We start from the raw sequence: 57671 nt of genomic DNA on the forward strand, positions 1-57671 counted from the left end.
CCCTCTCCATGCCTCCAGAAGCGTTTGTTTTTCTGTTTCGTTGACGAGTGACAGGCTGGAAAGCGGCTGGTTTGGATTTTCTGTTACTGCTCCTAAAAGCTGCACCCAGTATTGCTTCCATCGTTCAATCGTTTCCGGTGTAAACAGCGCCGTATTGTATTCAAGAACAAATGTGAGCCCTTCGCCGGTTTCGTCAGCTGTCAGCGTGATATCAAACTTGGCCGTTTTCCGCTCAAACGGATGCGGTTCAAGCTCGACCCCTTTCATCGTTAAATCTTTAATGTTCGCATTTTGCATAGAAAATACTGCGTCAAATAAAGGGTTTCTGCTTGTGTCACGGTGAACCTGAACTTTTCCGATCAGTTCCTCAAGCGGGTAATCCTGCGCTTCAAATGCGCTAAGTGCTGTTTCTTTCACTTCACCAAGATAATCCGCAAACGTCTTATCGCCCTTCGGATACGTGCGCAGCGCCAGCGTATTGACAAACATGCCGATGACGCGGCTGATGTCTGCTTGAGAGCGTCCGGCTACCGGCGAGCCAACAATGATATCGTTTTGCCCGCTCAATTTTGATAAAAACGCACTGTAAGATGCCAGAAGAACCATATACAATGTGGAATCCGTTTCCTTCGCAAGCTTGCGAAGAGCATCTGCTTTTCTTGCATCTAATGAAAATGCAATCCGGTCTCCCTCAAACGTTTGAACCGCAGGACGGCTGTAATCAGTTGGAAGAGTCAGCACCGGCAGCTCTCCTTCAAGCTCCTTCAGCCAATGCTCCTCTTGCTTCCGGTAAAGCTCGGACTGAATAAACTGCTGCTGCCACACGGCATAATCCTTATATTGAATATGAAGCGGCTCAAGGCTTTCTCCGTCGTACAGCTTCGAGAGTTCATCAATCAGCACGCCGACAGACGCTCCGTCAGAAATAATATGGTGCATATCAAACAGCAGCAGATGCTCAGTTTCTGAAAGCTTGATCAGCCCCATTCTGAACAGCGGCAGCCGGTCGAGTGTGAACGGACGGATAAATTCAGAAACGAGCCGCTCGGTCTCTTCTTCTGGAGCCTCGAAATATGCCATATCAAACGCTGCTTCATCCCAGATTCGCTGCACCGTTTCTCCGTCTTTTATTTCAAAGGTTGTTCTGAAGGCTTCATGGCGCTCCATTAACTGATTCATTACGCATTTGAGCCTTTCAGCATCCAAATGACCCTTCAGACGCAGAACCGATGGCATGTTGTAGCTTGTGTCCGCTCCTTCAAGCTGCTGAAGCACGTACATCCGTTTTTGCGGAGAAGAAACAGGATAAGTCTCTTGTTTCTTTGCCGGTCTGATACTGATCGCTGTTCCTTTTTCAGCGGCGGCAATAGCCTGCGCTAAGCTTTCAACGGTCGGTGATTGGAAAAGATCCTTCAGAGAAAGCTCGGCGCCCAGTTCCTGATGAATCAAGGCAAGCATCTTCATGCCCGCTAACGAGTGTCCGCCGATATCAAAGAATTGGTCATAGATGCCGATCTGTTCAACCTGAAGCACCTGTGCCCAAATGTCTGCCACTTTTTGTTCTATTTCATTGCGCGGCGCAACATATGAAACACCATTTGAGATGTTGGCGTCAGGAAGCGGAAGCGCCCGACGGTCGATTTTTCCGTTTCCGGTCAGAGGCAGCTCGTCCATTTGGATAAATACCGCAGGAATCATGTAAGCCGGCAGATCCTTTGCCGTATGCTCTCTCAGCTCTTGCGCTGTAATTTCACCCTGTCCGACAAAGTAAGCACAAAGCAGTTTGTCTCCCGCACCTTGATCGACGGCAAGCACAACGCTCTCCTGCACACGATCGTGGCTTTGCAGCTGGTGCTCAATTTCTCCGAGCTCAATGCGCTGTCCTCGGATTTTCACCTGGTGGTCGATCCTTCCGATAAATTCGATATCGCCATTCGGCAGCCATCTTGCCAAGTCACCTGTTTTATACATGCGTTCGCCTTTTTTAAACGGATGCGGCACAAATTTCTCCTCAGTCAGTTCAGGTCGGTTGTAATAGCCTTTCACGAGGCCCTCCCCGCTGACACACAGTTCTCCGGCGATGCCGGCAGGCTGAACATGTCCCGCGCGGTCAAGAATGTATACTTCCGTATTGCTGACCGGTTTTCCAATCGGAACGGACATCGTGTGCTCATCCAATTCATCAACCGGATGATACGTCGCGAAAACCGTGCTTTCAGATGGGCCGTACATGTGCAGCAGCTTGCCTTTTCCAACGGTCTGCAGCGCTTTTTTCACATGATCTACAGAAGCCCGTTCTCCTCCGAACATAACCTTGCGCAAAGTCGACAAGCATGTCGGATTCAAGTCCACAAGAAGGTGGAACAGAGCTGTCGTGATCATGAGAATGCTGATGTTCTCCCGCTCAATGACACGAGAAAGACGAGCCATGTCCAGAACTGTTTCTTTCGGAACGAGGACAAGCTTCGCGCCGTTTAAAAGAGAACCGAACACATCAAACATAAATGCGTCAAATACATAGTTTGAGAGTCCGAGTATCGTATCCTGTTCCGTAATGCTGAGATAATTCGTCTGCTTAACCGTGCGCATAATATTGGCATGTGTCACGATATTCCCCTTTGGCGTTCCTGTAGTTCCGGATGTATACGTCAGGTTGGCCATAGCCGCCGAATCAAACGGCAGAGCGAGGTTTTGCGCATCGTCGTGATAGCTATCATCCTCATCAGCGAGCGCGATGACGCCTTCGAATTCCGCTTTTTCCGCTAACGCCTTTAATTTCTTCTGGGTGAGAAGCACTTTCGCTCCGCTGTCTTGGAAGAAATGCTGCATCCGCTGAATCGGGTGTTCCGGATCAATCGGTACATAAGCCGAACCGGATTTTAATACCGCCAGGATTGACACAATCATGTCCATTGACCGTTCACATAGGACGGCCGCTGTCCTGCTTTCGCCTGCTCCCATTGAAAGAATGCCGCGCGCTAAACGGTTGGCCCGTTCATTCAGCTCACGATATGTGAGCGATTGCCCTTCATATTGAAGTGCCGGACGATCCGGCGTTTTGGCAGCCTGCTCCTCAAACAGCTGAACAATCGTTTTGTCTTTCGGATAAGGCGTTCTTTCCGGGTTAAACTGCTGAACTTGTGAAGCGGCTTCCTGTTCAGAAAGAAGATTGTATTCAGAAATTGGTTTCTCAGGCTCAGCCGCTACATCATCAAGCAACCGCGCAAAATGCGTGAGCAGCCTGTCTGCCGTGCTTCGTTTAAACAGTTTGGTGCTGTAGTCTAAATCAAGATCAATGCCTTGGTCCGTTTCTCTTGCCTGAACCGTTACATCAAATTTGGCAATGTTGAAATTGGTCTCATGAATCGACAATGTCAAATCACCGACAGCCGGAATGCCCGCCGTTGCGTTTTGGAGACTGAACATCGTGTCAAACAATGGATGCCTGCTGATATCACGCGGTATATTCAGGTCTTCAACAAGCCATTCAAATGGATAATCCTGATGAGAAAAAGCATCCAGAACCTGCTGACGCACACGTGTGAGCAGGCTGTTAAAGGTCTCATCCTGCTTCACCTCGCTGCGAATCGCGAGCGTATTGACGAACATGCCGACAATGCCCTCTGTATCAGAATGATGTCTGCCCGCTGACGGGGTGCCGACAATGATGTCATCCTGCCCCGTATATTTAGACAGGAGCGTATAGTAGGCTGACAGCATGACCATATAAAGTGTGGCTCCATTTTTTTCAGCTAAACGATACAGGCGATTCTTTAACTCCGCATCCAGCTTGATGGAAACCCGGTCTCCTTCAAAGCTTTGGACAGGCGGTCTCGGATAATCGGATAGAAGCTGAAGCACTGGAAGCTCACCCGCAAAGGCTTCCTTCCAATACGCCTGATCCTCCTGGTATCCCTCAGCAGCCCGCGCGCTTTGCCAGACGGCGTAATCTTTATACTGAAGACGGAGCTCAGGAAGCTGTTCACCGCGGTAAATCTGTGCCAGTTCCTCCAAAATAATGCCGATGGAAACACCGTCAGAAATCAAATGGTGCATATCAAACAGAAGCATATGACGGTTTTCTTCAAGCTCCATCAATCCGATTCTCAACAGCGGCGCTTTCGATAAGTCAAACCGGCGGACAAAAGAAGTCATAACCTCCTCATTTGAGCGGCCGCTTCTTTCAATCATCTCGATGTTGAACTGAACACTGTCATGAATTTGCTGTCTCGGCGTACTGCCTTCAAGCATAAATGACGTCCTCAGCGACTCGTGGCGGCTGATTAACCCGTCAAATGCGCGTTCCAGGTTTTGAATGTCTAAAGGCCCCTCTAAAATAGCTGCCGCCGGCATGTTATATCCGACTCCCGCATCTTCGAATTGGCTGACAATATACGTCCGCTGCTGCGCCAAAGAAAGCGGGTAATGTTCCTGTTTTTCAGCTGGCTCAATTGCCGCAAACGTTTGGCCTTCTTCACGCTCGGCCGCCTCAGCAAGAGCGGCGATGGTCGGATGCTCAAACACATATTGCAGCGGGATGTCAGCGCCCGTCTCCTTATGAATCTTTGTTAAAAGCGTCATGGCCTTCAATGAATGACCGCCCGTTTCAAAGAAATTGTCAAAGACCCCGGCTTTCTCAACGTTCAGCACATCCTGCCAAATCTCAGCGATTGCTTTTTCCATTTCGTTTCGAGGTGCGGTATAAGCTGTTCCGCTGACCGCTTTCACCTCAAGCTCAAACAGCTTGCGGCGGTCAACTTTACCGCTTGGTGTAAGCGGGATTTCTTTGATTTCTGTGATGTAAGCCGGCACCATGTAGTCAGGAAGCTGTTTTGCCGCGTGTTCCCGCAAACGCGCTGGAGCAAATTCGCTTCCCGCTTTTTGCACAACATACGCACAAACCTCAAGATTCCCTTGGTCGTCAGGCCTCGCCAAGACGACAGCTTTGGCAACATCAGGCGCCTGCTGAAGCACGGCTTCAATTTCTCCAAGCTCAATGCGGTATCCGCGAACTTTGACCTGATCATCTTCTCTTCCTAAATATTCGATCGTTCCATCTGGAAGCCAGCGCACCACATCTCCGGTACGATACATGCTGTCACCGGGCACAAACGGGTCTTGTAAAAATTTCTCAGCTGTCAATTCCGGAAGGTTTAAGTAGCCTCGTCCTACACCGTCACCCGCGATATAAAGCTCGCCCGCCACGCCTTCCGGCTGCAGACGGCCTTTTTGATCCAAAATATACAAGCGGTTATTCCCAAGTGCTTTACCGATTGGCACATACGCTGATTGAACTGAACTGTCCGGGTGGACCGGATGAACGGAAGCATCCACACACGTTTCAGTCGGCCCGTACACATTGGTCAAACGAGGAACGGCACCCGCTTCTTTGAACAATGTCAGAAGCTTGTCCGCCACAACAGAAGAAAGACCTTCCCCGCCAATCAGTAAGTGTTTGAGCTTAAGACCAGTCAAATCTCCCGCAGCAATCAGCATTTGCAGATGGGCCGGTGTTCCGTCCGTCGCCTCAATCCCGTATCTGCGGTAATACTCAGCAAGAGCAGCGCCATTCGTCACCGTGTTCTTCGGTACAATATAAAGGGTCTGTCCCAAAAGGAGCGACGCGAAAATCTGTTTCACTGACGCATCAAAGTGGAACGGCGCAAGCAATGCCATCCGCAGGGTCTGGCTCTCACTCTGATAAATGGTCTGCTGCAGAGATTCAACCAAATGATGAACCTGGCGATGCTCGATCATCACTCCTTTTGGACGTCCGGTTGTTCCCGACGTATAAATAATGTAGGCAAGATCACCAGCGTTCAGATTGACATCCGAAATAGCATCTGTACCGCCTGCAATCGCCTGATCAAAGTCAATAAGCTCAGCAGATGCACTTGGAGACGCAACCTTCGATTCAGTCAAGACGAAATCCGCACCGCAGTCCTCCAAAATAAATTGGATGCGCTCTACCGGAAACTCGGGGTCAATCGGCACATAGGCTCCGCCGGCTTTTAAAATCCCCATAATGGCCGTGATCATTCGTTCAGAGCGTTCGAGCAAAACGGCAACCGGGCTGTCTGCACGGACACCCTTCTCTTTCAGCACACTGGCAATGCGTGATGATTGTTCATGTAACGTTCGATAGGACAATGCTCGATTTTCAAACACAACCGCAGGCTGATCAGCAAGCGATTCAGCCTTTTCTTGAAACAGCGCCGGAATCGTCATCTTCTTGCGGTAATTGACCGGTTCACCGCCAGCCCGCAATAGCAGCCGCTCTTTCTCCGTCTCAGAAATCAGCGTCAATTCATCAATCGTATGATTCGGGTGCGTAAGTGCGTTTTCAAGCAATGTCATCATGCGTTCACAAACAATTTTGATTTCTTCGCGCGTCATTAAATCAGTACGGTAGTCAAAGTCAATTGTAAGTTTCCCAGTATCCCATCGATCCTTCACATGAATCGAAACATCATTTAATCCGCTTCCGCTGAAAATGGGCTCAGTTAAAAAGGCAAGATTTTCTTCTTTCTGCCACTGCATCACCTGATACTCAAGAGAAACGGTAAACAGCTTTGTCACAGAGCTTTTTGTTTCACGAAGATCATTGATGAGAAGATTATACGGGTACTTTTGATGGCGAAGAGTTTTCATTAAATCCTTCATCCGGTCTTTAACAAAATCAAAAAACGCCTGTCCGCCGTCAATGTTTGCCCGAAGCGGAACCGTAGAAACAAACATGCCGAGCATCTGCTTCTCTTTCGCATTTGTCCGGTTGCCCATAAATGTTCCTGTAACCACATCATTCTGGCCGCTGACTCTGTACAAATAGGCTGCAAGCACCGATTGAAATACCGATAAAACGCTGACCTTGTGCTCCTCACAAAAGGATAAAATTTGCTGATGCAGCGCCTCAGGCACATCTTGAGAGAATCTCTCAGCATCTAAACTTCCGCCTGCAGGAGCATTCCGTTTCAGGGAAACGAGTTCAGGCACCTTTTCGAATTGCTTGTTCCAGAACGCTTTATCTTTTTCAAACCGCTTCGATTGAGCATAGTCCTGTTCAGACAAAACATGATCGATAAATGAATGCGAGATTCCTTTTTTTGTTTCTGATCCGCCTGCTAATTCCAAGTAAATGTGCATAATGGCGTTTCCGAGGATGTTCATGGAGATCCCGTCAGAAATCACATGATGAACATTTGCATAAAACCATACTTCATTTTCTTTGATGGTAAACAGGGAAAAACGGAATAAATCACAATCGTACAGAGGCAGAGGTTTTTTCGTTTCCTCCCGGCCCCATTGTGAAATAGATTCTATCGCATTCGGATCTCCGGTGGTGTCAGTATGTTTTATATCAACAGGCCGATACTCGCTTATATATTGAACGGGCTCTCCATTTTCATCGAGACGCAAACGAAGGCGCATTGCGTCATTTCTGCGGACAAACTCTTGAATCGCTTGCTCCACAAGCTTCCAGTCAATTTTTTCAGTTGAAACCAGCTTACCAATCCCCGCAAGATTTGAAATACTCGTATGAGGATAAAATTTTTCTGTATACCAAATTCGTTTTTGAGCATCCGTTAAAGGATAAAAAGTTATTTCCATATTATCTTACCTCCCCTAATCTTCAATAATCTGTAACATGTGCAGGATTATTTCTATTTCGTATCCTTTGACAGCTTTTGAATCTAATGAACTAACTGCTCAAAAAGCCAAAAGTACTACTTCTCAAAAGCGTTGCATCTAAACAAAAAACACAAAGCGACCTAAAAATAGCCAGCCGTAAGCATTGATTGCGGTGTCAGGCACAGGCAGATAAAGACCGCAAGCCCTCTTGCCCTAAAGTGAAACATTTTTGCCTATTTCTTCATTGTTTTCAATATTTTTAACCTTTCTAACGTTCACTTTAAATGAAAAAAATGTTTTTATCACCGAAAAATGGGTGAAAAGTTTCATGCGGGATACCGAAAAGATTCCAGTTTATTCACTGGGATATTTTTGCGGGATACCGCAATAATTTCCACTAAACATTATTTACAGAAAAATAAAAATTTTTAAAATGCACTCTCACGCTATTTCCCATTTATTGTTGAAAGCCATTTACAATCTTTACATCCCATATGTTTACCGCGCAAAAACCGAAAAACAGGCAAAAAAAAAGACACCCTTAGCCAAGAGCGCCTTACAACGATTCCTTAATGACATTTTTGTCGATATCAATCAATTCCATATAGCCTTTCCCCCACTCATACATGGCATCAAGAATAGGCATCAGGCTTTCTCCTTGCGGGGTCAAGGAATATTCAACCTTCGGCGGGACAACCGGATACACTTCCCTGTGAACAATCATATCCTGCTCAAGCTCTCTCAGCTGATTCACGAGGATCTTCTGCGTAATATCAGGAATCAAAGCTTTCAATTCATTAAAACGTTTTGTGCCTTCTTTTCCTAAATGCCACAAAATGAGCATTTTCCATTTGCCGCCGATCACCGCAAGCGTTAATTCCTTCTCACAATTAAACCTTTTGTCGTCCATCCGGCTCAAAAGAAATCCCCCCTTAGTATCCTTTTTGTATGTTAGATACGTATCATCACTTACTTACTTTTTGGCAGACTCTTTTTCATTATACTCACTCATAAAACCAAGCGAAAGAAATCTGATTGCCTCTTCTCACAGTATCCTCCAAGTAACTAGTTGACTTCAAAGTGCCTACTTCTCAGCTAAAGAGGGAACCTATAGAATGAAAAATAATTCGAATAAGGGAGTGGATCAACAATGGAATTACAGCTGGCATTAGACCTAGTAAATATCCCGGAAGCCATCGAGCTTGTCAAAGAAGTGGAACAATATATCGACGTGGTTGAGATCGGAACACCGGTTGTCATTAATGAAGGCCTTAGAGCCGTTAAAGAAATAAAAGAAACATTTCCGCAATTGAAGGTCCTGGCAGACCTGAAAATCATGGATGCCGGCGGATACGAAATTATGAAAGCGTCGGAAGCTGGGGCTGACATCATCACCGTTTTAGGAGCTACAGACGATGCAACAATTAAAGGCGCAGTAGAAGAAGCCAAAAAACAGAAGAAGAAAATCTTAGTAGACATGATTAACGTGAAAGATATTGAATCCCGTGCGAAAGAAATTGACGCACTCGGTGTTGACTACATCTGCGTCCACACTGGTTATGATCTTCAAGCAGAGGGCAAAAACTCTTTCGAAGAATTAACGACCATCAAAAATACCGTAAAAAACGCAAAAACCGCAATTGCGGGCGGCATCAAACTTGATACACTGCCAGAAGTGATCAAACAAAACCCTGACCTTGTCATTGTTGGGGGCGGAATTACAAGCGCAGCCGATAAAGCAGAAACAGCTTCAAAAATGAAACAGCTTATTGCCCAAGGATAAATAAAATGAAAACGACTGAATACGTAACGGAAATTCTCAATGAATTACACCGTTCAGCGGCTTATATTTCTAATGAAGAAGCTGATCAGCTTGCCGATCACATTCTTTCGTCCAATCAAATTTTCACTGCGGGCGCGGGGCGGTCTGGCCTGATGGCAAAATCCTTCGCGATGAGATTGATGCACATGGGCTTTAACGCTCATATTGCCGGTGAGGTTCTCACTCCGCCGCTCCGCAAAGGAAACCTCGTCATTATCGGCTCAGGATCAGGCGAGACAAAGAGCCTGATCAATACAGCAGCCAAAGCAAAAAGCTTGCACGGAATTGTTGCCGCTTTAACCATCAATCCGGATTCGAGCATTGGAAAACAATCGGATCTCATCGTCAAAATGCCTGGCTCTCCTAAAGACCAGTCAAACGGAAGCTATAAAACGATGCAACCAATGGGTTCATTATTTGAGCAAACATTGCTGCTGTTCTATGATGCAATAATTTTAAAACTCATGGAGAAAAAAGGACTCAATTCTGAAACCATGTTCACTTACCACGCAAACCTTGAATAGCGTCACACAGCCGGCCTGGAGATCAGGCCGGTTTTAATATCCCCTAAAATAAAACTTTACACCCAAAAACCCGATAAGTAATATGACCTACAAACAAACAGAGGGAGGAATTATGTTGAAAAAACAAATAAAGCTGAAGCTTGGAACTAAAATTCTCAGCTTGGTCTTCGCAGTTATTCTATTGTTTTCTCTATCAGTCGGCGCCGTAATGCTAAAAGACATTACAAGCAGCATGAAAAAAATGGCCACTGAAAAAGCCAAAGGCGATCTTGCTTTAAGCAGCACGTATATTGATGACGTGATTTTAGGGAACTGGGAGGTAAAAAACGATAAGCTGTATAAAGGCGAGACACAAATAAACGGAAATGAAGAAATTGTTGATCTGCTTGGCAAAAAAACAGGTGATACCGTAACGATTTTCCAAGGAGATACTCGGGTCGCAACCAACGTAATGAAAGACGGCGAAAGAGCTGTCGGCACTCAAGCTTCTGCTGAGGTCACTGACGCTGTTTTAAAAAACGGGAAGCAATTCTACGGACAAGCAGATGTGGCAGGCTCCTCTTATCAAACAGCATATATGCCCTTAAAAGATAAGGAAGGCAACATTATCGGTATGCTGTATACAGGTGCCAATCAAAGCATTTTAGCATCGCTTACCCAATCGCTGTTCACTCAATTCGCTATCGTTCTTGCTGTAGTTATTATTATATCTGTCATCCTTGTTTTGCTTTTCACCAGAAGAATCAACCGGCGGCTGAACGTATTAAAATACGCCTTTGAAAGCGCCGGAAACGGAGATATGACAATAGAAGTTTCAGACAAGTCCGCTGATGAGTTAGCAGAACTGAGTGTCTACTATAATAAGATGAGAATGAAGCTGAATCAGACAATCCAAACGGTACAGCAATCCGCCCTTCAGCTTGCATCAGCCTCTCAGCAGCTTTCAGCCGGAGCAGAAGAAACCAATCAAGCCTCCGAAAAGATCACAGAAGCTGTTCAGCAAATTGCAAACGGTGCCAAACATCAAATCACACGAATCGAAAACAGTGAAAAATCACTGGAGCAAACAACAGCTGACATACGGCATATTTCTTCAAATACTGCTGCCATTGCTGAGAAAGGACAGCTTGCGCAATCAAAAGCAGACATTGGCCAAAATGAAATTTCAAATGTTCAGGCACAAATGGATACCATTCACCATTCGATTGAAAAAAGCGGAGAGATCATTCAGCAGCTGGACGGCCGTTCTAAACAAATTGAACAAATTTTATCCGTTATCACCCAAATTGCCGATCAGACAAACCTGCTTGCTCTTAATGCAGCAATTGAAGCTGCCCGAGCCGGAGAACACGGTAAAGGCTTTGCAGTAGTTGCTGATGAAGTTCGCAAATTAGCAGAGGAATCTCAACGGTCTGTCGGACAGATTTCCAAATTAATCGCTGAGATAAAAAATGATATGACTGAATCTGCGCAGTCTGTTGAACATGTGAAAACAGAAGCTGCTGAAGGTGTAAACATGATTCACCGCACCAGAGACGCATTTAAAGAAATTGCAGCCGCAACAGATGAAATCACTGCGGAAATCAGCGATTTATCAGCATCTGTTACCAACATTTCAGCAAGTACGCAAAAAATAAATGAATCCTTTGCCGCCAATACAACAGACATTAAAGAATCAACAGAGAGTACCCGGCAGGCGGCAGCTTTAACAGAAGAGCAATTTGCCGCTATGGAAGAGATTACTGCAGCCTCAGAAACGTTATCTCAATTGGCTGAAGAGCTTACCGGTATCATAAGCCAATTTAAAATGATTGATCAACCTTAAAACAGCCTATAATCTAGTATCAATATTTCAATTTGATAACGTTATTTTTTTTAAAATGAATATTTCAATCTGCTAAAATTACGATTTCTGCAATAAACCTAAGGCAAAACAAAAAATTTTAATCTTTACACCCAGCCCTTTCTGCATTACTCTTGGAGCAGTTTTAAAGTTGCTGACGCGGGAGGTGATCATCACGAATGGACATTATAAAAACTTTACTTCTCGTAATAGTCGTCATAGCAGCTGCAGCTGTTGGCCTGATTAAGGGAGACTTTTTCTCAGACGATCAAAAAACGTCTCAAACAGAAGAATATGACGAAACACTGGCCTTCCCTTCTGAGCGTTACCCTGAGACAGCAAATCATATCAAGGACGCAATAAGTGAGGGGCATTCAGATGTGTGCACCATAGACAGAGACGGAGCTGAGGAACGCCGCGAACAATCATTAAAAGACGTACCTTCCAAAACAGGGTATGACCGAGATGAATGGCCAATGGCCATGTGCAAAGAAGGCGGTGAAGGGGCTTCTGTAGAATATATTTCTCCCGCTGACAATCGCGGCGCAGGCTCCTGGGTCGGGCATCAGCTGACCGATTACCCTGACGGCACAAAGGTTTTATTTACGATTCAGTAAACAGTTAAAAGAGGAGGAACAGCACATTGATCAAATCATGGAAGCCGCAAGAACTGACGATTTCATATCATCAATTTACTGTATTTCAAAAGGGTTCCGCACCGCCAGTCATCGATTGGACAGATGAAGCAATTGAAAAAGGATATGCGGAAACGGACGAAGCCATTTCGTTTGAGGCACAGCGGAATTCAAAGGTATATATTCTTTTGCGCCTTAACAGTTCAGAAACAGTTGCATCCTATGAAAAAAAAGTGACTGTTCCTTTTCACGTCACAACAGACGGAATTGAAATTGAAAGCATCATGTCCAAGAGGCTGTCCTTTGACCTTCCTAAAGGAGACTATCAATTCACATGCTACACTGTGCCGGCTGAGCTGTCAGATCTGCACGCTGACACTTATATCATTGATGCTGTTTCCGTCTAATGAAAAGCCCTGAGAGGAATACTCTCAGGGACTCTTTATACATTTTCTCCATTTGTCTTAATGACATCCTGATACCAATAAAAGCTTTTTTTCTTCAATCGTTTTAAGTCATGTTCATTCTCTTCGTCACGATTCACATAAACAAAGCCGTATCTTTTTTGATAACCGTTCAGCCAGCTTAACAGATCAGTAAATGACCAGCTGCAATATCCAATCAAATCGACTCCATCACTAATGGCCTGTCTGCATTGCTCAAGATGCGATTGCAAATAATCAATTCTATAATCATCATGTATAGTGCCTTCTTCAACTTTATCGAATTCTCCTAAACCGTTTTCTGTAATAAACACAGGAAGCTGATAACGTGTCGTAATACGGCGAAGCCCGATACGCAATCCTACCGGATCAATCGTCCAATCCCAGTTGCTCGTTGTGAGGTTAGGATTTTTCTTAGTTTTAAATAGTCCCGGCATCCCTGTTTCCTGATTGGTCCCTTTTTGTCCCGTCGTATTCATTTTCCCTTCTGAGACACCGTCGAGCGGATTTCGTTCGTAAGTAATCGTTTGATAATAGTTGACACCTACAAAATCCGGCTTCCCTTTGGCAAGCAGCTCCATATCACCCGGTTCGACTGTCGGCGCCCATCCCTGTTTTTCTAAATAGCGGAAAGGAATTTGCGGGTAGGTTCCCCAGCAGTACATATCCAGCCACCAATTATTCATAAATTCTTCAGCATTTTCAAATGCCGTAATGTCCTCTGGATGACTGGTTAAAGGGTATGCGGGAGAATAAGCAAAGCTTGGTCCTATTTTGCCTTCGGGCACATATTTTCTGAAGGACTCAATGGCTTTCGCATTTGCCAGAAACGCAATATGATTTGCTTCGTAAAATCGTTTTCTGTCCTTCACGCCAGGCGGATGCATAGCTGTTAGAAAGCCGTGATTAAAATTGTAGTTTTGTTCATTTAACGTTACCCAATATTTCACTTTCTGCCCAAAGCGTTTATAAAGAGTAATGCAGTAATGATTAAAATCCTCTATGATGTTTCTCGACTCAAATCCGCCATATTCGTCCATAAGCGCCTGAGGCAAATCCCAGTGATATAAAGTCAAAACCGGTTCTATGTTATGAGAAAGCAATTCATCAATCAGGTTATCGTAAAATGCCAGACCGGCTTCATTGATTTCTCCTTTTCCTTTTGGAAAAATACGCGGCCAGCTGACAGAGAATCGATATGCCTTCAGCCCCATCTCAGCCATCAGAGCGACATCTTCCTTATAACGGTGATAATGGTCAACTGCAACATCACCATTGGTGCCCTTAAACGTTTTGCCGGGGATTTTCGTAAACACGTCCCATACAGAAGGGCCTTTGCCATCTTCGTTCCAAGCTCCTTCAACCTGGTAAGCTGCTGAAGCCGAGCCCCATAAAAAATGTTTCGGAAAAGATTCTGGATGTTGATGGATCATTGTGTTAATCACTCCTGAAATATTTGATAAGCCTATCATAGGCTATGAAACGCGTTTCATAGCAACACGATGTTAATCCCGGAACAGCTCAGCTAATATTTTCTCTCTTTGTTCAAGAAAATATCTTGTTAACTGGACGTGTTCAGTGCTTTCGTATTCTGTATGATGAATACTGCCCCCGTCAAAGCTGAAAATGTCAGCATTCGGATAACCCAGCAAAATTGGGGAGTGAGTGGCAATGATGAACTGTACATTTCCGCCCTTCACTAAATCGTGTATGACTCTCAAAAAAGCTAACTGACGCGCGGGAGAAAGAGCAGCTTCAGGCTCATCTAAAAGATAAATAGCTTTTCCTTTAAAACGATGTTGGAACAGCGACATAAAAGACTCACCATGCGATTGCTTGTGCAGCGGCCTTCCACCATAGGAGAGATATGGCTGCGGAGCATCCCGTTCCACTTCATCAAGATGAAGAGAAAGCTGATAAAACGATTCTGCTCTTAAGAAAAAACCATTTGTGATCTTAGGAAGCCATGATAAACGTATGTAATCTCCCAAATGAGAGTCTGACTCCTGCAATTCATAGATATTATTACGGCTGCCGCCCGCTGTATTAAATTCACACTTATCAGCAATTGCTTCAAGCAACGTTGATTTCCCCGAGCCATTTTCCCCGACAAAAAAAGTCACTTCTCTGGTAAATGAAATGTCGTGTAATTGACTTACAGCAGGGATAGTGAATGGGTATCTGTTAAAGGACGGGATCTTATCTCTAAGGAGTGTTACTCTTTTTAAAAACATAGCTTCTCCTCTCGCGTTAAATGAATATATTAAAAAAAATCTTTTGCAGTAGCAAAAAAGCCATCCATCCTAGGATTCCAAAGCATAGCGCTAACCAGAAAGGTACATTAGCTTTCAATAAAATCACCATTATCGCGAGCAAACAAACCGTAGCAGGTAGTCCCTTGAGCACACCAGACGCAAATTGACTCAATTGTACTGTATTTTCGCCCTGCATTTTCATCCAGAAAAGGCTTAACAAGCTGACCAAGGGCAAAGCTGCAATAATCCCTCCATAGGTTGGATGTCTTTTTGATATTTCAGTAACGAATCCAATAATCAGTGCTGAGATGATTACTTTACTGATTACCGCCATTGTTTAGCTTCCTTGCTTAAAATTTCAAATGCTTGTTGAATCAATTCCTTTTCCGATGAGCTTATTCGTTCAATTATTTCTTTTAATTTCTCTTTGTCCAGCTGTGTATGCTGTTCAAGAACAGAGCGCCCTTCCTTTGTTAAAACTACCAATACCTTTCTTTCATCTTGCTGACTTCGACGTTTAGCTGCCAATCCCTTTTGAATCAACCGTTTTGTATGTTCAGATGCTGTATTATGAGAGACAGACAAATACTCTGCTAAAGCTCCTATTGTTGCCTCACCTTGCTTTTCAATATGCTGCATGAGTCGTATCGCCTGATGAGAAATGTTATCTTTTTGCTTGTAGTGTAATGAATAGTAGATATCGGTCCACTGCTGATTTAGTTTATTTATGAAATCCAGTTCCATTTTTTCACACCTCTCTTTAAATCTTATAATACGATATATTCTTTTTTAACGATACAACTTTATAAAAAACTTCAATTAATATCATATTGGATAATAACTTTAATCAAAAAAGCACCCAACCTTAATTGGATGCTTACAGCCTAATGTCTCTTTTCAAATTTATGCGGATGAGGATGAGGCTTCGGAACAAAGCCGTTTTGTTTCATCATTTCAAAGTGTTTGACCATGTGATTTTTGATGTGATCTCCTCTTTCTTTAGGCAGAACTCCGTATTCTACATACTTTGAGATGACATCCTTGCGTTTTTTTAATATGTCTGCTTCCAGCTGTTCAATTTCTTTCTTTTGCTGTTCAGTCAGTGTAACGTTTGCAGGCGGCTGCTGATTCTGTTTTTCCGCTGCTTCCGCTGTGCCAGTTAAAGAAATAACAGCCGCGGCAATGAGCATTCCGATGATATTAACTTTCACTTTTTTCATCCAGTTTATTCCTCCTAACTTTTTTCATATATTTTGCTTCATTCTGTTTTTTATGCATACAAAATAGAAAGAGCGAACCATTATTCGCTCTTTCTGATCTGTTCCTCCGTATAAAGTTCTTCTTCTCCCGGTGGTGCGTAAGTCACGTATGTTCCTGCGATAAAATCATGCAGCGTCCGTTTGTCTTCTCTCAGCCCGATCATAAACAGGCTGACAATTAAGCCAAGCCCGAAGGTTATGCCGTAAACCAGTCCGGCAATGATGACTCGCATAATCATGGTAACCAGGCCGACCTGTGACCCGTCTTTTTTTACGATTCTGATTCCGCAAATCCTTTTTCCGATGAGATAGCCTTGCCAAAATACCGGCAGCAAAATAGAGTACAGCAAAACGACCAGGCTGATGATCATGCTGTCGTTCGGGTCTTTTCCTGTGATCAGCCAATAGATCAGCAAAAGGGGCACCGAGACAATAATGTAATCCAGTAATGAAGCTCCTAGTCTGATCCAAAATCCGGCTGGTTTGTAGATGTTCATGTAACTCCCCCATTATGGTTTCAATATGACTTTGATGTTGCCGTCTTCTTTCTTATCGAATATATCATATGCTCTAGGGGCATCAGCAAGACTTAATTTGTGCGTAATGATATCAGTAGGATCAATTTCTTGCTGATCAACTATTTGATACAGCATCGGCATCAGATGAATGACGGGTGCCTGTCCCATTTTGACAGAGACATTGCGGGTGAAGAAATCGCCGAGCGAAAAACCGTCCGCTTGAGAAATATATGCCCCTGTCAGCTGAACTGTGCCGAACTTTCTGACTGCTTCAGACGCGGTGAGAATCGGGCTGATGGTTCCGAATTGGTTCGGCTTTTCAGATGTTTTTTCTTTCGACAGCGGGGTCCCGTCCATTCCGACACAATCAATAACGACATCCGCTCCGCCGTCCGTTTCATTATAAAGAAGCTTCCCGATCTCATCATGTTCTGTAAAGTTGAACGTTTCCACGCTGTTTGTGCGTTTTGCATGCTCCAGGCGATGAGGAACTTGATCAACGGAGAGACGCGTTTCGCTCCCTTCATCCAAGCGAATTTTTGCGCCATTAATCCAATCGGCCCCGCTCCCAGAATCAAGACGGTATCGCCTTTTTTCACTCCGCTGTGCTCCACGCTCCAATATGCTGTCGGCATCACGTCGGATAGAAACAAGACCTGTTCATCCTTAAGCTCACTGTCGGCAGGAACTTTGAAGGATGAAAAATCAGCAAACGGCACCCGCAAGTATTCAGCCTGCCCTCCGGGAAAATTGCCGTTATCTTCAGAGAAACCAAATAAACCGCCGGCATCGGTATGCGGGTTTGGATTTGATTCGTCGCACTGGCTCTCCATTTGATGCTTGCAATAAAAGCATTCGCCGCACCCAATGTTAAACGGAATCACGACACGATCGCCTTTTTTTAGTGATTGAACCTCGCTTCCGGTCTCTTCAACTACTCCCATCGGTTCATGTCCGATAATATAATCCGGCGCAGCCTGAATCCCGTTTTTATACAAATGTAGATCAGAGCCGCAAATACCTGTTGCCGTAATGCGGATAATAGCATCTCTTGCATCCTGAATCCGGGGAGCTTCAACCTCTTTCACTACCACATGCTCTTTCCCTTGGTATGTCAGTGCTTTCATCCTTGGCCAACTCCTTTTTTATGACTCCTTCCCTTCCCGGCTGGTTTTAAACTCGCAGCTTCATTTGTATACACAATTCGAACTTTTTGAAAACGCCATCAACATATTGCAACCCCTTATGTTCAATGCTATCTTTTTAGTTGATTAACAGATTGGGGGAAACATAGGTGAAATCATGTAAGCAATCAAAAGCCTTTATCTTTAGCTTTACAATGGCTTTCTTTCTTATATTGGCAGCCTGTTCCGGCAAAGATGAAGCCGGTTCCAAGCATACAGGCTGGGAGCAGATCAAAGAAAAAGGAAAAATCGTCGTTGCTACGTCCGGCACACTTTATCCTACGTCCTATCATGATACCGATTCAGGTAAGGATCAACTGACAGGCTATGAGGTTGAAGTTGTTCGAGAAGCGGCTAAGCGTCTCGGGCTCAAAGTCGAGTTCAAGGAAATGGGCATCGACGGGATGCTGACAGCGGTGAACAGCGGCCAGGTTGACGCTGCCGCCAATGATATAGATGTGACAAAGGACCGCGAGAAGAAGTTCGCGTTTTCTTCTCCTTATAAATATTCATATGGCACAGCCATTGTCCGAAAAGATGATTTATCAGGGATTAAAACACTGAAAGATTTAAAAGGGAAAAAAGCGGCTGGCGCAGCGACAACTGTCTATATGGACGTTGCCAGAAAATACGGCGCCCAAGAAGTCATTTATGATAACGCGACCAACGAGCAGTATTTAAAAGATGTTGCCAACGGCCGCACTGATGTCATCTTAAATGACTATTACCTGCAGACACTGGCACTCGCGGCATTTCCGGATCTTAACATCACGATCCATCCTGACATCAAGTACATGCCGAATAAACAGGCGCTTGTCATGAAAAAAAGCAATACTGAGCTTCAGAAACAAATGAACGAGACGCTGAAAAAGATGAGCAAGGACGGCACTTTGACAAAGCTGTCGAAACAATTCTTTAATAAAGCGGATGTATCAAAGAAACTGGATATCGACGTTCAAGACGTTGACCTGTAATCAGACGCCATGATGTACAGCATTCAGTGGGAATATATTTTCAACACACAGCTGGCGATTGAATCGTTCCCTTATGTCATAAAGGGTATAGGGTACACGTTGCTTATTTCTTTTGTCAGCATGTTTGCGGGAACGGTGATTGGGCTGTTTATATCGCTCGCCAGAATGTCTAAGATTGCCCTGCTGAGATGGCCGGCGCGTCTTTACATTTCTTTTATGCGCGGCGTTCCGATTTTGGTGATCCTGTTTATCCTTTATTTTGGATTCCCTTATATCGGCATTGAATTTTCTGCCGTTACGGCCGCTTTGATCGGCTTTAGCCTCAACAGCGCCGCTTATATTGCGGAAATTAACCGTTCAGCCATTTCATCCGTTGAAAAAGGGCAGTGGGAAGCCGCATCCTCGCTCGGCCTTTCCTATTGGCAGACGATGAGGGGCATCATTTTGCCGCAATCGATCCGTATTGCGCTGCCTCCGCTCGCCAATGTATTGCTCGATTTGATCAAGGCATCCTCGCTCGCCGCGATGATTACGGTGCCGGAATTGCTCCAGCATGCGAAAATTATTGGGGGCCGAGAGTTTGATTACATGACCATGTATATTCTGACCGCGCTCATTTATTGGGCCATTTGCTCCGTAGCGGCGGCTTTTCAGAATATCCTTGAGAAGAAATACGCGCATTATCTTTAAACAAACGTTTCATTAAAAAAAGCCGCTCCGCAGGAGACGGCTTTTTCCTATTGATTCAGCTTCCATTTAAATGGATCTTCAAACAGCGACCAATCGGAATCAAACTCATATTCAGTCAGCAAACATTGATCCAGCTCCTTCGTAATGGCGTCTTCATCCAAATCTGTTCCGATAAACACCAGCTGCGTCAGACGGTCTCCGAATTCCGGATCCCAATCCTCTAATATTTCCGGTTCCTGCTGTTTGATTTGCTCCTGCTCAAGCTTCGGCATTGCCGCCACCCAATAAGATACCGGCTCAATCGTTACGGACGGGCCGGCTTGGGACATCAGAAGAGCGAGGCTGTTATGCGATGCGCACCAGACAATACCTTTGGCGCGGACAACATTTTTAGGCATTTGATCCATCCAGTGATAAAAGCGCGTTGAATGAAATGGCAGCCGTCTTTTATAAACAAATGAAGAAATGCCGTATTCCTCGGTTTCCGGGGTATGGGCTGCATGGCCTGCCGTCAGCTCTCTTATCCAGCCGGCAGATCCGCTCGCTTCCTCGAAGTTAAATAGCCCCGTATGTAAAATCTCCTGCGGCTTGACGTTCCCTTTGACAGCACGAATGAATGTAGCCCTTGGCTGCAGGGTGCGAAGGACTTTCTCAAGCTGTTCAAGCTCTTGCTCGCTGACTAAATCACATTTATTTAAGATCAGAACATCGCAAAACTCAATTTGATCGATTAACAGGTCGGCAATTTCTCTTTCGTCTTCTTCCCCAAGTGCTTCTTTGCGGTCCAGAAGGCTGTCACCCGACTGATAGTCATGCCAAAAACGGTTCGCATCGACCACTGTCACCATCGTATCTAACTCACAAAACTTGGTGAGATCGATTCCCAGCTCTTCGTCAATATAAGAAAATGTCTGGGCCACCGGGATCGGTTCGCTGATTCCCGTCGATTCGATTACGATATAATCAAACCGTCCGTCTTTTGCCAGCTTCTCCACTTCGACTAACAAATCCTCGCGAAGTGTGCAGCAAATGCAGCCGTTTGACATTTCCACTAGCTTTTCATCTGTTCTGGAAAGCCCGCCTTCCTGCTTGACCAGCCCCGCGTCAATGTTTACCTCGCTCATGTCATTTACAATAACGGCTATTTTTAAGCCTTCGCGATTTTGCAAAATGCTGTTGAGCAGTGTTGTTTTTCCCGCGCCAAGATAGCCGCTTAGTACTGTAACCGGAATTTTTTTCATTGTGATCATACCCTCTCAAAATAGAATCATTACGATTTAAATGCCGTATGTGTAATGGTGAATGCCGCTTTTCGCGCCCCGGAAATATTTCTCGCTGTCGGCCCGATTTCAAGTTCCGCAAAGGCACCCATCACGTATAACCCGTTCCCCCATTGCAAATCCTTGCCGACAATCGGAAAGCCGCAGCCGGCAAAAAGCAATTGCTCTGCTTGCGCTGCTTTTTGAACCCACTCGAATCGGCTGATGTCAGAGGCAAAGCCTGTTGCCAGCGCGATATGTTCGAATGTGTATGACGATTCATTTTTCTTCAGCTGTATCTGCAGCCGGCCGTCAGCTGTTTTTTGACATGATATCACTTCATCCTGAATGACCTTTATCCTGCCCTCTTCTCTATAGACAGCAAGCTTTCTTGAGATGTCCTTCGGGAAGGAGCCGCGATGTCTGGCATTTGTGATCCATTGTCTTCTCTTTTGATAGTCTGACGTTTTGCTGAATCTTTTCATATACTTCGGGCCAAGCCAGCCCGGATCACTGTCAAAATCATAGGTGCGGAACGGATGCCTCACGAACATCGTCACGTCGCGCCCGTCATCTGAGAGCTTTATGGCGTAATGAGCCGCCGTGATCCCTCCGCCCACAACCGCCGCTTTTACGCCTTCCTGTTTTAACCCTTGCACATCCCTGTCAAACACATGATAAATGCCGTCATTCTGAAATGCTGTGCCCACTCCGGCCAGCAAGGCTGTTGTGAAAAACTCATGGCTAGTACAACTCTTTCGCCCCTGATTGTTTCGGAGGCATCTGTCCTCACTTCCCACAATCCGTTTTTTCTTCTCAAGTCTGTCACCATGCCTGTCTTCCACGCCTGATCAATATGTATCTCATCCAATACAGTTTCACAATGCTGATTAAAAAGCGATAAAGAGGGACGCTTATACCTCCCGAAGAATACCTCCGGCCACTGGCTTTTATCCGCATACGTTTGCAGGCTGAACGGCTCGGTATCCATGTGATGGACCGATGGAGAGCGTAAATCATTCATCCGAATGCGGGCCGTATTTCGCTTCCAGCACTCAAGGGGCTGTTCATGAGGATCAATGACCGCAAGATCCTGGATAGGCACCTTTCCGCTCTTCACCAGATGCACAGCCAAGGTCGACCCTTGAATTCCGCCGCCGATGATAAGCCATTTATACATAGGAGTGACTCCTTTCTGAACAAAACGTAATTATTACGATTTAAATCGTATGTTCTTTTTTCCTTTTTGTCAACTGCTTTCTATTCAGCTGATCACAACTTTTGTGTGTTCAGGTATGTTTTCGTATATCCATTTCGCATCTGGAATGGATAGTCTGATACAGCCATGGGATGCTTTTGCCCCTAATTTTTTTGCTTCCTTTTCAATGACTTTTTTGTCCTTTGTCATGGGTACGCTGTGAAAAAGAAATTCTCCATGGTTTTTCCATGAGACCCAGTATTCCGCCCCTTCCTGATATCCTTCAGAGAAAAACCATTCTCCCCGTTCAGGCTCGATATGAAATGTGCCTTTCGGTGTGGAATCATCATGGGTTTGATCGAGTCCTGATGAAACGATCATGGTATAGATGGTTTTGCTTCCGGCATTGATATAAGCCTTCTGCTGTTTCACGTCCACATCAATCCAGACATTTTTCAGCTGCTTGATATCGGGGTATTCTCCGCCGGAAGGCTTTGTCCAACCAATGCTTGTTTTCTCCATTTTTGGCGCGGCCGTTATGTGTTTGTCTGTTTTCTTCATTTGAGATTCTGCTATCTCTTCCGCATGATAAGAACAGGCTGACAGCAGAATTGCCGGCGCAAAAACAGCAATTAATAAGAATGACAGTTTCATAGACATTCCTCCTGTTTCGAAAACCTAAGCTTCGCATAGGCATCGTGCAGATGAATTGATTCTTCATTTCTGCATTCAATATCAAAGGCCGACACCCATTCAAGCTCATATAAGTCTGCTGCAATGAGACGGGCCAGATCCTCAACAAATCTGGGATTTTCATATGCGGTTTCCGTTACGGCCTTTTCATCCGGCCGCTTTAGCACCGGGTGCAGTCTCGCGCTGGCATTTGATTCTGCAACGTGAAGCAAATCGGCTTTGACATCGACTGGGAGCAGTGCCGCCGGATGAATATCGGCCAAAATGCTGACCGTTCCTCTCTGATTGTGGGCACTGTATTCACTGATTTCCTTAGAGCAAGGGCAAAGAGTCGTTACTTTCGCCGAGATACCGGCCCGCTGTTTAAACGGCTGATCTTCGTGATAGGTGACAGACATCAACATCTCAGCATGCATCAGCCCCGCTTTCTCAAGCATTGGACTCTTTCTTTCGAAATACCATGGAAACCGCACTTCGACGCAAGCCGAGATTTGATCCATGTTTTCTGCAAGCTCTTTCGTAAATTGCTGAAGAGAAGAAAATGTGAGAATCCAGCCGTTTTGATGATAGCGTTGGAGCTGCTCTGTTAATCGGCTCATATTGATGCCTTTCTGATTCCGCTGCAGGCTGGCGGTCATGGTAAAATTCGCTGCTGTCGTTTGCTGACAAGGCTTCATCGCTGAGGCAACAGTGACCGGGTGAGACACATTGGTGACACCTACTTGCTTAATATCAAAAAAATAGTCTTTTCTGATATTCTGTAGATCCTTCATGTTCTCCTTTTCCACAGGCTTTTGCCCTTTCACGGGACTGACCGACCCAAAATATTGAAGACGCTCCGTTTTTTCCGGGAGCAGAATGTGTTGTTCCAATCAGAAAACTCCTTCCGTTTTAAATCGTAATAATTACTATTTATTCTGATCGGTTCACGAGTTAAAATCAAGAGAAAGTTGAAAACAGCAAAAAAAGACACGCGCAAGCGCGTGTCTCCCATCCAACATCAAACATCCGCCGGGCTGCTTTCCGCGCTCCAGCTTTTTCTCCAGTAATATCCTGCGGCAATCACAAGCACAAACGCCAGCAATGCGATACAGGAAAACGTGATAAATCCGATGGCATATGTGCCTGTCATCTGTTTTAATGACCCTAAAATGTTTGGCAGAAAGAACCCTCCGATGCCTCCTGCTGCGCCGACGATCCCCGTCACCATTCCGATTTCTTTCCGGAAGCGCTGCGGGACGAGCTGAAACACTGCTCCGTTGCCCATTCCGAGTCCCATCATTCCGACAAATAAAAGGATGATAACCATTGAAAGAGACGGCAGACTGCTGACTCCGGCCATGCAAAGAGCCACGATGACAAACAGAACAGAAAGAACCTTCGTGCCCCCGACTCGATCGGAAATCCAGCCCCCTACAGGCCGGAAAAAACTGCCCGCTGCTACACATAATGTGACGAAATCTCCCGCGTGAATTTTTGACAGCTGGTATTGATCGACGAAGAATATCGCCAAAAAGCTGGACAGCCCGACAAATCCTCCAAAAGTAACGCTGTACAGCAGACAGAAAAACCACGTTTCCTTTTGTCCGAACACCTGCAAGTAGTTTTTGAGCGGCTGCGGCGCCGGTTGTTCAGGAGAATTCTTCGCCATGAAAACAAATAGAATAAAGACGATGATCAGAGGAAGAAGCGCAATTCCCATCACACTGTGCCAGCCGAACTGCTCTGCAAGCCGGGGGCCAAACAGTGTCGCAAACAAGGTGCCGCTGTTACCCGCACCGGCTATCCCCATCGCCAGTCCCTGCAAATGAGGCGGATACCACCGGCTTGCCATAGGAAGCGCAACAGCAAAGCTCGCGCCTGCCACGCCAAGCAGAATGCCGATCGCGTAAAGCTCAGTCAGCGTACGGCCGCCAAAAGTTCCCCAAAGCAGCGGGATCATTGTCACCAGCATTCCGGTCACAGCTGTTTTTTTCGGCCCGATTCTGTCCGTTAATACGCCTAATATGATCCGAAACACAGATCCCGATAAAATCGGCACAGCCACGATAAGCCCTTTTTCAAAGGGAGACAGGCCAAAATCCTGAGAAATATAAACACCAAGCGCCCCAAGCATAACCCATATCATAAAACTTACATCAAAGTATAAAAACGAGCAGAGCAAAGTGGACGGGTGACCGCTTGTTTTCAGTTCCGACAGCTTCATAACATTCCCCTTTCTTGACCCTATAAAAATTTCAATTTTCTGAATCAAGAATATATGACCTTATTTTTTCGGAAAAGACATGTGTAAGCTAATGTGACACGTTTAATGCGTTAACTGAGCATTGTGCCATAATTTTTGATAGGAGAAAAACTTACAAGCTGAGGCAAAGGAGGTCTGGCAAATGAAGAAACAAAGATTAATTGTAGCAGGGAACGGAATGGCCGGAATTCGCTGTATTGAAGAAATATTAAAGCTTCATCGTGACATGTTTGAGATTGTCATTTTCGGCAGCGAACCGCATCCCAACTATAATCGCATTCTCTTATCCTCCGTTTTACAGGGGGAGGCATCGCTCAATGACATTGTGCTGAACAGCAGTGAATGGTACGCCAAGCAAGGCATTACACTTTACACAGGAGAAACAGTCGTTCAAATCAACACAGACTTGCAGCAAGTCATCACAGATCAAAAACGCAGCCTGTCCTACGACAAATTGATTCTGGCAACAGGCTCCTCCCCTCATATTCTCCCCATACCCGGGACAGACAAAGAAGGTGTTTACGGCTTTCGGACAATAGAAGACTGCCAAGCTTTTATCAGCATGGCGGAACGTTATCAAAAAGCAGCGGTCATCGGTGCCGGCTTATTAGGCCTTGAGGCGGCTGTCGGCCTGCGGCATCTGGGCATGGATGTCAGCGTCATTCACCACTCTCCCAGCATTATGCAAAAACAGCTCGATCAAACAGCGTCTCGTCTGCTGCAGTCTAAGCTGGAACGAAAAGGCTTAACCTTTCTTTTAGAGAAAGACACAGCATCCATTACAGGAGGCTCACGGGCAGATGGTATCCGGTTTAGCGACGGCTCTTCGATAAAAGCAGACTTGATTGTGATGGCGGCTGGTGTAAGACCCAATATCCAATTGGCTGCATCAGCAGGAATCGCCGCAAACCGCGGCTTCATCGTCAATCAATTCATGCAGACGAGCAAACCGAATGTGTATGCCGTCGGGGAATGCGCCGAGCACAACGGAATGGTATACGGATTGGTCGCGCCTCTTTATGAACAAGGAAAAGTCCTCGCACAACACATCTGCGGCGCTCCATGTGAAGGATATCGTGGCTCTGCCCAATCTGCAGCCTTAAAAATAGCGGGAATTGATGTGTGGTCGGCAGGAAAGGTGCACGAAGACGCAGGCACGACGAGCATTAAGCTTCATGATGAACATGCCGGCTGCTACAAAAAAGTCCTCTTTGAGAACGACAAACTGGCTGGTGTAATTTTATTCGGAGACACACGTGATAAACAGCGGCTTCTCGACAGCCTGCTTAAACAAAGAGACATTTCCATTGTCAAAAAGCAGCTGATCGAACCGGATCAAAGCGGCATTTCATTTGCATCCATGCCTTCCGCTGAACCCATTTGCCAATGCAACTCGGTGACAAAAGGTTTGATTGAAGAAGCGGTGCACACGAAAGGCTTAACAACGGTCGAAGAAGTTAAGCAGTGCACAAAAGCATCCGGCTCTTGCGGAGGCTGCAAGCCGCTCGTTGAAGACCTTCTGAAATACATGGAAAGCAGCGAATATACAGAACCAGCCGGCCAGCCTTCGTTTTGCGGCTGCACTGATTTGACGGAAGATGAAGTCATCGCCGAACTGCACCGATGTCATTTCCCCGATCCTGCTGAGGCAATGAATCAGCTTGGCTGGAAAACGAAAAACGGCTGCCGCGTTTGTGTTCCGGCGCTTCACTATTACATGGAATTGCTGCAGCCTGGGTATATCCAGTCTCCTGAAACATCGCCCGAGGATACATGCACCCTCATTCCGAAAATGTACGGCGGGCTGACAAATGCGAAGGAACTCAGAAACATCGCAAACATCATCGAGACATACGGCATCCCCAATGTTTCAATAACTCACGGCCAGAGGCTGAAGCTTTCCGGAATCCGTCCGAATGACCTTGCAAACATCAGAAAAGAACTGCACATGCCAGTTTTCACTCATCAGCACCGCCGCACGCTGCAAAGTGTCATAGCATGTACGTGCGGGGAAGATCGCTCTATTCAAAAGCTGGCAAGCCATATCGAAAGACATACTGACATGCTTTCCATGCCCGATCACATATCCATCAGCTTGTCGTGTGAAAAAGACTGCACCGCCGCAGCTATACAGGATATCGGCGTCATTCGAACACAAGAGGGCTGGGACATTTACACTGGCGGCAGCCGCGGAGCGCATGCCCGTGCCGGAATGCTGTTTTGTGTGACGGATAGCGAAGAAAATACTGCCATTATGATGAAAGGCCTTCTTCAATATTATCGCGAAACGGCTCACTACGCAGAAGCGGTTCATCAGTGGATTGACCGCCTCGGCATCATTCATATCAGAGAGGTATTATTTGAACAGGATTTGCGGACGCAGCTACTGGAAAACCTTCAAACAGACCTGTCATTGATACAAAATCAGCCTATACAGGCTGGCGCACTTAAGAAAGGATGAGGCATTTTGACTGAACGACTGCTTAGATATTTCCGCGAAAAACAGCAAGACGTCCAATCAGAAAAAACATACGACACCCAATGTCCGTTTTGCAGCATGCAATGCAAAATGCAGCTTGTGGAACAAACCGTCGTCACACGGAAAAAGTATACAGCCATCGGCATCGACAATCCCACGACACAAGGTCGTTTATGCATGAAAGGGATGAACGCCCACCAGCATGCCCTGCACTCCTCCCGCATCACCCGGCCGCTGCTCAAAAAAAACGGTGAGTTTGTGCCTGTTTCCTGGGCTGAAGCGCTGAACTATATAAAAGAGCAAGTCACCCTGATCCAAGACAAACACGGTCATGATGCGATGGCTGTCTATGGAAGCGCCTCGATTACGAATGAAGAGGCTTATCTGTTAGGAAAGTTCGCACGAGTCGGCTTACAGACAAAATACATCGATTACAACGGCCGGCTCTGTATGTCCGCCGCAGCAACCGGAGCCAACCAAACATTCGGAGCAGACAGAGGCTTGACGAATCCCTTAGCGGAAATCCCCCACACCCGAGTGATCATTTTGGCCGGCACCAATATCGCGGAATGCCAGCCGACCATCATGCCGTATTTTGAACAAGCGAAAGAAAACGGGGCTTATCTCATTGCCATTGACCCCCGGGAAACAGCGACGACAAAAATAGCTGACCTTCATCTGAAAATCAAACCCGGAACAGACGCAGCCCTTGCCAACGGTTTAGTCAAAATCATCATAGACGAACAGCTGATAAACGAAGACTTCATTCGCACGCGCACAAACGGATTTGATGAGCTCAAACAGCATACCGGCGCTTTAAATCTGGAAGACATCGCCGAGCAGACAAGTGTTCCTTTAGAGCAAATACGAAAGGCCGCTATGAAGTTTGCCAAGGAAACGTCCGGCATGCTGTTTACAGCCCGCGGCATTGAACAGCAAACCGACGGAACCGCAGCTGTGAAAGGCTTCTTAAATGTGGTGCTGATCACAGGAAAAATCGGCAAGCCTTACTCGGGCTACGGAGCGATCACCGGCCAGGGCAATGGGCAAGGCGCCCGAGAGCATGGCCAAAAAGCAGATCAGCTTCCCGGCTACCGTTCCATTGAAAACGAAGAACATCGGGCTTATATTGCAAAAGTGTGGGGAGTCAATCCGGATGAGCTCCCGCGAAAAGGCGTCTCAGCCTATGAAATGATGGAAAAAATCAACGATGGAGACATTAAAGGGCTGTTTCTAATGTGTTCCAATCCAGCAGTCTCCAGCCCAAATGCCAACCTTGTCAAACAGGCGCTGTCGAAACTGACATTCTTTGTTGCGATCGACTTGTTTCTATCTGAAACTGCGAAATTCGCTGATGTCATTTTGCCCGCATCCTCTTACTTAGAAGACGAAGGCACGATGACAAATGTCGAAGGCCGCGTGACATTGAGGGAAGCGAGCCGCCCCTGCCCGGGAGAAGCAAAGCATGATTGGCAGATCATTTGCGAAATCGCGTCCGTTCTCGGAAAAGGCCGTTATTTTTCCTACACGTCTGCGGAGGATATCTTTAACGAATTGAGAGAAGCGAGCCGCGGCGGAATCGCCGATTATTCCGGCATCACATATGACAGGCTCAGACAAGAAGGCGGGATTCACTGGCCGTGTCCGGAGCCTGATCATCCTGGAACCGGGCGCTTATTTGAGGACTCATTTGCACATCCGGATCAAAAAGCGGCATTAAGTGTGATCCCAAACGAACCCGTTGTTCCAAAAGATAAGCCGAACGCCGAATATCCGTTGTTTTTAACGACCGGAAGGGTTATGTCTCATTATTTAACAGGTGTCCAAACGAGAAAAAGCGCCTCTTTGGCCGCAAGACATTTTGAATCATTTATGGAAATCCATCCGAAAACAGCAGCAGCCTACAATATCGAAGACCGCGTTCTCGTGAACATCGAATCTACTCGCGGAAGCATCACCGTCCGCAGCAAATGGTCAGAACACATCAGAAAAGACACAGTATTTGTTCCCATCCACTGGGCGGATGCCCAAAACGTAAATGATTTGATTGGCGACAGCCTAGATCCAGCGTGTAAAATGCCCGGTTTTAAGGTATGCGCCGTCCGAGTCAGACCTATTTAAAATTTTCATAAAATTTTTAGAAATTTTCGTATTTTTTGTTACATTTTATAACATGCATCTTAAATATTTCTTTTCGCTGTGCTACGCTGGAAAAAACATTGATAAGGAGCGGATCATCTGATGGGAAAAAAACAGCTAGTTCTTGTTGGTAATGGAATGGCCGGGGTAAGGGCCATTGAAGAGATACTGAATGTTTCAAAAGACGCATTTCAAATCACAATTTTTGGTTCCGAACCGCATCCCAACTACAACCGAATCCTTTTGTCAAAAGTGCTGCAAGGCGATACAGATATCAAAGATATTACGTTAAACGATTGGAACTGGTACGAAGAAAACAATATACAATTGTATACCAATGAAACAGTTATTAAAGTGGACACCGAAAACAAAACCGTCATCACCGATGCAGACAGAATACAGCCTTATGATGAACTGATCCTGGCTACGGGTTCTGTCCCTTTTATCCTGCCGATTCCAGGTGCAGACAAAAAAGGCGTCACAGCTTTCCGGGACATAAAAGACACAGACACGATGCTCGCCGCGTCAAAACAATATAAAAAAGCAGCCGTCATTGGCGGAGGCTTGCTTGGCTTAGAAGCTGCGCGCGGTTTGCTGAATCTCGGTATGGAAGTCTCCGTTATCCATCTCGCTCCCTTCCTGATGGAACGCCAGCTTGACGCAACGGCCGGACGCCTGCTGCAAAACGAATTAGAAAAACAAGGAATGACCTTTCTGCTTGAAAAGCAAACAGAAGAAATTCTCGGAGATGACCGGGTCGAGGGCGTCAGATTCAAAGACGGCACAAGTGTTGAAGCCGATTTAGTCGTCATGGCCGTCGGCATCCGTCCGAATACAACGCTTGGGGCCGAAAGCGGAATTCCAGTCAACCGCGGCATCATTGTCAACGATTATATGCAAACCGAAATCCCGCACGTTTATGCGGTTGGTGAATGCGCCGAGCACCGAGGAATCGCATACGGACTCGTGGCGCCGCTCTATGAACAGGCGAAAGTGCTCGCTAAACATATCTGCGGTGTTGAAACGAAACCTTATGAAGGCTCCGTTCTCTCCACTCAACTGAAAGTATCAGGAGTCGAGGTCTTTTCTGCCGGTGACTTTAACGAATCAGACGAGAAAAAAGCGATTAAGGTTTTTGATGAACAGGATGGCATTTATAAAAAAGTCGTGCTGCGAGGCAATCAGATTGTCGGAGCCGTTTTATTCGGCGACAGCAGTGAGGGCAACCGCCTGTTTTCGATGATTCAAAAAGAAGCAGATATCTCTGAAACCTCTAAAATCTCAATCTTACAGCCTCTCAACCAAGAAGCCGGCACAAGTCTGACCGCTGCCATGAGCAATGATGAAATCATCTGCGGCTGTAACGGCGTGTCAAAAGGAGCAATTATTCAGGCCATCCAGGAACAGGGCTGTTCATCAACAGATGAAATCAAAGCATGCACCGGCGCGTCCCGCTCATGCGGAGGCTGTAAGCCGCTCGTAGAAGACATCCTTCAGTATACGCTGGGATCAGACTTTGACGCATCAGCCCAAAAAGAAGCGATTTGCGGCTGCACCTCATTGTCGAGAGACGAGGTAGTCGAAGAAATCAAAGCCAAAGGGCTGTCACATACAAGAGAAGTCATGAACGTGCTCGGTTGGAAAACGCCAGAAGGCTGTTCCAAATGCCGTCCGGCTCTGAACTACTACTTAGGCATGATCAATCCGTCCAAATATGAGGATGACAGAACATCCCGCTTTGTTAATGAACGGATGCACGCCAATATTCAAAAAGACGGAACCTACTCTGTCGTACCGCGGATGTACGGCGGTGTAACCAACTCTCAAGATCTTCGCAAAATCGCTGATGTCGTCGACAAATACGAGATCCCGCTCGTCAAAATGACAGGCGGCCAGCGAATTGACTTGATCGGCGTGAAAAAAGAAGACCTGCCAAAGGTATGGGCCGATCTTGATATGCCGTCAGGCTACGCGTACGGAAAAACACTCCGCACGGTAAAAACATGTGTAGGCGAACAATTCTGCCGCTTCGGCACACAAGACTCCATGGCCTTAGGCATCGACCTTGAGAAAAAATTTGAAGGACTCAACACGCCTCATAAAGTGAAAATGGCCGTATCTGCCTGCCCGCGAAACTGTGCAGAGTCCGGCATTAAAGATCTTGGCGTTGTCGGCATCGACGGAGGCTGGGAGCTTTACGTCGGCGGAAACGGCGGAACCCATTTGCGTGCCGGCGACTTGCTGATGAAGGTGAAAACAAATGAAGAAGTCTTGGAATACGCAGGCGCTTATCTTCAATACTACCGGGAAACGGCAAACTACTTAGAACGCACGTCCGCATGGCTGGAGCGCGTCGGTTTATCCCATGTCCAAGATATTTTAAACGATCCGGAAAAACGGCAGGAGCTGAACGACCGAATGAATGAAACGCTCTCTGTCCACAAAGATCCGTGGAAGGACTTCCTGGAAGATAAACAAACCTCTAAAGAATTATTTGAAAATGTCGTGACCACATCATAATGACAGAAACAAACATTGAGGAGGAATGGACATGGTGAACAAAGACGTCACAAAAGTATGTATCGGAAAAATCGAAGAATTGCCTGAACAATTAGGAAAAACAGTGTATATTGAAGATAAGGAGCTTGCGGTCTTTAAGCTTTCAAACGGGAGCATCCGCGCCATTGAAAACCGCTGTCCCCATAAGGGCGGCGTCCTTGCAGAAGGTATCGTCAGCGGCGAATATGTCTTCTGTCCGATGCACGACTGGAAAATCTCCTTGGAAGACGGAATCGTTCAAGAGCCGGATCACGGCTGTGTCAAAACATACGAAACGCTGATCGAAGGAGAATACGTTTATCTCGTATATTGATCAAAGACCGGATCACTTTCAAAGTGATCCTTCATTTTTTACAGTGACGGAAGGATGACATGATCATGAAAAACGGAATCGTATATTTTGTGGGCGCCGGACCTGGAGATCCAGGGCTCATCACCATAAAAGGAAAACAGGCGCTGGAGGAAGCGGATGTCATTTTGTATGACCGGCTCGCAAACCCTAAGCTGCTCGAATACGCATCACCAGATTGCCAGTTCATTTATTGCGGAAAACTGCCGGACCGCCATTTTATGAAACAAGCAGAGATCAATGCCCTGCTGATTGAAAAAGCGTCGGAGGGATTAACTGTTGTCCGTTTAAAGGGCGGAGATCCCAGCGTGTTTGGCAGAGTCGGCGAGGAAGCAGACGCTCTCCACCAGCATGGCATCCGCTATGAAATGGTACCGGGCATCACCTCGGGAATCGCAGCGCCGCTGTATGCGGGAATCCCCGTCACGCATCGGGATTTCGCTTCGTCTTTCGCCATGATTACCGCACATGATAAATCCTTAAAAGGAACGCCGAACCTTGACTGGGAAGGGCTTGCCCGAAGCGTTCAAACGCTTGTATTTTACATGGGTGTCAAAAACCTTCCATTTATTTGCCAGCAGCTCATCGCGTACGGAAAATCTCCTTCTTTCCCTGTCATCGTGATTCAATGGGGAACGTGGGGCCGCCAGCGGAGCGTAAAAGGAACGCTGCATGATATCCATCAAAAAATACAGGAACAGCAAATCACAAATCCCGCCATTATCGTCATCGGTGATATTGTAAACGTTCAAACACACAGCTGGTTTGAAAGCAAACCATTCATCGGGCAGCATATGATGATAGTCACTCATGGCGAAGATGAGCATACGCTGGCAGACAAGCTGCGTGATTATGGTGCCGATGTCATCGAATGGCCAAAATGGCGGACTGAAAAAATGCCTGCCAACGAGGATATTCTAGGACAGATCAGCACCTTTGAGGATATTTTCTTCACATCACGCCGTGCGGTTAGCGAATTTTTTCAAGCGCTCGCGTCCAAACGAATCGACATTCGCCAGCTGACCGCACGCCTGAGTGCAGCGTCAGAAGCAGGAAAGGCAGAGCTTATAAAACGCGGCTTCATCATATCCGAGCACCATCACAATTCACCTAAAAAGCTGATTGTCGGCAGCCGTCATTCAGTAGAAGAAATGCAGAAATCAGAGTCCTGTTTGTGCTATATCACCCATGAAAACGTCATAGATGAGCGATTCACCAGAATGACCGAACGGACGATCAGTGAGTCTCCTCTGCACATGATCATTTGCCCCGGCAAGCAGTCCGCTCAGCAATTGATCAGCGCAGGAGAAGAAATCGGCATTTCACCAGAACCGTCAGCAAGCCGCCCCCCTGTCATCTGTATAGGCGATGGCGCGCCCGCCGCTGCATATGGGTTTACTGCCGTACAAGACCAAGAGCAATTATTTGCGTTTATACAAAATGAGCAAGTGGAGAAAAAACTCCTCCACAGCTGATGATACAGCCCTTTTCCAAAGGGCTTTCTTATTTATGAACCAATTTTTTGTGGTGGGTGGAATACATCGCCATATTTTCCGCCTGAGGGTCCAGATAAGATTTCGCACTGTTGACGGCAGTCGGGCCTTCCGTAAAGCCGCCGGCAATCAATCTGAGCTTGCTTTCATAATAAGCCGCGTCCCCCGCAACAAACACGCCCGGAAGATTCGTCCGCATATGTCTGTCAGCTTTAATCCGGCCTTCTTCAATCTCGAGACCCCAATCCTTCATCGGGCCGAGATCAATTTTAAACCCGTGATTAATAATGAGCTCATCAAGCTCGATTTCCTCGGTATGTCCAGACTCAGCATGACAAACGGTGACGCTTTCGATGCGTTCTTCAGTGCCGCTGAGATGTTCCAGCCGATAAGGAGTAAGCACCCGCACAGATGACTGCTTCATTTTTGTCACGCTGCTTTCCAGTCCGCCGAATTCCTCCCTGCGGTGCACGACAGTAACAGACGCCGCAATCGGTTCCAGCTCATTAGCCCAATCGACCGCAGTATCTCCCCCGCCAGAAATCACAACCCGTTTGCCTCTAAACGCATCAAGCTTCTCCACTTTATAATGAAGATTTTTTCCTGCATATCGGCTTGCATCCTGGCTGTCAAACTCATTGACCTCCAGCGTGCCCATTCCGACAGCCAAAATAACGGTTCTTGTATAGTGTTTCTCCCCCTCAGAGCTAGTCAGCACCATGGTTCCGTCATCCTGACGCTCAAATCCGGTCACTCGCTGATTCAGCACAATATCAGGGTCAAACGTCGCCGCCTGCTCCTTCAGCTGTTCGATCAGCTGCTCCCCGGCAATCCCCGGTATCCCGCCAATATCGCGAATGATTTTCTCAGGGAAAAATAAAGACACCTTGCCCCCGAGCCGCGGCAAAAACTCGATCACTTTCGTTTTCAGCTCCCGCATGCCGCAGTAAAAAGCCGTAAACAGCCCGATCGGTCCCCCGCCTATAATCGTGACGTCATACACCTCTTGATTTTCAGCCATCCGTCCTGCCTCCCGTTCCAATCTATCATTAACGTTATATCGTTTAATTGAGAATGAATATCAATACAAAGTATATCATATTTCCAGAGTCCGTGTTCAACCATTTTGCCGGCCCTGAATAATAATTCCCGCGCAGGATGTTTGCTGCATCACTGGATTTCTTAGAATCCTAAACAAAGTGAAACGATCCTTCCTCCTCTTCCGTCAAACAATCAGTGCCTTTTTTCGTGATATAATCAGAGGCAGCTTACCATGAGCGGAGGTTTTATTGTGACAGCACAATCGTCTTTTCTTCAGCTGAATTCTATTTTTATCAGTATTTTAATAGAAGCCATTCCGTTTATTCTGATTGGCGTCATTCTGTCCGGAATCATTCAAATGTTTGTTTCTGAAGGAATGATTGCAAGGATCATGCCGAAAAACCGGTTTCTCGCAGTCTTATTTGGTGCGCTTGCCGGCATCTTATTTCCCGCCTGCGAATGTGGCATTATCCCGATTACGAGGCGGCTTCTGCTAAAAGGGGTTCCTCTTCATGCAGGCGTTGCTTTTATGCTGACTGCTCCTATCATCAATCCCATTGTTTTGTTTTCTACGTATATTGCATTCGGGAATAGATGGAGCGTTGTCTTTTACCGGGGCGGGCTGGCGCTGGCCGTTTCGGTGATCATCGGCATCATCTTATCCTATCAATTTAAGGATAACCAGCTTTTAAAGCCTAATGAACCCGGGCATCGCCATCATCATCACCACACCCTGCTGCAAAAGCTGGGAGGGACCTTGCGTCACGCCATTGATGAATTTTTCTCCGTGGGGAAATATTTAATCATCGGCGCCTTTATCGCAGCTGCGATGCAGACGTACGTCAAAACATCCACTCTGCTTGCGATCGGACAGAATGATGTATCATCTTCCCTCGTGATGATGGGCCTGGCGTTTGTCTTGTCGCTTTGTTCAGAAGTGGATGCATTTATTGCGTCTTCCTTCAGCAGCACATTTTCTTTAGGCTCGCTCATCGCCTTTCTCGTCTTCGGTGCGATGGTTGATATTAAGAATCTCTTGATGATGCTCGCGGCCTTCAAAAAACGATTTGTTTTCCTGCTGATTACGTATATTGTCGTGATCGTCTTAGCGGGATCACTACTTGTAAAGGGGTGATTGGATGTTTCGTCTATTGGTGCTGATGGGATTTACGTTTTTCTTTTATCATCTGCATACCTCAGGAAATCTAACAAAATATATCAATATGAAATATGCCTATCTGTCCTTTATTGCGATCTTCCTGCTGGCCATTTTGACAGCTGTTCAAGCCTATTTGTTTATCAAATCGCCTGAAAAAGGCGGGCATCATCATGACGATGATTGCGGCTGCGGCCATGATCACGAGCATGACCATGAACAAAACAAACCATTTTATCAACGGTATTTTATTTATCTTGTTTTTATTTTCCCTTTGGTGTCAGGCATCTTTTTTCCGATTGCGACGCTTGACTCATCCATCGTCAAAACGAAAGGGTTCTCGTTTAAGGCCATGGAAAGCGGAGACCACTACTCCCAAACCCAGTATCTGCGGCCTGATGCCAGCCTTTATTATGCGCAAGACAGCTATGACAAGCAGATGAAACAGCTGTATAAAAAATATTCTGGTAAAAAAAAGATTTCTCTGACCGATGATGATTTCTTAAAGGGTATGGAAACCATTTATAACTATCCGGGCGAATTTCTCGGCCGTACGATTGAATTTCATGGATTTGCGTATAAAGGAAACGCAATTAACAAAAACCAGCTCTTCGTATTGCGGTTTGGCATTATTCACTGTATCGCTGATTCCGGCGTTTACGGGATGCTTGTGGAATTTCCGAAGGACATGGATATTAAGGATGATGAATGGATTCATATCAAAGGCACTTTGTCCTCAGAATACTATCAGCCATTCAAATCCACCCTCCCTGTCGTGAAAGTGACGGACTGGAACACCATTAAAAAACCTGATGATCCGTATGTTTACAGAGGATTTTAATTGAAGACGAAACCAGTACAAGTACTGGTTTCTTTTTTTATTTCTTTTTCATCAGCATCAAATCAAGATAGAGCTGGCATCGCGTTCTGAAATCGCTTAAATCGATGGATGTCATTTCAAGAATCTGCTTGATGCGGTAATTTAATGTGTTTTGGTGAATAAACAGCTGTTCTGCGGCTGGTTTTGTTTTGCAGTTGTTGAGGAGATAGATTTCCAGCGTCTTCAGCAGCTCGGTGCTGCTTTCTTGGTCTTTCGCTTTAAGTAAAGCCAAATCCTTATTCTCGTATTCCAAAAAGTCATTTTTCTGTTCAATGCTTTCTAAATAACGATAAATACCGAGCTTCTCATATTCATATGGAATGTTTTCCTGGTTGCCGGTTATTTCTGCGGCTTTAATGACTTCCAATGCTTCTGTATAACTTTTGCCAAGTTTTAAGATGTGGTCATATTCGTTTCCGATACCGATATAGATAGGGGTAGGAATTTTTTGAAAGTGAAAATGTGTTAACAGCTTGTTAATGAATTCAGCAGCTGCTGAGGAGGCGGAGCTTTTTTGGGAAAAACTCGCTACGACGATGACAATATTGGATTCTATCGTTAAGACATGACTGACTTTATCCCGCAAATTCAGGTAAGACCTGATATTTTCCTTTAAATCTTCCACCGCTTCCCCATCCCCATTCGCGGCGTGCAGGATGACAACTGAAAACACAGAAGGCAGCACAGTGTTGATTCTCTCAGCTTCGCGCCTGAGCTCCTTTTCAGAAATAAATTGCTGATAGATAGCCCGTTTGATGAGGTCCTCAGCTCTTTCTTCCTTTTCCTGTTTCAGCTTGTTCGCTTTATAAATAATTTTTCCGACATGGAAGGAGGTCTCGTACAAAAAATCGAGCTCTTCGTCTGTCAGATCACGATCCAGTTCCTGAATCCAGATGTAGCCCATGACTTCCCCTTTATGCTTCGCACTCACGACTACTCTCTGATTTAACCCAATGCTCTCAATTTTATTGACGCGAAAAGGCTCAGGTTCTGTTTTCAGCTTTTCAATGATCCCGTCCTTCAAAAACCTCTCAAAAATCTGAACCGGACACTTTTTTGAAAAAATAGTCTGCTGGTTCGCAGAATCAAAATGGTTAATATAGTAAGAATTGTAGGCTAACAAAAAGAAATCCGCGCTTTCCAGTATCACTGGTTTTTGCAGTTCATAGCTGATAAAGTCAATCAGCTTATCAACATCTGAAAATGAAAAAACTCTCTCTAAAAGCTCTTCCATACCTTTTTTCTCCTATACTTTTTTTACTTTAATCATATCCATACGGGGTCTTTTTGTATAGAAAAAAATACGTTTGTTTCCAAAAGAAAACACAGCGGTCTTAAAAGGAGAAAAGAGGAAAAAGGGATATCCCCTTCCTCCTCCTTTCGATCTTTATTGTGACATCGTATCTTGGTAGTCTTTAAACTGGTCTGTCACTTCTTGTGACGGAGCCTGCGTCAATACGCTGACGATATAGACAGATAATAGACTCGCAGCAAAACCAGGTATCATTTCATACAGAAAGCCCGAAAGACCGGCATTCGCCCAAATGATTACAGTCGCTGCCCCTACAATCATGCCGGCGAGTGCCCCCCATTTGGTCATTCGTTTCCAAAATAAACTGAGCAGTACAACCGGTCCGAAAGATGCACCGAAGCCCGCCCACGCGTAGCTGACCAATCCAAGGATGGTATTGTTTTTCTCCCATGCCATAACTAACGCGACAATTGAAACAGCCAGCACAGCCAGACGCCCTAAAAACACCAGTTCTTTATCAGAAGCTGAGCGCCGGAACATCGACTTATACAAATCCTCTACCAAAGAGCTTGATGTGACAAGCAGCTGGGAGGAAATCGTACTCATGATGGCCGCTAAAATCGCAGAAATCAGAAAACCTGTGATAATTGGGTGGAACAAAATGTTTCCTAATTGAATAAAAATCGTCTCCGGGTCCTTCAATGTCATGCCCCGCTGATGGTAATAAGCGATACCGCCCAAACCTGTCAGCACTGCGCCGGCTGCCGAAAGAATCATCCATCCCATTCCGATTCTGCGCGCTCTTTTGATCTCTTTGACAGACGTAATCGCCATAAAGCGCACAATGATATGCGGCTGGCCGAAGTAGCCCAAGCCCCAGGCAAACAATGAAATGATGCCAAGAACACTGGTTCCTTTAAAAATATTAAACATATCAGGGTCCACAGAGCGGATCTCAGCAGTTGTATCACCTATTCCCCCGGTGTGGAAAAACGTAACGATAGGAACGAGAATAAGTGCTGCAAACATAATGATCCCCTGAACAAAATCTGTCCAGCTAACAGCCAGAAAGCCCCCAAACAGGGTGTACGCGACAACAACACCAGTCACAATCCACAAGCCGGTGTGATAATTCATCCCCAAGATGCTGTTGAATAAGACGCCGCCGGACACCATTCCGGACGATACATAAAATGTGAAAAAGACTAAAATGACAATTCCTGAAAACAGTCTGAGGAGCTTTGTTTGATCTCCGAAACGATTTTCAAGGAATCCGGGAATCGTAATCGAATTCCCCGCTTTTTCTGTATATGTTCTCAGCCGCGGCGCGACGTAGAGCCAGTTTGCCCATGCTCCAAGGCAAAGCCCGAACACAATCCAAACGCCGCTTAGTCCAGTTGAAAACATGGCGCCCGGAAGCCCCATCAGCAGCCAGCCGCTCATATCGGCAGCTCCCGCACTGAGAGCGGTTACAGCCGGACCTAAGGAACGTCCTCCCAGCATGTAATCCGTCAGGTTTGACGTACGTTTGTAGGCAAAGTAGCCGATCAGCAGCATCCCCGCCATATAAATACAAATTGAAATAATCAGCTGTGTGTTTTCTATGGCACTTCCTCCTCTTTTTTATAGTATATGGATGAAATGGACACCCCCGCAGGGAGGATGCCCATTTAGTCCCGCTTTAGAACATTTCACTGATTGTTTTTGCCTGCATGTGCAGTGCCAGGTAATCCGGACCGCCGGCTTTTGAATCTGTGCCGGACATTTTGAAGCCGCCGAACGGATGGTAGCCGACGATGGCTCCTGTACAGTTACGGTTAAAGTACAGATTTCCAACATGGAATTCTTGTTTTGCACGCTCAATGTGCTTGCGGTTGTTTGTGATCACCGCTCCCGTTAAACCGTACTCAGTATTGTTGGCCACTTCTAATGCTTCATCAAAGCTTGATACTTTAGAGAAAGCGACAACAGGCCCGAAAATTTCTTCCTGCATGAGTCTTGCTTTTGGTTCAAGGTCAGCGAAGATCGTCGGTTTGATGAAGAATCCTTTTGAATCATCACCAGTGCCGCCGCTTACTAATCGGCCTTCCTCTTTTCCAATCTCAATATAACTCATAATTTTATCATAAGAACCCTGGTCAATGACAGGTCCCATGTAAACATCTGCGCTGTCAGGGCTTGCCGTTACTTTAGATTCTGTAATTTCAATAACGCGCTCTAATACTTGATCATACACTTTTTCATGGACAACAGCACGTGAACCCGCAGAACATTTTTGGCCCGCAAAGCCGAATGCAGATGTAAAGATGGATTGAGCCGCCAATTCAATGTCCGCATCCTCATCCACTACAACTGTATCCTTACCGCCCATTTCAGCGATAACACGTTTTAAGTGCTGCTGGCCTGGCTGAACTTTTGCCGCACGTTCGAAGATTCTCGTACCGACTTCTCTTGATCCCGTAAACGTGATAAGGCTTGTTTTTGGATGATCAACAAGGTAGTCACCGACTTCCGCTCCGCTTCCAGGAACAAAGTTGACAACGCCTTTTGGCAGACCGGATTCTTCAAGAACCTCAACGAATTTCGCAGCAATGACAGGCGTTGCGCTCGCAGGTTTAAGAACAACTGTGTTACCGGTAACGATCGGTGCTACTGTTGTTCCCGCCATAATCGCGAACAAGAAGTTCCAAGGCGGAATAACGACTGTTACGCCAGTCGGCGTGTATACATATTGGTTTTTCTCGCCTTCACGGCTGTTGACCGGTTTTCCTTTTGCCAGTTCAATCATTTGGCGTGCATAATATTCCATGAAGTCAATCGCTTCAGCAGTATCAGCATCAGCCTCGTTCCAAGGCTTCCCTGCTTCTTTCACGAGCAAAGCGGAGAATTCATGCTTTCTGTTGCGGACTTTGGCAGCCGCGCGGAACAGGACAGCCGCTCTTTCTTCCGGAGACGTGTATCTCCACTCTTCAAAGGCTTTAGCCGCAGCTTCAATTGCTTGCTCAGCGTGCTCTTGAGAAGCTTTTGAGACTCTGCCGACTACCTCTTCTTTATTAGCCGGGTTAATGGAAACGATCTTCGCTTCTGTTTCCACTCTTTCACCGTTGATGACAAGCGGATAGTCTTTTCCTAAATATTCGTTTACTGTCGCAAGCGCTTTTTTAAACGCTTCTACGTTGTTTTGGTCTTGGAAATTTGTGAATGGTTCATGTTTGTAAGGTGTTGTCATTGTAATCTCTCCTTTTTTACTTCTTCGTCATTCCTTTGAAAGCAAATGCAATGTTTGACGGACGTTCTGCCAGGCGTCTCATAAAGTAGCCGTACCAATCCTCTCCGTAAGGCAGGTAGACTCTCATGTTATAACCTTCTTTTACGAGGCTGAGCTGGGTTTGCGACCGCATGCCGTACAGCATCTGGAATTCAAACATGTCATTGGAAATGCCGTTTTCCCTGGCAAGCTGCTTTGTATAATCGATCATTTTATCATCATGTGTCGCAATCGCTGTGTAGTGACCATTTAAGAGCTGCTTTCGGATGATTTTTTTGTAGTTCTCATCGACATCGCTTTTTTCCGGAAAAGCCACTTTCTCTGATTCCTTATATGCTCCTTTTACAAGACGAAGGAACGGTTTCAAAGAATCCAAATCGTCAATATCGTTTTCCGTCCGGTACAGATAGGCCTGTAACACCGTGCTTACATACTCGTATTTCCTTCTGAAATCCTTGAAAATATCAAGCGTTTTCTGGCATCTGACCTCGTCTTCCATGTCTATGGTGACCATGACTTTATGCTTCTCGGCCGTCTGGACGATTTTCGTCATATTTTCATACACCAGATCCATATCTATATCGAGACCTAAAGACGTCATCTTTAAAGAAACGTGTGAGTTCAGCTGCTGATCCGCAATAGTCTCAATGGTTTGGATGCATTCTTCCGTGCGTTCCCTTGCGACCTCGGCGCTGTTCACAAACTCGCCTAAATGATCGACAGTAACTGACAAGCCTTGGCTGTTAAGCTGTCGAATTGTCGGGATTGAACTGTTAAAATCATTCCCGCCGATAATTTTACCCGCTGCCACCCGGCTTCCCCAGTTTCTCGCCATCTTATTGAGAAAGCCGCTTTTGGATAAAAATAAGAAAAAATCTCTTGTGATCACTTCCAACCTCAACACCCCGCAATCTAAGAAGTATTTGTATGAGTTTATTGTAAATGGACAAAACCACCGTTCACAATATTCTCAAAATACAAAGATTCTGATTATTTTTGTGGGTTTCTCACAATCAGATAGTTAGAAAGTCGGGGGACTTCCTGTCGAAAAATGGAGAGAGGAAGCGACAGTAAACATCAGCTTCCTCCATCATTCCACACTTCTTCAACAGTATTCAAAAGCAGACGATTCAACTCAGGAGTGATATCTTTTTTGATGATTTTCAGCGTTTTCGCTGCCTCCATAATCCTTTCAATCTCCGTTTCAATGAATTGGTGAATCACATGAATTCTTGCTTCTAGATCCAGTTCTTCACCTTTTCTTTTGCGCTCAAGCAAGGTTTCCATCTCTGCTCTCAGTTCGGGTTCCGTAATCAATTCATTCATCAAAACAGTAAAATCCATCGGCGGAATGGTTCCGTGCTTTTCAATCCACTTGCACGCCAGTATCGGCCGCAGCACGTAAAAATACTTTTTGATTTTCACCTCTTGCCCTTGCAGGTAATCCTTGACGTTTCTTTTTGCCATATTGATATAGTGATACACACTGGCTTCAGGCTTAAACGCTGTGCTTCGCAGCTTTCTCAGCTGCTCTGCGGTCGTAAAAGCTTCGTAATACACAATGTCCGAGGACAGCCACTCAAGCAGCGGAGGGTTTGATTTTTTGAAAAGACGCAGCGTTTTTCTCAGTTCCCAGCCGCTGATATCCAGCAAATCGTGGATCGGCTCTTCAATGACATCCCGCTCCTGCTCGATTGAAAAATACCATTCCTTTTTCGGCACATAAATAAAGCGGACATCATAATCGCTGTCTTGCGACGGGAATCCCCAAGCACGGCTCCCTGATTCAACGGCATACACGATTTTAACGCTGTATTCCTGCTCAATTCGTTTTAGTTCATCAATGATTCTTTGTTTCATATATATTCGTCTCCCGTCTTTTCTCATTCCGGCTGTTTGCAGAAAAAAACCGCCCGATGATGCGGCGGCTCTTCACGTCTGTCAGCCTTTAAGATGCTGCTTAAAGAAGGCAAGCTTTTCCGTTTGAAAGGCAGGGATATACTCATGCCCAAAGTAGCGGTACACCTTCAGCTCTTTTTCTGTCTCCAGATGGTTATAGGCCGCAAACACAGTAGAAGGCGGCGTAACCTTGTCAATCAGCCCGATCGACATCAGTACAGGCACCTTCACCCTGTCAGCCAGATTCATAATATCGAAATACGTTAGTGTATTCATGGCCCGCTCTTCTGTTTCCGGGCTGCCATTTCTTCTGAAGAAGGAATTGATTTCGAGATACGGCTGTTCAAGCGCCACATCGATGGCCCGATCGAAATTGCTTAAATAAGGATAATCAGCAACAGCGGCTTTCGGAATATCTGACAGAGCCGCGGCCGCAATGGTTAAGCCTCCGCCCTGGCTTCCGCCCGTCACGCCGATTCTCGTTTTGTCGACTTCATCAAAGCTGCTGATGACCTCAAGCGCGCGGACGGCGTCCAAATAAACTCCCCGGTAGTAGTATGTATCTTTATCAAGAATTCCTTTCGTCATCCAGCCCAATGCGTGTCCGTGCGGAGAAATACTGGTATCCTCGCTGCCCTGCTGGCCGCGGACAAGCATGCCGAACGCAGCGTATCCGTGCAGCGCCCAATTGACCATTTCATGAATTTCTCCGTCATAGCTTGCATTGTAGCCGTGATATTTCACGATCGCCGGATGCGGGCCTTCTTTGTCAGGCACCGCATACCATCCGGCAATGCTGGCATTCCCAAAACTTTTATATGTGAGGCGGTATACCTTTACCCCGTCAGCAGGATAATCAACCGGCTGTAAGTCAGGAACTGCTGGAACTTTGGCAAGCTCATTCAAAGAGGATTTCCAAAACTCAGAAAAATCTTTTTGGGCAGTTTTGTCAGGCTTATACGTTTGCAATTGGTCGAACGGCATATCGAATAGTTGCATTTCCGATTATTCTCCTTTGTTTAATAAGATTTAGTTATTCTATACTATCACGTTTTGAATCTATTTTCTAAATTTTTTAACATCTGTTTTCTGATTCACTCCCTCGACGTGCATTTGTTCTTGTGATGAATATCCTTCTATCCTTGAACACCATATTCACTCTTCTTGATCAAACGTTTGTTTAACCGATTCCCGGCTCAGTTCCATAAAGGCCTGAGCGGTCAGACTGACATAGCGGTTCTTTAAAAATACAAAAACCAGAGTGCGTGAAGGCGCGGATTGAAGAGATAAATAGATGACACCCGGGTCTTTGTCTCTTTTGACCATATTTGGCGCCAGTGTTACCCCCAAACCGTTTGCCACAAGGGATTGCGCGGTTTCGATGTGGCTCGTTTTAAACGCCGCGTGTGGCTTAAAGCCGCTTTCCGCACATAGGTCAAGTACCGTCCGGCGAAAACCGTAGCCCTCCTTCAGCAAAATAAAAGGAACGTGCTTTGCCATCTCAAGCGGCACGCACGGCGGCCGGCACCCCTCTCTTTCCAGCGCTTTATCAATCAGTGCAGTCATGTCAGGCGGCATCCACCTTTGTTTTTCCTTTGGTACGGCAAGAACAATCGGCTCCGTCAGCAAGGGTTCGATGGAGAGCCTCTCATCCTCAATCGGCAAGGATAAAACAGAAAGATCAACCTCTCCCTTTGCCGTCATCTCCTCTAAGGCAGCCGGGTCTTTTTCGATAAGCTGAACCTCCACACGGGGATAACGCGCCAAAAACTGCTTCAGCAGCGGAGGAAAAATATATCTCCCTGTTACAGCCGGAATCCCGATCGAAAGCTTGTGTCCCAGTCCTTGAGAACGCTCCTGCATCTCCCGCAGCAAGTCATCCCTTGATAGAATGATGTCCTCAGCCTTTTCAATAAAACGGCGGCCGTGCGGTGTCAGCGTAACAGAGCCGTGTGACCTGTGAAAAAGAGTAAGCCCAAGTTCCATCTCCAGCTTTTTGATTTGCTGGCTGAGAGAAGGCTGGGCGATATGAAGGTGCTTCGCCGCTTTTGTAAAGCTCTGTCGGCGAGCAATTTCCGCAGCATATTCCATCACTTTAATATCCATTTCAGCCTCCATAGGTTGAAACTATCGAATTCATCATTTTTATATCTTGGACGAATCATAACAGACATTGCTAACATAATCCATATCACCACCAAAAATGAAGGAGATGGTTCACTTGCCAAATGAAACTCCGTTTTCGAAAAATGCTGAGATGTACCGTGATGAGAAGGTATTTGCTGAGGGTGAAGATTTAGCGATGCTGATCAAAACTGCGGAATGCCGTGCAGAGCAGCGAGTGCTTGATGTCGGAGCGGGAGCGGGCCATACAGCGCTGGCTTTTGCCCCTTACGTCCAAGAATGCATCGGCATTGATGCGACGCAAGAAATGGTTGACGTCGCTTCATCTTTTGCGAAAGAAAAAGGCGCTGGCAATGTACACTTTCAGAAAGGAACGGCAGAGGAGCTTCCTTTCCCTGACGATTCATTTGATGTCATCACCTGCCGATATGCGGCTCACCACTTTTCCAATGTTCATCAAGCCGTCAGTGAAGTTGCACGCGTGCTGAAAAAGAACGGGCGGTTTTTCCTGGTCGATCACTATGCGCCTGAAGCTCCTGATCTTGATGAGTTTGTCAATCATTTGAACCGGCTCAGAGATCCTTCTCACGTACGCGAAAGTTCATTATCGGAATGGCAGTCAATGTTTACGGCCAACCAGCTTGGCTATGAAGAAATCCAAAAGTGGAATTTGCCGATTGAATACAACAGCTGGATCAAACGAGGCGGAACCCCCGCCGATCGGGAACAGCGTATCATCAGCCATTTGAACAACGCGTCTGACGAAGCCCGTGACACCTTTTGCCTCGAATTGAATCAAAACGGAAAGCCTGAATCCTTTTGCTTAAAAGCGATATTGATCCAAGGCGTGAAGCGATAAAAAAAGCCGTGCATACCGCACGGCTTTTACATTGGCTGATAAAGATCCCAACCGATTTTTAGCGTCTCCACAATGTAATCTGCAATCTCTTCAGGAGCAAGGTTGTCTGTTTCCACTTTTGAATTGTGCTTGTCATAGATGACTTTTCTCTCGTTAAACAGCTGCTCCATTTCATCCATTGACCGGTTATGCAGCACCGGACGGCTTTCGATCAGCAAATCCGCGCGCTGCTTCCAGTTCTCCCAGGACAGATCGAGGTGAAGCACCAGACAATGTTCGAGACAGCACTTTCTGATTTCCTCTTGTTTAAAAGAGCCTCCGCCAAGTGAGACAATTTTAAATCTTGTATGGTGACATAGATTCAGGATATATTCTTTTTCTGTTTTCCGGAAAAAGTCCTCACCTTTTTTTTCAAACATCTCAGGGATCGACATGTTGAAATCCTTTTCGATTTCTTGGTCAATATCGATAAAATCTCTATATAATTTCTTAGCGACCAATTGGCCGATTGTCGTTTTTCCTACACCCATGAATCCAATCAGGACGATATTTCTTTCTCTTACTGGGATGGCTCGTTTAGCGTTCATCTTCGGCGAAATCCTCCTAAGGAATGAAAGTTTATCTTCATTATATGCTGATTTTGCGAATATTTATATAGGTACCGGCTCGGGCGTCCTCTATTTCATTGCCAGCCGTTCAAGCTTTCCTACAATAAGCTAACAGAACCGCTCCGTTATACGAGTTTGCCGCTCCGCAGTCAAGATGTTATTAGCCGTGATGCAGCATAAAAGATGTAACATGACGAAACGTCGTATTTGAGCAGTCGGCTCCGTTTCTTTTTTGCGTTCAATCACCTTCTTGGCCGGATGACATTCATTGTACAACATTTTCAGAAATAATTTAACACTTCGACGCAAAAAAGCATTAAATGATTAAACCTCCCTTCACTCTCTGCGTTTATCCGTTTTTCATCAGGGAAAAAGATGACGGGAGGGATGTGAGATGAAAATAAGCTTTTGTACAACCGGATGTAAAAAGCAAAATGTAATGGACGTCATTTCCTTTGCGAAGGAGCAGTCCTTTGACGGGATTGATTTGTGGTACGGCCACATCGAACAGTATGAACAGGACTTCGGGCCGCTGGACAGCCTTTATACCCTGCTGCAGCAGCATAAACTGAAGGTGCCCGCGGTCAGCTTATACACCGATTTTGTGACACAAGGAGAAGAAAAAACAAAAGAAGCAGTGAGAAAAGGGCTTCGGGCGGCGAGACAGCTTCACAGCCCGCTTATTCGCGTATTTGCCGGCAATCAGGCGTCAAACAGAACGTCACCGGAAAAATGGCTGCGTGCGGTTGAACAATTCCAGCAGGCTGCCCAAATGGCAGACGGCTATGAGGTGAATATCGGTCTGGAAATTCACTATGATACGTATGCCGATACACCTGAAGCTGCTTTAACATTTTTGAAGGATGTCGGCCATCCGAGACTCCGAACGATTTTTGACGGGTCAAATCTGCACGTGAACCGAATTGACCAGCTGCCCGCTTTAGAAAAAACCTTTCATAAGGTCAGCCATATCCATTTGAAAAACTACCGCTGGAACTTTGATAACTGGTATCTGAGCGAGCCAACTCCGATTTTTCAAGGAGATCTCGATCAAAAAGCATTTTTAAAAGAGCTGATGAACAGACAATATGATGGTTTTGTTTCTCTTGAGTATTTTGGAGAACATGCCTTTACGCATATTAAGGAATCGCTCCACGAATATACGTCTGTTTTTTCCCGCTGACTCTTCGATCGAAGGGTCTTTTTTTGTATCATAAACAAAAAGGGGGATATCATGATGATCATTTGGATAAATGGGGCTTTCGGTTCCGGAAAGACACAAACAGCGTTTGAACTGCACAGAAGGCTGAAACCGTCTTACGTATATGATCCTGAAAAGATGGGGTTTGCGATGCGTTCGATGATACCGCCGGATATCGCTAAAGATGACTTTCAAAGCTACCCTCTGTGGCGGGAATTCAATTACAGCATGCTTTCCTATTTGTCAGATACATATCAGGGCATCATCATTGTGCCCATGACCATTACGAACGATCAATACTTCGATGACATTATCAGCAGGCTGAGCCAGGACGGCCGGACCATTCACCACTTTACCCTGCTGGCTTCAAAGGAAACATTGCTGAAACGCCTGCGCACCAGAGCGGAAGGAAAAAACTCCTGGGCCGCAAAACAAATCGACCGCTGCATCAACAGCCTGTCTGATAGCCTCTTCACAGAACATCTCCATACAGACCAAATGTCTATCCAGCAGGTCGCAGAAACGATCGCTGCCCAAGCAAATCTGCCGCTTGAGCCTGATTCGAGAGGCAGACTGCGAAGATTCACCGACAGATTGATGGTGAAGCTGAATCATATCCGCATCAAATAAAAGACGTTTTGAAACCATGTCCCTGATACATGCAAATGGATCAATAAATAAAAAGCCCACTCCAAGAGTGGGCTTTAATCATATTATTTCCACCAGTCATCAAACATAGAAGCTGGGACCTGGCGCTTATGCTCCGTCACGCTGAAGCGTTTCTCCAGCGCTTCTGACGCCTTCGCCGATACTTCTTTTCCTTCGAGATAATCATCAATCTCATCGTAGGAAATGCCAAGCTCAGTTTCATCGGACTGCTGCGGCTTTTCATCCAGCAGATCGGCAGTCGGTTCTTTTAAGTATAAGCGTTCTGGGGCACCCAGCTCTTTCAGCAGGCTTCTTCCCTGGCGCTTTGTTAAGCCTGTCAGCGGCAGGAGATCTGCGCCTCCGTCACCGTATTTCGTAAAGAAACCAGTCACGGCTTCGGCCGCATGGTCTGTTCCAATCACAAGAAGGCCTTCTTGGCCGCCGATTGCGTATTGAACAATCATTCTCGTTCTCGCTTTTACGTTTCCTTTATTAAAGTCTGTCAGCTTATCGCCTGTCTCTTGCTGATATTGATCCGCAAAAGCGCTGACTGTTGATTGAATGTCAAATTTCCAGGATTTATCCGGCTTGATGAATTTCAGAGCGAGCTGAGCATCATCTTCATCCTGCTGTGTGCCGTGCGGAAGACGGACCGCGATAAATTGAGCATCTCCGCCCTCCTCGCGAATGCTTTCCACCGCAAGCTGAGCAAGTCTTCCCGCAAGTGTTGAATCCTGTCCGCCGCTGATGCCAAGCACAAGTCCTTTAGCGCCGGTTTTCTTTACATATTGTTTTAAAAAATTGACTCTGTCCTCAATTTCTTGCTTTGGATCAATTGAGGGTTTCACATGTAATTCACGCATAATCTTTTCCTGCATGCTCATCCCAATCATTCCTCCTGTACATTTTCGCTTGTTTCTTACTGTTCATTTCCCCGAATCAATGAAAATGAATCATGACTGTTATGTATCCATATTAACTATAGCACAGGTCTTATTTCATAGTGAATAAGAGAGATCAGCTGACTTCAACCCGTATGGACGTCACACTGTCGCCATTGCACTTTCCTTTTTCAATCGGGCAGGAAGAAAACGCGACAACCAAATCCATCTCCGCTCTGAGTCTGACGTAATCCCCGGCATTTGACAGCGGCGTTTCCACAGACAGGTTCCCCTTCTCATCCAGAACGGTATTCATAAAAATCGCAAACGGATAATGCATATGCGGCTTCGGCACGCCGAACTGCTCAAGCGCCCGGTTCATATTGTCATAACACGTATCCTGGAACTCGTCCTTTTGTTTTCCGTATAACAGCCTGTTCATATCAGGACGGCAGGCCGGCAGAAGCAGGTCATGCTTGCCGACTGTATCCTCAATGAGCGTCAGCATCGGTTTATACAAATTAGAGTAAATATGATCGTTGACCTTCACATGAATAGAATGATTGGCATCAATGGTCGCTCCCTGATCAAGATGCTCATAAAAATCCTTTGCGTGGTACGCCACAAAATCAGCAACCTGCTGCCCCTCTACATCAACCACCTTCAAAATCTGGCCCTTTTTCAGCTTCAGGCCGAGCCCTTTCTTCGGCTGAACGATATATTGCTGTGTCATCCGCTTCGCTCCTTTTTCTATTAGTATGAACGTTTACCATCGCCTCCATGTAAAAAGAGGCAAAAATCCGATGCATATAAGCCTTGCGCGGGTTGCAATCTAACCTTAGATAAAAGGGGTTGAATGTAAATGAGTCAAACAAAAAAAGACCAAGAAAAAGGAAATCTGGCTTGGTGGCAGCTTTCATTAATCGGGATAGGATGCACAATCGGAACAGGATTTTTTCTCGGTTCCAGCATCGCAATTGTGAAAAGCGGATTTTCCGTTCTGCTTTCATTTCTAATTGGAGCGATCGGCACGTATTTTGTATTCGAACAGCTTGCCAAGCTGTCGGCAAAGCAGCCTGAAAAAGGCTCGTTTTGTGCGTATGCGCGAAAAGCGTTTGGCAGATGGGCCGGCTTCAGCAACGGCTGGGTGTACTGGTCATCTGAAATGCTGATTACCGGAAGCCAGCTGACAGCCATTTCGTTATTTACGAAGCATTGGTTTCCTCAAGTGCCGCTGTGGGTATTTGCCTCCATCTATGCTGTACTGGGGCTTCTCATTATTTTTACCGGACTTTCTGTTTTTGAAAAAACAGAAAACGTGCTGGCAGTTATCAAAACAGCCGCTATCTTCATGTTTATCGTGATTGCCATTCTGGCTTTGTGCGGCATATTGTCAGGCGGAAAGCCGGAGGTGCAGATTCCGAATGAGACGAAAGAATTTTTCCCATTCGGAGCTATGGGACTGTGGACAGGCCTGATTTATGCATTTTACGCGTTTGGCGGCATTGAAGTCATGGGGCTCATGACGGTTCATTTAAAGAAGCCGGAGGAAGCCTCAAAATCAGGAAAGCTGATGCTGGCAACGCTGGCGATTATTTATATCATTTCAATCGGGCTCGCTTTGCTACTAGTTCCTTTACACAAGTTTACAGAACAGGACAGCCCGTTTATTACGTCTTTAAAAGGATTTCATCTCGAAGTGATCCTTGATATTTTCAACGGCATTTTTATTATCGCGGGTTTCTCGACCCTTGTCGCTTCACTCTTTGCTGTGACAACATTGCTTTGTACGATGGCCGATGACGGCGACGCGCCGAAATGCTTTACTCTAAAAGAAGGCAAAAAAATATGCTGGCCCGCGCTCGGATTAACATTTGCGGGGCTTATCGTGTCTATCGTACTGTCTTTAGTGCTGCCTAAAAATATATATGAGCACATGACAACAGCGGCCGGGCTTATGCTTTTATACACTTGGCTGTTTATCCTGTTCTCCAGCAAAAAGCTGACCGATCCGGCAGCCATGGCGAAAACGCAAATTTATTTGGCGACAATTCTGATCGCGGCGGCTGTGTCCGGCACGCTGTTTGAAAAATCAAGCCGACCCGGATTTTTTGTCAGCTTGGGATTCCTAGCTGTCATTGCCGTCGTCACCTTGATCTATCAAAAAAAGCAGGGACACAAAGACCGCCCTGCCAGCTCGTGAACTATTTCATTTTGTTAAACATGTTCTTTAAATATGAAAACGGGCATTTTGATACCTGTTTTTCATCATCCCGGAGAAAATACTGTTTCCATTCCCGGTTATCCTTTCCTCCGTACCAGCCTAAATGCGGATGAACCGGGGCTTGATCATAAACCTGTAAACGGGATCGGATCAGCCTGCTCATGTTTCGGCCAGATGCGGTTGAACCATTTAGATCTTCAAACACCCATCTTGGCTGGAACGTGATCATAAAATAAGGAAAGCTTCGGCTTCTCCTCGCATCATGAGCCGGCGTTGCACACAGAATAAAATACGGCTCACCGTCAAAACAAAACTCCCATTTATAATGCTCTGGATCGGCCGGAATATCTGCCGGCCACTCTTTTTCATCTTGTTCGCTCAGTCTATTTAAAAAGCGCCAAAACAGCTCTTCATACGCTTCAATGGAATAATGCTCAGCCAAATCCTCCGGTGTATCAAATAACACAACCAATGACGTATACTTCCCGGTGTCTCGCGAGATATTCCCATACTCCGCAAGCAGCGGCGCCAGTTCCTCCACCGTACCGTTTTCTCTGGGATCTCCTGCAAAAGCAATGCGAAGCTGATCAGTCAGAAATGCCTGACGGCCGGGAATACACGGGAACGTATCCGCGTCATCCGCCAAAGTTTCTGCTAATAGCTCAAAAGCGATTCTTTGCCATTCCGGGAACTCAGCTTGATTCCGTTCCAGAAAACTTTTGGTGTATATCCCTTTCACCATTGATCCACCTCCAGTATCATCTGGATACTATATTAAAACTGGAGGCGGCAGGTGACTGTCCTTCATGAATCAGCCCAGTAACTGTTTGATGCCCTGATAACCGAAGTAAAAGCCAAATACAAGGAGGGATACACCAGCGATTCCGGTCAATCCCCTCAATAGCTTTTCATGAAGCAGATTTCTGAACATGCTGGCTGTGATAGCCATGCAAAAATCCCAGATTAAAATGCCGATCATGATGCCGGAGCTATAGATAAGAAGCTGATTCATATTGTAGGCCTCTGCTGTTTTCGCAAGTATGCTCCCGTAAATCCCAAGCCAAAAAAGGATGCTCAATGGATTTGACAGTGAAATGAGAAAACCCGAAGCGAACGTTTTCCTGTATGAAGCTTTTCCCCGTGTGCTTCGCACATCCATCGGTTCTCTGACATTTTTCAGTGTTTCAATTCCCGTATAAGTCAGTACAAAAAAGCCAAAGAGCCACAAAAACGTTTTCACAAACGGAGCGGTCAAAAACTGTGACAGACCGAAATAGATGAAAAGCATGTACAGTCCGTCAGCTGTCATGGCGCCTAAACCAAAAATCCACGCATGCCAAAACCCGTTTTTAATGCCTTTATCAATTTGCGCCGCATTGACAGGTCCCACAGGCGCAGACAAGGACAGCCCCAGCACAATATAACTCAAAAAAATGTTCACCGGCCCGTACTCCCCTCTCTTACTCAACTTGTACAATTTATTCGGGAACGGGCCAAGCTATGCACAAAAATCACCTATTGTTTCAAGCGGTCAAGCTCTTCCTCCATAATATCGGAGGCTTTGCCGATAAAACCGAAAATCAGTTCCAATTCCTCCTCCGTATACTCGCGGCACAGATCCATCGTGGATTCTGACAGTGAACGGAACAAGTCTTTCACGTGCTGTTTAGAAGCGGTAAGAGGCACGATAATCACTCTTCTGCGGTCGTTCGGGTCCTTTTCGCGGGCCACATACCCCGCTTTTTCGAGGCGGTCAACAAGTGCCGTAACGGAACCGGTGCTGAGTCCCGTCTTTTTCCCCAGTTCGCCGGCCGTCATTGGTCCTGCTTCATTTAAGATGTCAGCTGATTTCAAATCGGTGGGAAACAGACCGAGAGCTTGAGCTGCCGCCTGATGAAACAGAATGGTTCTAGTGCCCAATTTCCGAAATAGCTGAACGGCGGTCTTTTCCAACTCACTTCTGGAATTTCTTGTTGACAACTGACAGTCCTCCCTATAGAATCGAATTTATCTTGATAATCGAGATATTTAACGATCAAACTATTATCATGATATCAGAACTTACATAGAAAAGTAAGAGGAGGTAGAACAAATGGACACAACATCAGCAAAACAGGCTTCCACCAAATTTGTGGTTCTCGGTCTTTTGCTGGGCATCTTAATGTCCGCGATGGACAATACGATTGTTGCCACAGCGATGGGCAGCATCGTGGCTGATCTTGGAAGCTTTGATAAATTTGCATGGGTAACTGCATCCTACATGGTAGCGGTGATGGCTGGAATGCCGATTTACGGCAAGCTTTCCGACATGTACGGCCGAAAACGTTTTTTCCTGTTTGGACTTATCTTTTTCTTAATCGGGTCGGCATTATGCGGAATCGCACAAACAATGAACCAGCTGATCATCTACCGGGCCATTCAGGGGATTGGGGGCGGAGCGCTCCTGCCGATTGCCTTCACGATTATCTTTGATTTGTTTCCGCCGGAAAAACGCGGAAAAATGTCGGGCATGTTCGGCGCTGTATTTGGATTATCAAGTGTTCTCGGCCCGCTGTTAGGCGCTATTATCACAGACTCTATCAGCTGGCACTGGGTGTTTTACATCAACGTCCCTATCGGTGCACTGTCATTGTTTTTCATCATTCGCTATTACAAAGAATCGCTGGAGCATAAAAAACAGAAAATTGATTGGGGCGGCGCGATTACTTTAGTCGTATCCATTGTGTGCCTGATGTTTGCGCTTGAGCTCGGCGGCAAAACATACGACTGGAATTCGATTCAAATCATTGGCCTGTTTATCATTTTCGCTGTTTTCTTTATTGCCTTTTTTATTGTGGAGCGAAAAGCGGAAGAACCGATTATCTCCTTCTGGATGTTTAAGAACCGCTTGTTTGCCACAGCGCAGATTCTCGCTTTTCTTTATGGCGGAACATTCATTATTTTAGCAGTGTTTATTCCGATTTTCGTACAGGCGGTATACGGCAGCTCAGCGACAAGCGCAGGCTTCATTCTGACACCGATGATGATCGGATCAGTGATCGGAAGTATGATCGGCGGAATCTTCCAAACGAAGGCAAGCTTCCGCAATCTGATGCTGATTTCCGTCATATCTTTCTTTATCGGCATGCTGCTGCTTTCCAATATGACGCCGGACACAGCGCGCGTATGGCTGACTGTCTTTATGATGATTTCAGGCTTCGGCGTAGGCTTTAACTTCTCGCTGCTCCCGGCAGCATCCATGAATGATCTTGAACCTCGTTTTCGGGGAACGGCCAACTCCACGAATTCATTTTTACGATCATTCGGCATGACGCTCGGCGTCACGATTTTCGGCACGGTTCAGACGAACGTATTCACAAACCAGCTCAGCGATGCCTTCAGCGGGATAAAAGGCTCCGCCGGCTCAGGCGCTCCGCAGAATATCGGTGATCCACAGGCGATTTTCCAAGCCGGCACACGATCACAGATCCCTGATGCGATTCTGAACCGGATCATCGACGCCATGTCATCAAGCATCACATATGTCTTTTTACTTGCTTTGATTCCAATTGTTCTCGCGGCGATCACCGTTTTGTTTATGGGAAAAACAAGAGTCAAAACAACTGAGGAAATGACGAAGAAAGCAAATTAATACAAAAAGCAGTACACCTCGGGTGTACTGCTTTTTTCTATTAAACACCTAATCTTGCAAGAATAAACGTCCATATGCAGATGATCAATAGCAGAATCAGACTGTACATCACTGTCCGTTTAAACAGCTTTGATTCCTTCCCTGTCTGGCCGACCGCGGCAGCGGCAATGGCGATAGATTGCGGAGAAACGAGCTTCGCCATCACCCCGCCCGCCGTATTTGCGGCTAACAGCAAATCAGAACCGGCACCGATCTGTGCTCCGGTGACAACCTGCAAATGCCCGAACAGAGCGTTATTGCTGACAACCGAGCCAGTAATGAACACGCCGATCCAGCCGAGCACAGGACTGACAAACGGGAACAAATCACCTGTTTTCGCCAGTGCCAGCCCGATGGAAGAGCTGAGCCCCGCGAAGTTGGCCAGATTGGCAAACGCCATCACAAAGCAGATCGTGACAATCGGCATCCACAGTTCTTTCCCTGTCTCCTTCAAGCAACTGAAGCCATCCCGATAAGAGAAATTTTTGCTGAACAGTCCTGTAACGATGACTGCGGCTAAAATCGCTGTACCTGTCGCCGATAACAAATCGACTTTAAAAATCGCATCAAGCGGCATGGCAGATGGGGCAATTGGCGGCATTTTCATAATTTGCTGATGCAGAAAAGGCATCTTGAGCAAAAGCGTTGTCTGATAGAAGAGCCCGCCTTCTTGGAAAAGCGCTTTGAATGCAGGAAGGCTCCAGATGGTGATTGCCGCAGTTAAAATGTAGAAAGGAGACCACGCTTTGGCAATGTCTGCGGCGCTGTATCTCTTTTTCTCACCGGTTTCTTCGGCTCCCTGCTCACGGTAAATCTGTTTTGGCTGCCACTTGCGCAGGAAAAGCGCAAGCCCGCCCATACTGAACAGCGCCGCCAAAATGTTAGCTAATTCCGGTCCGAGCACAGCCATTGTCAGCGTCTGAACCGCTGTATATATACCACTGACAACCAACAAGGCAGGCCACGTTTGTTTGATTCCCTTCATCCGGTCTAATAAGAACACGAGTAAAAACGGAATCAGAAAAGTAATCATCGGCAGTGTCCAGATCAATGCCCGAGACAGCTCAAGAGAAGACAAGTCTCCAATTTGCGCGCCTGTAATCACCGGTATCCCGATCGCGCCAAAGGCTCCAGAGGCAGCATTCGCTATCAAACAGAGCGCCGCCGCCTTTAACGGTTTAAAGCCAAGTTCGACGAGCAGCGCCGCACTAATTGCAATCGGAACACCAAAGCCGGCCGTGCCTTCCAAAAATGCGTTAAAACAAAAACCGATTAATAATAGCTGTAATCTTTGGTCAGGCGAAATGCCGGCAATGCTGGAACGAATAATGGTAAACTTCCCGGTTTTCACAGCGATTTTATAGAGCCACACTGCCATCAGGACAATGTAGCCGATCGGCCACAAACCGCTTCCGATGCCTAATAAAACAGAAGAAACGGCTTTTTCAACCGGCATATGAAATGCCAATACGGCAACCAAAAAGCTGGCGGCTAGGGTCAGAAATGCCGCAAGAATGCCTTTCATCTTAAAAACGGTTAAAGCTAAGAGAAAAAAGAGAATCGGTGTGAGCGCAACCAGTGCGCTCACATACTCGTTTCCAAACGGATCATACAACTGCTCCCACATTGACAATCAGCCCTTTACTCTATAGTTGCGTTCTAGTTGACGTTTTGTTCTGCAAAATGCGGTTTCAAAATGTTTTTGAGCACGTTGGCGCTGTGGTTGAACTGCTCTTTTTCTTTCTCATTTAAGTTCAGCTCAGTGATGCC

General features: G+C 46.0%; 49 protein-coding genes and 1 pseudogene (1 of these 50 running past the window's edge). 19 read left to right on the forward strand and 31 right to left on the reverse strand.

The genetic code is table 11. The annotated features are described in order from the left end of the window. On the reverse strand, window positions 1-7608 hold a 7608-nt coding region (srfAA, locus tag CJU60_RS17195; protein ID WP_095714425.1), incomplete at its 3' end, for a surfactin non-ribosomal peptide synthetase SrfAA. 577 nt (window positions 7609-8185) lie between these two features. After that, window positions 8186-8548 (reverse strand): transcriptional activator HxlR, encoded by a 363-nt coding sequence (hxlR, locus tag CJU60_RS17200; protein ID WP_003241118.1) that lies wholly within the window; start codon window positions 8546-8548, stop codon window positions 8186-8188. Window positions 8549-8779: 231 nt separating this feature from the next. Between hxlR and hxlA the strand changes: the two genes are divergently transcribed. From hxlA to CJU60_RS17225, 5 genes are all read left to right on the forward strand, one after another. Further along, a complete protein-coding gene (gene hxlA / locus CJU60_RS17205) occupies window positions 8780-9412 on the forward strand; it encodes a 3-hexulose-6-phosphate synthase (protein ID WP_003224929.1) in 633 nt (210 codons plus the stop codon). 5 nt (window positions 9413-9417) lie between these two features. After that, entirely contained in the window at window positions 9418-9975 is a 558-nt protein-coding gene (hxlB, locus tag CJU60_RS17210; protein ID WP_095714426.1) for a 6-phospho-3-hexuloisomerase, read from the forward strand. 112 nt (window positions 9976-10087) lie between these two features. Further along, window positions 10088-11800, forward strand: coding sequence for a methyl-accepting chemotaxis protein TlpC (gene tlpC, locus CJU60_RS17215; RefSeq protein WP_095714427.1), 1713 nt, complete (start codon window positions 10088-10090; stop codon window positions 11798-11800). 197 nt (window positions 11801-11997) lie between these two features. Then, window positions 11998-12435: a DNA-entry nuclease gene (gene nucA, locus CJU60_RS17220; protein ID WP_024120178.1), complete on the forward strand. Its 438-nt coding sequence runs from the start codon at window positions 11998-12000 to the stop codon at window positions 12433-12435. A 26-nt stretch (window positions 12436-12461) separates the two neighbouring features. Beyond that, window positions 12462-12860, forward strand: a complete 399-nt coding sequence (locus CJU60_RS17225) for a competence protein ComJ (protein WP_095714428.1) — start codon at window positions 12462-12464, stop codon at window positions 12858-12860. 35 nt (window positions 12861-12895) lie between these two features. Here CJU60_RS17225 and CJU60_RS17230 read toward each other — a convergent pair whose 3' ends face one another. From CJU60_RS17230 to CJU60_RS17260, 7 genes and pseudogenes are all read right to left on the reverse strand, one after another. Beyond that, window positions 12896-14329, reverse strand: coding sequence for a glycoside hydrolase family 1 protein (locus CJU60_RS17230; protein WP_095714429.1), 1434 nt, complete (start codon window positions 14327-14329; stop codon window positions 12896-12898). A 72-nt stretch (window positions 14330-14401) separates the two neighbouring features. Next, window positions 14402-15130 (reverse strand): AAA family ATPase, encoded by a 729-nt coding sequence (locus CJU60_RS17235; protein WP_024120175.1) that lies wholly within the window; start codon window positions 15128-15130, stop codon window positions 14402-14404. 16 nt (window positions 15131-15146) lie between these two features. Next, the gene (locus CJU60_RS17240; protein WP_024120174.1) at window positions 15147-15485 is read right to left on the reverse strand and encodes a DUF3147 family protein; all 339 of its coding nucleotides are present in this window, start codon (window positions 15483-15485) and stop codon (window positions 15147-15149) included. Then, a complete protein-coding gene (locus CJU60_RS17245) occupies window positions 15476-15895 on the reverse strand; it encodes a MarR family winged helix-turn-helix transcriptional regulator (protein ID WP_024120173.1) in 420 nt (139 codons plus the stop codon). The genes CJU60_RS17240 and CJU60_RS17245 overlap by 10 nt, the downstream gene beginning before the upstream one ends. Window positions 15896-16035: 140 nt before the next feature. Beyond that, the gene (locus CJU60_RS17250; protein WP_095714430.1) at window positions 16036-16371 is read right to left on the reverse strand and encodes a YckD family protein; all 336 of its coding nucleotides are present in this window, start codon (window positions 16369-16371) and stop codon (window positions 16036-16038) included. 80 nt (window positions 16372-16451) lie between these two features. Further along, window positions 16452-16907, reverse strand: a complete 456-nt coding sequence (locus tag CJU60_RS17255) for an RDD family protein (RefSeq protein ID WP_095714431.1) — start codon at window positions 16905-16907, stop codon at window positions 16452-16454. Window positions 16908-16919: 12 nt separating this feature from the next. Then, window positions 16920-18055 (reverse strand): annotated as a pseudogene (locus tag CJU60_RS17260) (alcohol dehydrogenase catalytic domain-containing protein). Between the two features lie 167 nt (window positions 18056-18222). On the opposite strand from CJU60_RS17260, the gene CJU60_RS17265 reads away from it, so the two are divergent. Next, on the forward strand, window positions 18223-19086 hold the full coding sequence (locus CJU60_RS17265) for a transporter substrate-binding domain-containing protein (RefSeq protein WP_095714432.1): 864 nt from the start codon (window positions 18223-18225) through the stop codon (window positions 19084-19086). 9 nt (window positions 19087-19095) lie between these two features. Further along, window positions 19096-19776, forward strand: coding sequence for an amino acid ABC transporter permease (locus tag CJU60_RS17270; protein WP_026014657.1), 681 nt, complete (start codon window positions 19096-19098; stop codon window positions 19774-19776). A gap of 47 nt (window positions 19777-19823) precedes the next feature. Here CJU60_RS17270 and zinU read toward each other — a convergent pair whose 3' ends face one another. The 6 genes from zinU to CJU60_RS17295 form a co-directional block, all read right to left on the reverse strand. Continuing rightward, window positions 19824-21017 carry a zinc metallochaperone ZinU gene (zinU, locus tag CJU60_RS17275; RefSeq protein ID WP_095714433.1) on the reverse strand — a complete coding sequence of 398 codons (1194 nt, stop codon included), beginning with the start codon at window positions 21015-21017 and terminating at the stop codon, window positions 19824-19826. Window positions 21018-21046: 29 nt separating this feature from the next. Then, window positions 21047-21745 (reverse strand): lysine N(6)-hydroxylase/L-ornithine N(5)-oxygenase family protein, encoded by a 699-nt coding sequence (locus CJU60_RS21940; RefSeq protein ID WP_240312840.1) that lies wholly within the window; start codon window positions 21743-21745, stop codon window positions 21047-21049. After that, window positions 21682-22215 carry an FAD/NAD(P)-binding protein gene (locus CJU60_RS21945; RefSeq protein ID WP_255238357.1) on the reverse strand — a complete coding sequence of 178 codons (534 nt, stop codon included), beginning with the start codon at window positions 22213-22215 and terminating at the stop codon, window positions 21682-21684. The genes CJU60_RS21940 and CJU60_RS21945 overlap by 64 nt, the downstream gene beginning before the upstream one ends. Window positions 22216-22299: 84 nt before the next feature. Further along, window positions 22300-22887: a L,D-transpeptidase gene (locus tag CJU60_RS17285; RefSeq protein ID WP_095714434.1), complete on the reverse strand. Its 588-nt coding sequence runs from the start codon at window positions 22885-22887 to the stop codon at window positions 22300-22302. Beyond that, window positions 22884-23798, reverse strand: a complete 915-nt coding sequence (gene folE2, locus CJU60_RS17290) for a GTP cyclohydrolase FolE2 (RefSeq protein ID WP_095714435.1) — start codon at window positions 23796-23798, stop codon at window positions 22884-22886. Before folE2 ends, CJU60_RS17285 begins: the two co-directional genes overlap by 4 nt. 128 nt (window positions 23799-23926) lie before the next feature. After that, a complete protein-coding gene (locus CJU60_RS17295) occupies window positions 23927-25132 on the reverse strand; it encodes an MFS transporter (protein WP_024120167.1) in 1206 nt (401 codons plus the stop codon). A 181-nt stretch (window positions 25133-25313) separates the two neighbouring features. Between CJU60_RS17295 and nirB the strand changes: the two genes are divergently transcribed. The 5 genes from nirB to cobA all read left to right on the forward strand — a co-directional run bounded on the left by nirB (window position 25314) and on the right by cobA (window position 34172). Beyond that, on the forward strand, window positions 25314-27632 hold the full coding sequence (nirB, locus tag CJU60_RS17300) for a nitrite reductase large subunit NirB (RefSeq protein ID WP_095714436.1): 2319 nt from the start codon (window positions 25314-25316) through the stop codon (window positions 27630-27632). A gap of 6 nt (window positions 27633-27638) precedes the next feature. Then, window positions 27639-29771, forward strand: coding sequence for an assimilatory nitrate reductase catalytic subunit NasC (nasC, locus tag CJU60_RS17305; RefSeq protein ID WP_095714437.1), 2133 nt, complete (start codon window positions 27639-27641; stop codon window positions 29769-29771). A 120-nt stretch (window positions 29772-29891) separates the two neighbouring features. Beyond that, window positions 29892-32309 carry an NADPH-nitrite reductase gene (gene nasD / locus CJU60_RS17310; protein ID WP_024120164.1) on the forward strand — a complete coding sequence of 806 codons (2418 nt, stop codon included), beginning with the start codon at window positions 29892-29894 and terminating at the stop codon, window positions 32307-32309. A gap of 31 nt (window positions 32310-32340) precedes the next feature. Further along, complete coding sequence (nirD, locus tag CJU60_RS17315) at window positions 32341-32661, forward strand: nitrite reductase small subunit NirD (RefSeq protein WP_024120163.1); 321 nt, start codon at window positions 32341-32343, stop codon at window positions 32659-32661. Between the two features lie 59 nt (window positions 32662-32720). Beyond that, on the forward strand, window positions 32721-34172 hold the full coding sequence (gene cobA, locus CJU60_RS17320) for a uroporphyrinogen-III C-methyltransferase (RefSeq protein WP_095714438.1): 1452 nt from the start codon (window positions 32721-32723) through the stop codon (window positions 34170-34172). 28 nt (window positions 34173-34200) lie between these two features. Here the strand turns inward: cobA and CJU60_RS17325 are convergent, their stop codons facing one another. Then, window positions 34201-35211 carry an NAD(P)/FAD-dependent oxidoreductase gene (locus CJU60_RS17325; protein WP_095714439.1) on the reverse strand — a complete coding sequence of 337 codons (1011 nt, stop codon included), beginning with the start codon at window positions 35209-35211 and terminating at the stop codon, window positions 34201-34203. Between the two features lie 270 nt (window positions 35212-35481). On the opposite strand from CJU60_RS17325, the gene CJU60_RS17330 reads away from it, so the two are divergent. Next, entirely contained in the window at window positions 35482-36366 is an 885-nt protein-coding gene (locus tag CJU60_RS17330) for a permease (RefSeq protein ID WP_095714506.1), read from the forward strand. 4 nt (window positions 36367-36370) lie between these two features. Further along, window positions 36371-37228, forward strand: a complete 858-nt coding sequence (locus tag CJU60_RS17335) for a TIGR03943 family putative permease subunit (protein WP_095714440.1) — start codon at window positions 36371-36373, stop codon at window positions 37226-37228. 37 nt (window positions 37229-37265) lie between these two features. On the opposite strand, the gene putR is transcribed toward CJU60_RS17335, so the two are convergent. The 7 genes from putR to CJU60_RS17370 all read right to left on the reverse strand — a co-directional run bounded on the left by putR (window position 37266) and on the right by CJU60_RS17370 (window position 45792). Continuing rightward, the gene (gene putR / locus CJU60_RS17340; protein ID WP_010332961.1) at window positions 37266-38501 is read right to left on the reverse strand and encodes a proline utilization transcriptional regulator PutR; all 1236 of its coding nucleotides are present in this window, start codon (window positions 38499-38501) and stop codon (window positions 37266-37268) included. Between the two features lie 153 nt (window positions 38502-38654). Then, window positions 38655-40109, reverse strand: a complete 1455-nt coding sequence (gene putP, locus CJU60_RS17345; RefSeq protein WP_095714441.1) for a sodium/proline symporter PutP — start codon at window positions 40107-40109, stop codon at window positions 38655-38657. 91 nt (window positions 40110-40200) lie between these two features. Further along, window positions 40201-41748 carry an L-glutamate gamma-semialdehyde dehydrogenase gene (pruA, locus tag CJU60_RS17350; protein ID WP_044161972.1) on the reverse strand — a complete coding sequence of 516 codons (1548 nt, stop codon included), beginning with the start codon at window positions 41746-41748 and terminating at the stop codon, window positions 40201-40203. A gap of 16 nt (window positions 41749-41764) precedes the next feature. Next, window positions 41765-42676 (reverse strand): proline dehydrogenase PutB, encoded by a 912-nt coding sequence (gene putB, locus CJU60_RS17355; RefSeq protein WP_081638229.1) that lies wholly within the window; start codon window positions 42674-42676, stop codon window positions 41765-41767. 188 nt (window positions 42677-42864) lie between these two features. Then, window positions 42865-43647 carry a nucleotidyltransferase domain-containing protein gene (locus tag CJU60_RS17360; protein WP_024120156.1) on the reverse strand — a complete coding sequence of 261 codons (783 nt, stop codon included), beginning with the start codon at window positions 43645-43647 and terminating at the stop codon, window positions 42865-42867. 81 nt (window positions 43648-43728) lie between these two features. Continuing rightward, the gene (gene cah, locus CJU60_RS17365) at window positions 43729-44685 is read right to left on the reverse strand and encodes a cephalosporin C deacetylase (protein ID WP_095714442.1); all 957 of its coding nucleotides are present in this window, start codon (window positions 44683-44685) and stop codon (window positions 43729-43731) included. Window positions 44686-44841: 156 nt separating this feature from the next. Next, window positions 44842-45792: a LysR family transcriptional regulator gene (locus CJU60_RS17370; protein WP_095714443.1), complete on the reverse strand. Its 951-nt coding sequence runs from the start codon at window positions 45790-45792 to the stop codon at window positions 44842-44844. 115 nt (window positions 45793-45907) lie between these two features. On the opposite strand from CJU60_RS17370, the gene CJU60_RS17375 reads away from it, so the two are divergent. Further along, window positions 45908-46669 carry a class I SAM-dependent methyltransferase gene (locus CJU60_RS17375; RefSeq protein WP_095714444.1) on the forward strand — a complete coding sequence of 254 codons (762 nt, stop codon included), beginning with the start codon at window positions 45908-45910 and terminating at the stop codon, window positions 46667-46669. Between the two features lie 26 nt (window positions 46670-46695). Here the strand turns inward: CJU60_RS17375 and CJU60_RS17380 are convergent, their stop codons facing one another. Beyond that, the gene (locus CJU60_RS17380) at window positions 46696-47256 is read right to left on the reverse strand and encodes a shikimate kinase (protein ID WP_024120152.1); all 561 of its coding nucleotides are present in this window, start codon (window positions 47254-47256) and stop codon (window positions 46696-46698) included. Between the two features lie 415 nt (window positions 47257-47671). Here CJU60_RS17380 and CJU60_RS17385 point away from each other — a divergent pair, with 415 nt between their 5' ends. Next, the gene (locus CJU60_RS17385; RefSeq protein ID WP_095714445.1) at window positions 47672-48460 is read left to right on the forward strand and encodes a sugar phosphate isomerase/epimerase family protein; all 789 of its coding nucleotides are present in this window, start codon (window positions 47672-47674) and stop codon (window positions 48458-48460) included. Between the two features lie 54 nt (window positions 48461-48514). Next, window positions 48515-49108, forward strand: coding sequence for a tunicamycin resistance ATP-binding TmrB (gene tmrB / locus CJU60_RS17390; protein ID WP_095714446.1), 594 nt, complete (start codon window positions 48515-48517; stop codon window positions 49106-49108). A gap of 83 nt (window positions 49109-49191) precedes the next feature. Here the strand turns inward: tmrB and nadE are convergent, their stop codons facing one another. Then, window positions 49192-50010 (reverse strand): ammonia-dependent NAD(+) synthetase, encoded by an 819-nt coding sequence (gene nadE, locus CJU60_RS17395; RefSeq protein ID WP_095714447.1) that lies wholly within the window; start codon window positions 50008-50010, stop codon window positions 49192-49194. 133 nt (window positions 50011-50143) lie between these two features. Beyond that, window positions 50144-50740 carry a DUF1989 domain-containing protein gene (locus tag CJU60_RS17400; RefSeq protein WP_044161986.1) on the reverse strand — a complete coding sequence of 199 codons (597 nt, stop codon included), beginning with the start codon at window positions 50738-50740 and terminating at the stop codon, window positions 50144-50146. Window positions 50741-50869: 129 nt separating this feature from the next. On the opposite strand from CJU60_RS17400, the gene CJU60_RS17405 reads away from it, so the two are divergent. Continuing rightward, the gene (locus tag CJU60_RS17405; RefSeq protein ID WP_044161989.1) at window positions 50870-52210 is read left to right on the forward strand and encodes an amino acid permease; all 1341 of its coding nucleotides are present in this window, start codon (window positions 50870-50872) and stop codon (window positions 52208-52210) included. A 1-nt stretch (window position 52211) separates the two neighbouring features. Here the strand turns inward: CJU60_RS17405 and CJU60_RS17410 are convergent, their stop codons facing one another. The 3 genes from CJU60_RS17410 to CJU60_RS17420 form a co-directional block, all read right to left on the reverse strand. Continuing rightward, the gene (locus CJU60_RS17410; RefSeq protein ID WP_095714448.1) at window positions 52212-52973 is read right to left on the reverse strand and encodes a YqcI/YcgG family protein; all 762 of its coding nucleotides are present in this window, start codon (window positions 52971-52973) and stop codon (window positions 52212-52214) included. 69 nt (window positions 52974-53042) lie between these two features. Then, window positions 53043-53672 (reverse strand): LysE family translocator, encoded by a 630-nt coding sequence (locus tag CJU60_RS17415; protein WP_059334450.1) that lies wholly within the window; start codon window positions 53670-53672, stop codon window positions 53043-53045. Window positions 53673-53746: 74 nt separating this feature from the next. Beyond that, a complete protein-coding gene (locus CJU60_RS17420; protein ID WP_059334449.1) occupies window positions 53747-54211 on the reverse strand; it encodes a MarR family transcriptional regulator in 465 nt (154 codons plus the stop codon). Between the two features lie 112 nt (window positions 54212-54323). Between CJU60_RS17420 and bmr3 the strand changes: the two genes are divergently transcribed. Further along, window positions 54324-55862, forward strand: coding sequence for a multidrug efflux MFS transporter Bmr3 (gene bmr3, locus CJU60_RS17425; RefSeq protein WP_044161999.1), 1539 nt, complete (start codon window positions 54324-54326; stop codon window positions 55860-55862). A gap of 40 nt (window positions 55863-55902) precedes the next feature. On the opposite strand, the gene CJU60_RS17430 is transcribed toward bmr3, so the two are convergent. Both CJU60_RS17430 and CJU60_RS17435 read right to left on the reverse strand, forming a co-directional pair. Then, window positions 55903-57528 (reverse strand): L-lactate permease, encoded by a 1626-nt coding sequence (locus tag CJU60_RS17430; protein ID WP_095714449.1) that lies wholly within the window; start codon window positions 57526-57528, stop codon window positions 55903-55905. Between the two features lie 32 nt (window positions 57529-57560). Then, on the reverse strand, window positions 57561-57671 hold the end of the coding sequence (locus CJU60_RS17435; protein WP_095714450.1) for an L-lactate dehydrogenase. It continues 855 nt past the right edge of the window; the window shows 111 of its 966 coding nt (coding positions 856-966); the start codon falls outside the window, past its right edge; its stop codon occupies window positions 57561-57563.

The organism is Bacillus sp. 7705b, assembly GCF_002289525.1.
Lineage (GTDB): Bacteria > Bacillota > Bacilli > Bacillales > Bacillaceae > Bacillus > Bacillus halotolerans.

Excerpts from the sequence above, each read along its gene's own strand:
- CJU60_RS17430 (WP_095714449.1), bottom strand. The coding sequence starts at position 57,528 with ATGTGGGAGCAGTTGTATGATCCGTTTGGAAACGAGTATGTGAGCGCA.
- CJU60_RS17370 (WP_095714443.1), bottom strand. The coding sequence starts at position 45,792 with ATGGATATTAAAGTGATGGAATATGCTGCGGAAATTGCTCGCCGACAG.
- CJU60_RS17400 (WP_044161986.1), bottom strand. The coding sequence starts at position 50,740 with ATGACACAGCAATATATCGTTCAGCCGAAGAAAGGGCTCGGCCTGAAG.
- pruA (WP_044161972.1), bottom strand. The coding sequence starts at position 41,748 with ATGACAACACCTTACAAACATGAACCATTCACAAATTTCCAAGACCAA.
- CJU60_RS17240 (WP_024120174.1), bottom strand. The coding sequence starts at position 15,485 with ATGGCGGTAATCAGTAAAGTAATCATCTCAGCACTGATTATTGGATTC.
- CJU60_RS17295 (WP_024120167.1), bottom strand. The coding sequence starts at position 25,132 with ATGAAGCTGTCGGAACTGAAAACAAGCGGTCACCCGTCCACTTTGCTC.
- CJU60_RS17405 (WP_044161989.1), top strand. The coding sequence starts at position 50,870 with ATGAGTCAAACAAAAAAAGACCAAGAAAAAGGAAATCTGGCTTGGTGG.
- hxlB (WP_095714426.1), top strand. The coding sequence starts at position 9,418 with ATGAAAACGACTGAATACGTAACGGAAATTCTCAATGAATTACACCGT.
- CJU60_RS17255 (WP_095714431.1), bottom strand. The coding sequence starts at position 16,907 with ATGAACATCTACAAACCAGCCGGATTTTGGATCAGACTAGGAGCTTCA.
- nadE (WP_095714447.1), bottom strand. The coding sequence starts at position 50,010 with ATGAGCATGCAGGAAAAGATTATGCGTGAATTACATGTGAAACCCTCA.
- nasD (WP_024120164.1), top strand. The coding sequence starts at position 29,892 with ATGGGAAAAAAACAGCTAGTTCTTGTTGGTAATGGAATGGCCGGGGTA.
- tmrB (WP_095714446.1), top strand. The coding sequence starts at position 48,515 with ATGATCATTTGGATAAATGGGGCTTTCGGTTCCGGAAAGACACAAACA.
- tlpC (WP_095714427.1), top strand. The coding sequence starts at position 10,088 with ATGTTGAAAAAACAAATAAAGCTGAAGCTTGGAACTAAAATTCTCAGC.
- nucA (WP_024120178.1), top strand. The coding sequence starts at position 11,998 with ATGGACATTATAAAAACTTTACTTCTCGTAATAGTCGTCATAGCAGCT.
- CJU60_RS17325 (WP_095714439.1), bottom strand. The coding sequence starts at position 35,211 with ATGGCTGAAAATCAAGAGGTGTATGACGTCACGATTATAGGCGGGGGA.
- cah (WP_095714442.1), bottom strand. The coding sequence starts at position 44,685 with ATGCAACTATTCGATATGCCGTTCGACCAATTGCAAACGTATAAGCCT.
- bmr3 (WP_044161999.1), top strand. The coding sequence starts at position 54,324 with ATGGACACAACATCAGCAAAACAGGCTTCCACCAAATTTGTGGTTCTC.
- putR (WP_010332961.1), bottom strand. The coding sequence starts at position 38,501 with ATGGAAGAGCTTTTAGAGAGAGTTTTTTCATTTTCAGATGTTGATAAG.
- CJU60_RS17335 (WP_095714440.1), top strand. The coding sequence starts at position 36,371 with ATGTTTCGTCTATTGGTGCTGATGGGATTTACGTTTTTCTTTTATCAT.
- CJU60_RS17235 (WP_024120175.1), bottom strand. The coding sequence starts at position 15,130 with ATGTTTTTAAAAAGAGTAACACTCCTTAGAGATAAGATCCCGTCCTTT.
- zinU (WP_095714433.1), bottom strand. The coding sequence starts at position 21,017 with ATGAAAAAAATTCCGGTTACAGTACTAAGCGGCTATCTTGGCGCGGGA.
- CJU60_RS17245 (WP_024120173.1), bottom strand. The coding sequence starts at position 15,895 with ATGGAACTGGATTTCATAAATAAACTAAATCAGCAGTGGACCGATATC.
- CJU60_RS17230 (WP_095714429.1), bottom strand. The coding sequence starts at position 14,329 with ATGATCCATCAACATCCAGAATCTTTTCCGAAACATTTTTTATGGGGC.
- CJU60_RS17285 (WP_095714434.1), bottom strand. The coding sequence starts at position 22,887 with ATGAAACTGTCATTCTTATTAATTGCTGTTTTTGCGCCGGCAATTCTG.
- nirB (WP_095714436.1), top strand. The coding sequence starts at position 25,314 with ATGAAGAAACAAAGATTAATTGTAGCAGGGAACGGAATGGCCGGAATT.
- hxlA (WP_003224929.1), top strand. The coding sequence starts at position 8,780 with ATGGAATTACAGCTGGCATTAGACCTAGTAAATATCCCGGAAGCCATC.
- CJU60_RS17385 (WP_095714445.1), top strand. The coding sequence starts at position 47,672 with ATGAAAATAAGCTTTTGTACAACCGGATGTAAAAAGCAAAATGTAATG.
- CJU60_RS17360 (WP_024120156.1), bottom strand. The coding sequence starts at position 43,647 with ATGAAACAAAGAATCATTGATGAACTAAAACGAATTGAGCAGGAATAC.
- CJU60_RS17380 (WP_024120152.1), bottom strand. The coding sequence starts at position 47,256 with ATGAACGCTAAACGAGCCATCCCAGTAAGAGAAAGAAATATCGTCCTG.
- CJU60_RS21945 (WP_255238357.1), bottom strand. The coding sequence starts at position 22,215 with ATGTATAAATGGCTTATCATCGGCGGCGGAATTCAAGGGTCGACCTTG.
- cobA (WP_095714438.1), top strand. The coding sequence starts at position 32,721 with ATGATCATGAAAAACGGAATCGTATATTTTGTGGGCGCCGGACCTGGA.
- CJU60_RS17250 (WP_095714430.1), bottom strand. The coding sequence starts at position 16,371 with ATGAAAAAAGTGAAAGTTAATATCATCGGAATGCTCATTGCCGCGGCT.
- CJU60_RS17270 (WP_026014657.1), top strand. The coding sequence starts at position 19,096 with ATGATGTACAGCATTCAGTGGGAATATATTTTCAACACACAGCTGGCG.
- nirD (WP_024120163.1), top strand. The coding sequence starts at position 32,341 with ATGGTGAACAAAGACGTCACAAAAGTATGTATCGGAAAAATCGAAGAA.
- CJU60_RS17410 (WP_095714448.1), bottom strand. The coding sequence starts at position 52,973 with ATGGTGAAAGGGATATACACCAAAAGTTTTCTGGAACGGAATCAAGCT.